The sequence below is a fragment of the Streptomyces sp. CNT372 genome, assembly GCF_000377145.1.
In genome coordinates this window covers 1-55,442 of record NZ_KB897794.1, presented here as the reverse complement: position 1 = coordinate 55,442, position 55,442 = coordinate 1, and the positions used below count along the sequence as shown (strand labels likewise).

42 protein-coding genes and 2 pseudogenes are annotated in these 55,442 nt (G+C 74.7%); 16 read left to right on the top strand and 28 right to left on the bottom strand.

Annotated elements, in window-relative coordinates:
• Positions 1-200: 200 nt before the first annotated feature.
• From C593_RS0127555 to C593_RS0127545, 3 genes are all read left to right on the top strand, one after another.
• A complete protein-coding gene (locus C593_RS0127555; RefSeq protein ID WP_026278130.1) occupies positions 201-1,190 on the top strand; it encodes a hypothetical protein in 990 nt (329 codons plus the stop codon).
• A gap of 197 nt (positions 1,191-1,387) precedes the next feature.
• Positions 1,388-3,328: an HSP90 family protein gene (locus tag C593_RS0127550; protein WP_018850556.1), complete on the top strand. Its 1,941-nt coding sequence runs from the start codon at positions 1,388-1,390 to the stop codon at positions 3,326-3,328.
• A gap of 18 nt (positions 3,329-3,346) precedes the next feature.
• The gene (locus C593_RS0127545) at positions 3,347-6,415 is read left to right on the top strand and encodes a hypothetical protein (protein ID WP_018850555.1); all 3,069 of its coding nucleotides are present in this window, start codon (positions 3,347-3,349) and stop codon (positions 6,413-6,415) included.
• A gap of 270 nt (positions 6,416-6,685) precedes the next feature.
• Here C593_RS0127545 and C593_RS0127540 read toward each other — a convergent pair whose 3' ends face one another.
• The 4 genes from C593_RS0127540 to C593_RS30670 form a co-directional block, all read right to left on the bottom strand.
• Positions 6,686-7,675 (bottom strand): SCO2278 family lipoprotein, encoded by a 990-nt coding sequence (locus C593_RS0127540; protein ID WP_037747377.1) that lies wholly within the window; start codon positions 7,673-7,675, stop codon positions 6,686-6,688.
• Positions 7,676-7,757: 82 nt separating this feature from the next.
• Positions 7,758-8,645 (bottom strand): heme ABC transporter ATP-binding protein, encoded by an 888-nt coding sequence (locus tag C593_RS0127535; RefSeq protein WP_018850553.1) that lies wholly within the window; start codon positions 8,643-8,645, stop codon positions 7,758-7,760.
• Positions 8,646-8,805: 160 nt separating this feature from the next.
• Complete coding sequence (locus C593_RS0127530) at positions 8,806-9,930, bottom strand: iron ABC transporter permease (RefSeq protein WP_037747383.1); 1,125 nt, start codon at positions 9,928-9,930, stop codon at positions 8,806-8,808.
• A 251-nt stretch (positions 9,931-10,181) separates the two neighbouring features.
• A complete protein-coding gene (locus C593_RS30670) occupies positions 10,182-11,213 on the bottom strand; it encodes an ABC transporter substrate-binding protein (RefSeq protein ID WP_051093825.1) in 1,032 nt (343 codons plus the stop codon).
• 203 nt (positions 11,214-11,416) lie between these two features.
• Between C593_RS30670 and C593_RS0127520 the strand changes: the two genes are divergently transcribed.
• From C593_RS0127520 to C593_RS0127510, 3 genes are all read left to right on the top strand, one after another.
• The gene (locus tag C593_RS0127520) at positions 11,417-12,916 is read left to right on the top strand and encodes an HtaA domain-containing protein (RefSeq protein WP_018850550.1); all 1,500 of its coding nucleotides are present in this window, start codon (positions 11,417-11,419) and stop codon (positions 12,914-12,916) included.
• Positions 12,917-13,029: 113 nt separating this feature from the next.
• A complete protein-coding gene (locus C593_RS0127515) occupies positions 13,030-14,703 on the top strand; it encodes an HtaA domain-containing protein (protein WP_018850549.1) in 1,674 nt (557 codons plus the stop codon).
• Between the two features lie 175 nt (positions 14,704-14,878).
• The gene (locus tag C593_RS0127510) at positions 14,879-15,655 is read left to right on the top strand and encodes a PhzF family phenazine biosynthesis protein (RefSeq protein WP_018850548.1); all 777 of its coding nucleotides are present in this window, start codon (positions 14,879-14,881) and stop codon (positions 15,653-15,655) included.
• Positions 15,656-15,812: 157 nt separating this feature from the next.
• Here C593_RS0127510 and C593_RS0127505 read toward each other — a convergent pair whose 3' ends face one another.
• Together C593_RS0127505 and map are read right to left on the bottom strand one after the other, a co-directional pair.
• Positions 15,813-16,463: a biliverdin-producing heme oxygenase gene (locus C593_RS0127505; protein ID WP_018850547.1), complete on the bottom strand. Its 651-nt coding sequence runs from the start codon at positions 16,461-16,463 to the stop codon at positions 15,813-15,815.
• Between the two features lie 237 nt (positions 16,464-16,700).
• On the bottom strand, positions 16,701-17,558 hold the full coding sequence (gene map, locus C593_RS0127500; RefSeq protein WP_018850546.1) for a type I methionyl aminopeptidase: 858 nt from the start codon (positions 17,556-17,558) through the stop codon (positions 16,701-16,703).
• A gap of 57 nt (positions 17,559-17,615) precedes the next feature.
• Between map and C593_RS0127495 the strand changes: the two genes are divergently transcribed.
• Positions 17,616-17,858 carry a hypothetical protein gene (locus C593_RS0127495; RefSeq protein ID WP_018850545.1) on the top strand — a complete coding sequence of 81 codons (243 nt, stop codon included), beginning with the start codon at positions 17,616-17,618 and terminating at the stop codon, positions 17,856-17,858.
• A 220-nt stretch (positions 17,859-18,078) separates the two neighbouring features.
• Here C593_RS0127495 and C593_RS0127490 read toward each other — a convergent pair whose 3' ends face one another.
• A complete protein-coding gene (locus tag C593_RS0127490; protein ID WP_018850544.1) occupies positions 18,079-19,371 on the bottom strand; it encodes an MFS transporter in 1,293 nt (430 codons plus the stop codon).
• A gap of 168 nt (positions 19,372-19,539) precedes the next feature.
• The gene (locus C593_RS0127485; protein ID WP_018850543.1) at positions 19,540-20,148 is read right to left on the bottom strand and encodes a hypothetical protein; all 609 of its coding nucleotides are present in this window, start codon (positions 20,146-20,148) and stop codon (positions 19,540-19,542) included.
• Positions 20,149-20,244: 96 nt separating this feature from the next.
• Here C593_RS0127485 and npdG point away from each other — a divergent pair, with 96 nt between their 5' ends.
• On the top strand, positions 20,245-20,958 hold the full coding sequence (gene npdG, locus C593_RS0127480; RefSeq protein WP_018850542.1) for an NADPH-dependent F420 reductase: 714 nt from the start codon (positions 20,245-20,247) through the stop codon (positions 20,956-20,958).
• An 81-nt stretch (positions 20,959-21,039) separates the two neighbouring features.
• Positions 21,040-21,303, top strand: coding sequence for a hypothetical protein (locus C593_RS0127475; RefSeq protein ID WP_486591197.1), 264 nt, complete (start codon positions 21,040-21,042; stop codon positions 21,301-21,303).
• 101 nt (positions 21,304-21,404) lie between these two features.
• Here the strand turns inward: C593_RS0127475 and C593_RS0127470 are convergent, their stop codons facing one another.
• Together C593_RS0127470 and panB are read right to left on the bottom strand one after the other, a co-directional pair.
• Complete coding sequence (locus C593_RS0127470; RefSeq protein ID WP_018850540.1) at positions 21,405-22,211, bottom strand: site-2 protease family protein; 807 nt, start codon at positions 22,209-22,211, stop codon at positions 21,405-21,407.
• 178 nt (positions 22,212-22,389) lie between these two features.
• Positions 22,390-23,295, bottom strand: coding sequence for a 3-methyl-2-oxobutanoate hydroxymethyltransferase (panB, locus tag C593_RS0127465; protein ID WP_018850539.1), 906 nt, complete (start codon positions 23,293-23,295; stop codon positions 22,390-22,392).
• Positions 23,296-23,738: 443 nt separating this feature from the next.
• Here panB and C593_RS0127460 point away from each other — a divergent pair, with 443 nt between their 5' ends.
• Positions 23,739-24,764 carry an endonuclease/exonuclease/phosphatase family protein gene (locus C593_RS0127460; protein WP_018850538.1) on the top strand — a complete coding sequence of 342 codons (1,026 nt, stop codon included), beginning with the start codon at positions 23,739-23,741 and terminating at the stop codon, positions 24,762-24,764.
• 61 nt (positions 24,765-24,825) lie between these two features.
• Here the strand turns inward: C593_RS0127460 and C593_RS0127455 are convergent, their stop codons facing one another.
• A complete protein-coding gene (locus tag C593_RS0127455) occupies positions 24,826-26,586 on the bottom strand; it encodes an NAD+ synthase (RefSeq protein ID WP_018850537.1) in 1,761 nt (586 codons plus the stop codon).
• A 377-nt stretch (positions 26,587-26,963) separates the two neighbouring features.
• Positions 26,964-27,391, bottom strand: a pseudogene (locus C593_RS32125) (CBS domain-containing protein).
• 279 nt (positions 27,392-27,670) lie between these two features.
• On the opposite strand from C593_RS32125, the gene C593_RS0127450 reads away from it, so the two are divergent.
• Positions 27,671-28,333 carry a GOLPH3/VPS74 family protein gene (locus C593_RS0127450; protein ID WP_018850536.1) on the top strand — a complete coding sequence of 221 codons (663 nt, stop codon included), beginning with the start codon at positions 27,671-27,673 and terminating at the stop codon, positions 28,331-28,333.
• Positions 28,334-28,700: 367 nt separating this feature from the next.
• On the opposite strand, the gene C593_RS0127445 is transcribed toward C593_RS0127450, so the two are convergent.
• From C593_RS0127445 to C593_RS0127435, 3 genes are all read right to left on the bottom strand, one after another.
• Entirely contained in the window at positions 28,701-29,405 is a 705-nt protein-coding gene (locus tag C593_RS0127445) for a DUF305 domain-containing protein (protein WP_020610408.1), read from the bottom strand.
• A 16-nt stretch (positions 29,406-29,421) separates the two neighbouring features.
• A complete protein-coding gene (locus C593_RS0127440) occupies positions 29,422-30,069 on the bottom strand; it encodes a thioredoxin-like domain-containing protein (protein ID WP_018850534.1) in 648 nt (215 codons plus the stop codon).
• Positions 30,070-30,166: 97 nt separating this feature from the next.
• Positions 30,167-30,505: a hypothetical protein gene (locus C593_RS0127435; RefSeq protein WP_020610407.1), complete on the bottom strand. Its 339-nt coding sequence runs from the start codon at positions 30,503-30,505 to the stop codon at positions 30,167-30,169.
• Positions 30,506-30,911: 406 nt separating this feature from the next.
• Here C593_RS0127435 and C593_RS0127430 point away from each other — a divergent pair, with 406 nt between their 5' ends.
• Both C593_RS0127430 and C593_RS0127425 read left to right on the top strand, forming a co-directional pair.
• A complete protein-coding gene (locus C593_RS0127430) occupies positions 30,912-32,273 on the top strand; it encodes a glutamine synthetase family protein (protein ID WP_018850532.1) in 1,362 nt (453 codons plus the stop codon).
• A 387-nt stretch (positions 32,274-32,660) separates the two neighbouring features.
• A complete protein-coding gene (locus tag C593_RS0127425; protein WP_018850531.1) occupies positions 32,661-32,849 on the top strand; it encodes an antitoxin in 189 nt (62 codons plus the stop codon).
• Positions 32,850-33,000: 151 nt separating this feature from the next.
• Here C593_RS0127425 and C593_RS0127420 read toward each other — a convergent pair whose 3' ends face one another.
• From C593_RS0127420 to C593_RS30665, 4 genes are all read right to left on the bottom strand, one after another.
• Positions 33,001-33,621 (bottom strand): DUF7691 family protein, encoded by a 621-nt coding sequence (locus C593_RS0127420; protein WP_018850530.1) that lies wholly within the window; start codon positions 33,619-33,621, stop codon positions 33,001-33,003.
• A 162-nt stretch (positions 33,622-33,783) separates the two neighbouring features.
• Positions 33,784-34,587 carry a class I SAM-dependent methyltransferase gene (locus C593_RS0127415; protein WP_018850529.1) on the bottom strand — a complete coding sequence of 268 codons (804 nt, stop codon included), beginning with the start codon at positions 34,585-34,587 and terminating at the stop codon, positions 33,784-33,786.
• Positions 34,588-34,954: 367 nt separating this feature from the next.
• Positions 34,955-35,389, bottom strand: coding sequence for a VOC family protein (locus C593_RS0127410; RefSeq protein ID WP_018850528.1), 435 nt, complete (start codon positions 35,387-35,389; stop codon positions 34,955-34,957).
• A gap of 322 nt (positions 35,390-35,711) precedes the next feature.
• Entirely contained in the window at positions 35,712-37,826 is a 2,115-nt protein-coding gene (locus C593_RS30665) for a PIG-L family deacetylase (protein WP_018850527.1), read from the bottom strand.
• 582 nt (positions 37,827-38,408) lie between these two features.
• Between C593_RS30665 and C593_RS0127400 the strand changes: the two genes are divergently transcribed.
• Positions 38,409-41,483 carry a bifunctional [glutamine synthetase] adenylyltransferase/[glutamine synthetase]-adenylyl-L-tyrosine phosphorylase gene (locus C593_RS0127400; RefSeq protein WP_018850526.1) on the top strand — a complete coding sequence of 1,025 codons (3,075 nt, stop codon included), beginning with the start codon at positions 38,409-38,411 and terminating at the stop codon, positions 41,481-41,483.
• 104 nt (positions 41,484-41,587) lie between these two features.
• On the opposite strand, the gene C593_RS0127395 is transcribed toward C593_RS0127400, so the two are convergent.
• The 3 genes from C593_RS0127395 to C593_RS0127385 all read right to left on the bottom strand — a co-directional run bounded on the left by C593_RS0127395 (position 41,588) and on the right by C593_RS0127385 (position 44,559).
• On the bottom strand, positions 41,588-42,265 hold the full coding sequence (locus C593_RS0127395; RefSeq protein WP_018850525.1) for an NAD(P)-binding domain-containing protein: 678 nt from the start codon (positions 42,263-42,265) through the stop codon (positions 41,588-41,590).
• A gap of 210 nt (positions 42,266-42,475) precedes the next feature.
• A complete protein-coding gene (locus tag C593_RS30660) occupies positions 42,476-43,387 on the bottom strand; it encodes a phosphatase PAP2 family protein (protein ID WP_037747371.1) in 912 nt (303 codons plus the stop codon).
• 74 nt (positions 43,388-43,461) lie between these two features.
• Complete coding sequence (locus tag C593_RS0127385) at positions 43,462-44,559, bottom strand: LacI family DNA-binding transcriptional regulator (protein ID WP_018850523.1); 1,098 nt, start codon at positions 44,557-44,559, stop codon at positions 43,462-43,464.
• 142 nt (positions 44,560-44,701) lie between these two features.
• On the opposite strand from C593_RS0127385, the pseudogene C593_RS30655 reads away from it, so the two are divergent.
• A pseudogene (locus tag C593_RS30655) lies at positions 44,702-45,139 on the top strand (hypothetical protein); the annotation flags it as partial.
• Between the two features lie 86 nt (positions 45,140-45,225).
• On the opposite strand, the gene C593_RS0127375 reads toward C593_RS30655, so the two are convergent.
• The 5 genes from C593_RS0127375 to C593_RS0127355 form a co-directional block, all read right to left on the bottom strand.
• Positions 45,226-45,951 (bottom strand): TetR/AcrR family transcriptional regulator, encoded by a 726-nt coding sequence (locus C593_RS0127375; protein ID WP_026278127.1) that lies wholly within the window; start codon positions 45,949-45,951, stop codon positions 45,226-45,228.
• A gap of 165 nt (positions 45,952-46,116) precedes the next feature.
• Entirely contained in the window at positions 46,117-47,208 is a 1,092-nt protein-coding gene (locus C593_RS0127370; protein WP_018850520.1) for a PDR/VanB family oxidoreductase, read from the bottom strand.
• 1 nt (position 47,209) lies between these two features.
• Positions 47,210-48,094 carry a metal-dependent hydrolase gene (locus C593_RS0127365; protein ID WP_018850519.1) on the bottom strand — a complete coding sequence of 295 codons (885 nt, stop codon included), beginning with the start codon at positions 48,092-48,094 and terminating at the stop codon, positions 47,210-47,212.
• 122 nt (positions 48,095-48,216) lie between these two features.
• Positions 48,217-50,109, bottom strand: coding sequence for a hypothetical protein (locus tag C593_RS0127360; protein WP_018850518.1), 1,893 nt, complete (start codon positions 50,107-50,109; stop codon positions 48,217-48,219).
• A gap of 500 nt (positions 50,110-50,609) precedes the next feature.
• Positions 50,610-53,720: an alpha-N-acetylglucosaminidase gene (locus tag C593_RS0127355; RefSeq protein ID WP_018850517.1), complete on the bottom strand. Its 3,111-nt coding sequence runs from the start codon at positions 53,718-53,720 to the stop codon at positions 50,610-50,612.
• Between the two features lie 104 nt (positions 53,721-53,824).
• Here C593_RS0127355 and C593_RS0127350 point away from each other — a divergent pair, with 104 nt between their 5' ends.
• Entirely contained in the window at positions 53,825-54,349 is a 525-nt protein-coding gene (locus C593_RS0127350; RefSeq protein ID WP_026278126.1) for a hypothetical protein, read from the top strand.
• A gap of 159 nt (positions 54,350-54,508) precedes the next feature.
• Here the strand turns inward: C593_RS0127350 and C593_RS0127345 are convergent.
• On the bottom strand, positions 54,509-55,442 hold a 934-nt coding region (locus C593_RS0127345; RefSeq protein WP_018850515.1), incomplete at its 5' end, for a DUF1996 domain-containing protein.

Genomic DNA, 55,442 nt, shown 5'->3' with positions numbered 1-55,442 from the left:
CGCCCGCCCCGCGCCCCGCCACCCGCCACCGGCCGCCCGCCCCGCGCCCCGCCACCCGCCACCGGCCGCGCGCCGCGCGCCCCCGTCGGGGTGACCGCTCCCCGCTCGTGACGCACCGGTGAAAACTCTGTGGTCACCGTGTCGGTGGTGCCGCATATGCTGCACCCCGAAGATCGCGCGGGACCAGGGGAGGGGTCGGCATGTTCGGCAGGTTGTTCGGTGGTGGTGGGGAGAGACCTCCGGCGGATCCGCACGCCCTTCCCCCGTCCGAGCGGCGGCGCAGCGGTATGTACGTCCTGCGCGCGCTGGGCGACCGGCGGGTCCTCCCTGCCGTGGAGGCCGCCGAGTCCGGGAACTGGCCCGCCCTCAAGCAGGCCCTGGCCCCCTTCGACCTCGGCCGCGACCACCGGGTCCTCGGTGAACTGGTCTCCGTCGACGGCCTCCAGGACTGGATCGGCCGCCCCGTCGCGGAGGACAAGGAGCACCGGGCGACCGCGCTGCTGATATCCGGGGCCCGCCATATCGTCTGGGGCTGGGAGGCGCGCACCTCCGCCCGTGCCGTGGATGTCACGCGGGACCAGTGGCGGATCTTCCACGAGCGGCTGGAGCTCGCCGAGGAGCAGTTGCTGGAGGCCGCCGAGCTGGAGCCGGGGTGGATCACCCCGTGGCGCCAACTCCTCACCTCCGGAAGGGGGATATCGCGGGGCACCGCCGTCAACGAGGCTCGGTTCGAGGCCGCCCTGCGTCGCGACACCCTCTGCCCGGAGACCCATCTGGAGTGGCTGTCGCAGCTGCAGCCCCGCTGGGGCGGTGAGCCCGGCGAGGCCCTCGCGTTCGCCCGCAAGGCGCTCGCCCGCACCCCGCAGGGGCACCCCCTCGGCTCGGTGATCGCGATGGCGCACATCGAGGAGTGGGTCGAGTCCGACGACGCCGACTGCCTGGCGACCCCCGAGATCCGGGCCGAGCTGAGGAACGCGGCGGACCACAGCATCCTCCACCCGGCCTACCGACGGCGGCCGGGCTGGCAGCACGACTTCAACACTTTCGGCATGGCCCTGTGGCTGGCCGGTGAGCAGCACACGATCCAGCGCGTCTTCCGGACGCTGGACGGCGCGTACACCCGCTGGCCCTGGGTGTTCTTCGGCGACCCCGAGAAGGAGTTCGCCCGCGCCCACCGCCGCGCCGCCTGAGCACACCACCGCCGCACCCCGAGCCCTCCGCGCGCCCGACGACCGGGTCCGCCGCGCCCGCGAACCCGGGCTGCGCGCCCAAGAACCGGCCCGCAGCGCCCGAGAAACCCGGGCCGCGCCCCCCGGACCCGTCCGCGCCACACGCGTACGCCCGCGTCCACACCACCGCCCAGACCTCACCCACCCCGGACTGCCCGATGACTCTGCCCGACACCCCCGCGAACCCGGCCGACACCCCCGCGAACGCGGCCGGCGCCGACCGCACCTTCCAGGTGGATCTGCGCGGCCTCGTCGACCTCCTCTCCCACCACCTCTACTCCAGCCCCCGCGTCTACCTGCGCGAACTCCTGCAGAACGCGGTCGACGCGCTGACCGCCCGGTACGCCCCCGACCCCGCCCGGTACGCCCCCGACCCCGCCCGGCAGGCCCTCGACCCCGCCGGGCACACCGCGCCCGCCCCGGGACCGGAGGCCGCCGGCCCCGGCACCCCCGGCATCCGCGTGTACGCCGACGGCTCGACCGTCCGCGTCGAGGACGACGGCGTCGGTCTCACCGCCGACGACGTGCACACCTTCCTCGCCACCATCGGCCGCAGCAGCAAGCGCGCCGAGCGGATCGCCGAGCAACGCGGGGACTTCATCGGCCAGTTCGGCATCGGGCTGCTCTCCTGCTTCCTGGTCGCGGACGAGATCCACGTCCTCAGCCGCTCCGCCCGCACCCCCGACGCCCCCGCCGTCGAATGGCGCGGACGCGGCGACGGCAGCTACACCGTCCGCACCCTGCCCGCCTCCGCACGCCCCCGGCCCGGCACCACCGTCACCCTGACCCCGCGTGCCGACGCGACCGAGTGGACCTCCCCCGCCCGGGTGCACGGCCTGGCCCGCCACTTCGGCTCCCTGCTGCGCCACCCGGTGACCTTCGACGACGGCAGCCGCGGCCCGGCCGTCTCCGTCAACCCGGAACCCGCGCCCTGGGCCCGCGAGCACCCCACGCCCGGGGCCCGTTCCCGGGCGCTGGCCGCGTACGGCGAGGAGGTCTTCGGGTTCACACCGCTGGACACCATCGAGCTGGACCTGCCGGCCGTGGGCCTCAAGGGCATCGCCTGCGTGCTGCCCGAGGCGGTGCCGGCCGGGCGCCGCCACGGCCACCGGGTGCACGTCAAGGGCATGCTGTTGTCCGAGCAGGCCGAGGAGATCCTGCCCGAGTGGGCGTTCTTCGTCCGCTGTGTCGTCGACGCCGAGAGCCTGCGCCCGACGGCGTCCCGAGAGGCCCTGTACGAGGACGACACCCTCGCCGCCGTCCGGGACGCCCTCGCCGAACGGCTGCGGGACTGGATCGCCCGCGCCGCCGCCAGTGACCCCGAACTCCTCGGCCGCTTCCTCCAGGCCCACCACCTGGCCGTGAAGTCCCTCGCCGTGCACGACGACGAGATCCTGCGGATGCTGCTGCCCTGGCTGCCGTTCGAGACCACGGCCGGGCACACCACCCTCGACGAGTTCGCCCGCACCCACCGGACGGTGCTCGTCACATCGAGCATGGAGGAGTTCCGGCAGGTGGCGGCGATCGCCTCGGCCGCCGGGCTCGGCGTCGTCAACGGCGGGTACACCTACGACCGCCAACTGGTCCACCGGCTGCCCGAGATCAATCCCGCCGTCACCGTCGCCGACCTGGACCCGGCGACCCTCACCGCGCACCTGGACCCCGTCGACCGGGAGACCGAACTCGCCGCCGCGGCCTATCTCGCGATCGCCCGCGACGCCCTCGCCGTCTTCGACTGCGATGTCGCCCTGCGCACCTTCCAGCCCGCCTCGGCCCCCGCCCTCCTCGTGGACAGCCGCGAGGCGCGGCACGAGCGCACCCGCTCCCAGCTCGCGCGGGAGCAGGAGGGCGGTCTGTGGGGCGACATCCTCGGCGCGCTGCGCCAGGAGGCCCCCCGGGCGCAGCTGATCCTCAACCAGCTCAACCCGCTGGTCCGCACCGCGGTCGCCATCGACGAGCCCGAGCTCGCCCGCACCAGCGCCGAGGCCCTCTACGGGCAGGCCGCGCTGCTGTCCCGGCGTCCGCTGAGGCCCGCCGAGTCCAGCCTGATCAAGCGCTCCTTCCTCGACCTCCTCGCCCACGCCCTCCGCAAGGACTGACTTCCGCAAGGACTGACGATGCCGACCGCACCCCACCCCCAGAGCACGGACGAGCTGTACGCGGCGCTCCGGGAGAACGACGCGCGTCCCTACGGCCGCCCCCGCACCGTCACCGCCGAGGAACTGGTCGAGGCGGCGGAGCAGTTCGACGACCCGACCGCCCTCGTGCACGCCCTCCTCGAACTCCAGGAGGCGTATACCTACGGCTCCGAGCCCCGGAAGTCGCCCGTCGTCTTCGCCCGGCTGCTGAACCTCTTCGACGAGCAGCCCGACGTCTTCGACGAGCGCCTGCGCCACCTGCTCTTCTGGCGCTTCAAGTGGGTGGCCAACGCCCTGCGCGCCCTGCCCGAGGTGCCGCTCGCCAGCCTGCGCCAGTGGCAGAAGGAGATGCGCGAGCGGTACGAGAAGGCCGGTCTCGGCCTCCAGCCCTACTACGGGCAGGCGTACCAGCTGGCCGCCCATACGGGCGAGGACACCACCCGCGCCTACGAGCTGTGGGCGGGCCGCGCACGTACCCCGCTCAGCGACTGCGAGGCGTGCGAGATCTGCGAACGCGCCCTGTTCCACCTCGCGGCGGGCGACGACGGACGGGCGCTGACGGCCTGGGACCCCGTCCTGGCCGGGAAGGAGTCCTGCCAGGAGGAGCCGGCCCGTTCGGTCTCGTACGCGCTGCTGCCCCTGCTGCGCACCGGGCACGCCGACCGGGCCCGGGAGCTGCACCTGGCCGGGTACCGGGCCTGCCGCCGCAACCCCTCGATGGCCGGGGAGGTCGGCCGGCACCTGGAGTTCTGCGCGCTGACCGGCAACGAGGCGCGCGGCCTGGAACTGCTCGCCGAGAACCGGAACCTCTTCGACGAGGTGGACTCGCCGCGGGACCTGCTCGACTTCCTCACCGGTGTGCAGGTCCTCCTCCAGCGGGTCGAGACCCTCGGCCACGGCGAACTGCCCGCCGCCGGCTGGGCGGGCCGCGGCTGGACGGTGGCCGGGCTGCGCGCCGAGACGGCCGGGCGCGCCGACGACCTCGCCGCCCGCTTCGACGCGCGCAACGGCACCACCGCTCACACCGACCGCCGCCGGGTCCGTCTCGACCGGGCCCCGCTGGTGGACGCCCTGGAGCTGTCCCTGCGCACCCGGGCCCTGGACGAGGTGGCCCCGGCCGACGCGCCCGCGCCCGTCGCCGCTGCCACCGCCCGGACGGCCGACCCCGTCCCCGAGTCGCTGCCCGAACTGATCCGGCGCGCACGGGAGCTGGACGAGCAGGGGCATCCGGACGCGCGTGCCTGCTGGGCCCGGCTGCGTGCCCTCGTCGCCGCTCCCGGGTACACCCACCCCGAGGACCCGGAGGTCGGCCCCTACGTCCGGCTCTGCGCGGACCTGCTGGACGACGAGGCCGGCCGGGCGGGCGAACGGGACGAGTACGTCACCGCCCTCGCCCTCTACGAGGAGGCCGCGGGCCTGTACGAGGACGCGGGGGAGCCCGGCGACGCGGCGGTCGCCCGCGCCTGCGCCCTGCTCGCCGCCGCCGAACTCCCGCCGGGGGAGCGGCACGCCGCGGAGGCGGACCGCGGCGCGGAGACGGACGGCAGCGAGGAGGGCGGCAGCGAGGAGGGCGGCGGCGCGGAGGCGGACGGCAGCGGGGAGGGCGGCGGTGAGGAAGGCGGACCGGCGGAGGCCGAGGCGCGGGCGGCCGCGCTGAGTGCCGCCCACGCCGGGATGGCCGCGCTGCACGAAGAGACCTCCTCACTCGCGCCGTACCAGGAGGCGCGTCTGCTGCGGGTGCGGGCGACCGCGCTCGGACTGCGCCTCCAGGTCACGGGGAGCGAGGACCACATCGCGCCGGCCTTTGCCGAGGCGGAGCGGCTGCACGAGTTCGCGGTCCGGCACGACCTTCCCGGGCAGATCGCCGGCGCCGTGCTGCTGCGCGCCGGCACCCACGCCCTCTCCGGGAACCTGCCCACCGCGGTCGCTGAACTCGACGCGCTCCGGGCCCGGTTGACGGAGCACGGGCCCGCCTGGCACCTGCCCCGCACCCTCGCCCTGCGCGGGCGGCTGCGGCGCGGGCTGCGGGAGCCGGAGGCCGCCTACACGGACCTGTCCGAGGCGCTGCGGCTGGCCGCCGACTGGCCGAAGGGGGTGATCGCCACGGCCCGTGTCCACGGGGACCTCGCCGACACCTGTCTGCACCTGGGCCGCCCCGACGAGGCACTGCGGCACCTGACCCGCTCCGCCGAACTGGAACTGCGCCACGGCAGCCGGATCGACGCGTTCTGCGCCTACGGCAACGCCGCGCAGCTCAGCCTCGACCTGGGCCGGGTCGAGGAGTGCATCGCGCTGCTCGACTCCCTGCTGGCCGAACCGGACATCGCGGACGGGAAGCTGGACGACCGGCTGACCGCCCAGCTCCGGCTGACCCGCGCCCGCGCGCTGCACGCGGGGGACGACCTCAAGGCCGCCACGGCGGAGTTCCTCGCGCTGGCGGCAGAGTCGGCCGGCTGGGACGACGATCCCGGCAGCCACGCCATGATCGCGGCGGAGACGGCCGTACTCCTCGGCGAGGCGGGGGAGTTCGACCGGGCCCGGGAGGCGGTGGACCGGGCGGTCGCCGCGCACGGCCGGGCCCCGCGCTTCGAGCAGCTCAGCAACGCCCTGCGGGAACTCGCCCGTCTCCAGGCCGAGCGGCAGGGACCCGAGGGGCTGGCTGGCGCGCGTACCCACCTCGCCACGGCGGGCCGGATCGCCGACGAGGCCCGGGCCGCGGGGTACGTGGCCCGCGGCCGGTCCCTGGACAGCGCCCTGGCGTACGAGCACGGCCGGGTCAACGCGTACGCCGGGGAGTACGAGGAGGCGCTGACCGCGCTGGACCGGGCGCTCGGCCTCCTCGGCGAGCCGGGTGCGGACGCGGAGGTGGCCGGGGAGTGGGCCGAGTGCGTCCGCCTCGCGGGCGCCGTGGAGGGCATCTACCTGGAGCGCCCCGCCCCGGCCCTGAGCCGCCTCGACACGGCGGTCTCCCGCCTGACGGCCCTGGGCCACACCGAGGAGAGCGTGGCGCTGGCGTCCCTCGCGGGGCGCCTGCGCGACGAGGACTGACGGGTGGTGACGGCCCGGGCCCGGGGGCGGACACCCTGGGCCCGGGCCTTCACCGTGTGGCGGGGCAGTGTCTGCCGGGCCGCCGCGTGCCGGAGACTCACGTGTCCGGAGCCCATGTGGCCCGGCGCTATGGGCCGGCGGCCCATGTGGTGCGGGCCTGTGTGGGTTGTGGGCCCATGTGCTGCGAGTCCATGTGGCGCGGGCCCATGTGGTGCACGCACACGTGGTGCACGCACACGTGGTGCAAGCACACGAGGGCCCGCACCCCCGTCAGGACCCCTTCGCCGACGTCAGACCCGTGAGGCGGCTCAGTATGTCCGGCTGCTCGCCGCCCCCGTCGACCGGTACCGAGACGAGCTGGCTGGACACCCGCTCCTTGGTGATCGTGGTCTTCACCTCGCCGCTCAGCAGCGCCCGCACATCCGGAATGACCTTGATCTCCACACCGTCGGCGGCCGTCTGCCGTTCGAAGTTCTTCACGGTGAAGAAGACCATCGCCCCGCCGTCCTGGGTGGCGAGCCCGAGCGGCGCGAACGCCCCCGAGTCCAGGGGCTGGTCGAGATACTGCGTCGAGAGGCCCGGCCGGGAGGCGTTCTTCGCCCGGGTGGCGCGCCAGCCACTGGTGTGCGGCCCGGCCGCGAACCGCTCCGGCTCGCCGTCCTGGAGGTAGGCGGCGTAGTCGCGGCTCAGGTCGCGGGGCGCCGTCGCCAGCGCGGAGCTGTCCGGCGCGACCGGTTCCGCGTATCCGTCCGCGTCCAGCCTGACGGCCGGGATGTCCTTCGGCGGGACGATGGCCAGATACGCGGCCTTCCAGGTGTCGTCGACGCCCGCGCGCACGAACACCACCAGCCAGCGGTTGTCCAGGCGGCTGTCGCCGTCGCGGTCCCGGTTGGAGTCGGTGTCGGCGACGAACCAGCGCGGCCAGCCCGCCTTCTTCGGGATCAGGAACTTCGCGTCGGTCAGCTCCAGCGGCGAGTGGCGCGGGTTGCCGTCCGGGAAGTTGACCTGGCGGGCCCTGAGCCCGGCCTGGTTGATCGCACCGAGAGCGCCGGTGACGTGCCGGGCGTCCAGCGCCGGGTCGTACGCCTTGTCCGCCGCGTTGTACGCGGCGGTGAAACCGGCGAGCGCCTCGGCGGCCTCCTGCTCCGTGGCGGAGGGCACGACCTCCCGCTCCCCGTGGATCGTCACACAGCCGCTCGCCACCAGGGACAGCACCGCTGCCGCCGCGAGACCCGTCGCCGCCCGGCCCATCCTTCTCATCGGTCGCCTTCTGCTCCTCGCACCCCACTGACCGTCCGAACCCTACCGGGGCCCGGAACGCCCCGTGTGCCGGGAGCGGTTGTCACACTGGCCCGGGCGCGCCCGCCCCCGGCGCCCCCTGCGCCCCCGGCGGGTCGGGGCAGTGGCGCAGCGGCAGGACCAGCGGCACCCCGGTGACCGGGTGCGGCAGCACCTCGACGGGCTGCCGGTAGACCCGGCCGAGGAGCTCGCCGCGGAGCACCTCGGCGGGCGGGCCGTCCGCCACCACCGCGCCGTCCTGGAGGACGGCGACCCGGTCCGCGCAGGCGGCCGCGAGCGACAGGTCGTGCAGGACGACGACCACCGCGTCCCCGGCCGCCGCCCGGTCCCGGCAGATGCGCAGCACCAGTTCCTGGTGGCGCAGGTCGAGCGCGGCCGTCGGCTCGTCCAGCAGGAGGAGCGGAACGCGCTGGGCGAGGACGCGGGCGAGGGCGACCCGGGCCCGTTCGCCGCCGGACAGTTCGGAGAACGACCGGTCGGCGAACTCCTCGACCTCGGTCGCGGCCATCGCCTCGGCCACGGCCGCCTCGTCCTCGTCCTCCAGCGGCGTCCCGGACCACGGCGCCCGGCCCATCCGCACCACGTCCACGACGGTGAACGGGAAGGAGAGGGCCGCCGCCTGGGGGAGCACGCCCCGCCGCAGGGCGAGGTCCCCGGCGGACCACTCCCGGGCCTCGCGGCCCGCGATCCGCACCTCACCGCCGGGGCGGCCGCCGTCACCCGCGAGCACCGACAACAGGGTCGACTTGCCCGCGCCGTTGGGACCCACCAGGGCCAGTACCTCACCGGTGCGCACCCGCAGCCCGGCGCCGCGCAGCACGGGCCGGCCGCCGAGCAGCAGTGTCACGTCCCGGGCCTCGGCCACGACCTCGCCGCGGGGCACGGGAGCGGGCAGCTCGCGCCGCCGGCGGGGGAGCAGGGACATCACCATGGGGGCATCGCCTCGGGGTTCGGGCACACGGGAGTGCGGGCGGTGAGGGCAGCGCGGGTGCGGCGGGTGCGAGTGAGAGTGCGGGCGCAGGGGCAGATCCGGCTGCGAGTACGGGTGCAGGGGCGGCGGGCGCGGGGGCAGGACCGGCTGCGGGGCCGCGTCATGCCCAACCGCCCTGCCGACGGCGGGTCCTGCGCAGCAGCCAGAAGAAGAACGGGCTGCCGAACAGCGCGGTCAGCACGCCGAGCGGCAGTTCCGCCGGGGCCGCCACGGTGCGCGCCGCGAGGTCGCCGGCCGCGAGGACCAAGGCGCCGCCGAGCGCGCTGCCGGGGACGAGGAACCGGTGGCCCGGCCCGTTCGCCATCCGCAGCAGATGCGGGACGAGCAGGCCCACGAAGCTGATGACGCCCGCCACCGCGACAGCCGCCGCGGTGAGCAGCGCCACCACCAGGATGAGCACCAGGCGCAGCCGCTCCACGTCGACGCCCAGGTGACGGGCGGGGCGTTCACCGAGGGCGAGGAGGTCCAGCTTGCGCGCGTGGAAGGGAGCGACGAGCAGTCCGAGGAGGGCGAACGGCAGGACGGCGAGCACCTTGGGCCAGGTGGCCTGGGAGAGGGACCCGAGCTGCCAGAAGGTGATCTCGGTGATCTGGGCGTTGTCCGCGAAGAAGATGAACAGGCCGATCATCGCGCCCGCGAAGGCGTTGACGGCGATACCCGTGAGGATCAGGGTGACCACCTCGGTCCGGCCGCCCGAGCGGGACAGCGCGTACACGAGGAGGACGGTCACCAGACCGGAGACGAACGCGCAGGCGGTGACGGTCCAGTTGCCGAGGAAGGCCGGCCCGAGGGCGATGGCCCCGACCGCGCCGACGGCCGCGCCGGAGGAGATCCCGATGACGCCGGGCTCGGCGAGCGGGTTGCCGAACACGCCCTGCATCAGGGCGCCCGCGCAGCCGAGGGACGCGCCGACGAGCAGCGCCAGGACGACGCGGGGGAAGCGCACGTTCCACAGCACGCTCTCCCCGACGCGGTCCAGCGGCTGCCCGCCGAGGCCGGTCCGGTGGCCGATGGACGCGAGGATGTCCCCGAGCGGAATCCGGTACGCCCCGATCCCGGCGGACGCCAGAGCGACCACGACGAGCGCGGCCACCAGCCCGACCGTCAGTGCCCAGGCGCCGCCGCGCCCTGCGCGCGCGGGCCCGCCCGCCTTCCGCTCGCGTGCACCGCGCGCGTCCCCCTCCGGAAGCGCCCCGGTCGCCGGCGCGTCGCCTTTCCGGGCCAGCGGCCCGCCGCCTTCTGCGGTCGGCGGGCCCGCGTCCCCCTCCCGGGCCAGCGGCGCGCCGCCTTCGGCGGTCGGCGCCCCGCCGGTGGCGGGTGCGTCCGCCTTCCGCGGTGCCACGTCGGAGCGCCCGTCGCCGGGCGCGTGTGCGGCCCGCGCCGAGACGTCCCCGCCTCCGGCGGGCGTGCCCGCGCGGGCGGCCCCGCCGCCTTCGGCGGACCCGGCCGCCCCGGCCGGGCGCTGGGGTGTCGTCGTCACGAGGCCGCACCCTCGTCCGCGTAGAGCTGGTCGACGATCGAGGCGAGGACCTGGTCCGTGCGGGGGCCGTAGTTGAGGAGGACGCCGTCCTCGACGGAGACCACGCGGCGGTCCATGCCGGCCGGGGTCTGGGCGACACCCGGGATCTTGACCAGTCCGTCGACGCCGTCCACGGACTGGAGGCCCTTGGCCATGACCAGGATCGCGTCGGGCGCCGCCTTCGCCAGGGCCTCGCTGGTGAGGGGCGTGAAGTCCTTGTCCAGCCCGGACTCCTTGCCCGCGTCCACCGCCCCGGCCGCCTCCAGCAGGGAGACCGCGCCGGACTGCGCGCCGCCGATCAGATAGACCGCCGCCGAGCCCCGGACGTACAGGAAGGCGACGCGCGGCTTTCCGCCCTCGCGGGCGGGGATCTTCTTCTGGACGGCCGCGATCCGCGCCTCCGTACGCTTCTTCAGCTCCGCCCCCTGCGCCTCGACTCCGAGGATTTCGGCGACCCGCTCGATCCGCCTGCCGACGTCCGGGAGGCCCTTCGCCGGTTCGACCACGACGAGGGGGATGCCCGCGTCCCGGATCTGGTCGATGGCCTCGGCCGGGCCGGTGCTGGTCTCGGCGAGGACGACGGACGGCCGCAGGGACAGCACACTCTCCGCGGAGACATCGTGTGCCCGGGTCACCACCGGCAGTTTCCCGGCCTGTTCGAAGGTGGCCGTGATGTCCCGTGCCACCACCCGGTCGCCCAGACCGAGGGTGAAGACGATCTCGTTGAGGGAGCCGGTGAGCGGGACCACCCGGTCGGCGTTCCGGATCGTCACCCGTCGCCCGTCCGCGGAGTCGACGGTGACCGGCATCGCGGGCTGCGGGTTGCCGGCCAGCGGCTCGACCCGGTCGGCCGCCGCCTTCGCCGGCTGCTGCTGCTTCCCGCGCGGCGCGTCCGCTGCGTCCTGGCCCGCGCAGCCGGTGGCGGCGAGGGCGAGGGCAAGCACGGATATCAGTGCACCTGCCAGGCGTGGAGTGCGCACGTGGGGCACCGTCCTGTCTGTCCGTCATCCATATCGTCGTCGCCCCTGTGCCGGTACCACACGATTCGCACCGGTGATGTGTGTGGCTCGTGCGAGGTTCCCGTGAAGGAAGGGTTCCGGCAGGGCTGGAGGTAGCTTAGGTTAGCCTTACCTCACATGCCAGGTCCGGGCTGGTTCGGCCTGTGCCTTCTTGTCTCGTGCGGAGTGACCTCATGCTTCCCTTCAGACCGGCCCACGCCTTCGCGGTGGCGCTCCTCGCGGCGCTGCTCGGCGCCCTGCTCCCCGCGACCGCGGCCCACGCCGAGAACCGGACGGTGCAGGGCGGCAGACTCGACTGGGGCATCAAGGCGTCGTTCCAGAGCTACGTCACCGGGCCCATCGCCAACGGCAACTGGCGTCTCACCCAAGGCGCCGCGACCGTGGGCGGCAGCCAGTTCCGCTTCCACTCGGCGAACGGCTCCTACGACCCGGCGACCGGGGCCTTCCGCTCCGCATTCGCCGGCGGGGTCCACTTCCTCGGCCACAGGAAGCCCGACGGGGGCCATGAACTCGACCTGCGCATCAGCAACCCCACCGTCCGGATCTCCGGCGGCCGGGGCACGGTCCATGTCGACATGGTCAGCAAGGCGCGCGGCAGCGGGAAGTCGACGACCTACCATCAGGTCGCCTTCGCCGCCCTCAACCTCTCCGGCATCGACATGCGCGGCGGCGGCAGCCCCGTGGCGCTGGCCGGTGTCCCCGCCACCCTTACCGCGCAGGGCGCGACCGCCTTCGCCGGGTACTACACCGCCGGCACCCCGCTCGACCCGGTCAGCCTCTCCGTCGACGTCGCCGCCCCCGCGAAGAAGCAGCCCGCGAAGCCGTCCCCCTCCGCCGACGCCGGCAAGAACGACGACAAGGAGGGCGACACGAACGACGCCGAGGAGGGCAAGGGCGACGAGGCCCGGGGCGCGTTCCATGACGCGGCCGTCGACTGGGGCGTCCGCCGCACCTTCCGCGAGTACGTCACCGGCTCCATTGCCCAGGGCGAGTGGGCCCTCGCCGACGGGGCCCGGGACGGCGGCGCGCTGTTCCGCTTCACCGGCGGCAGGGGCTCCTACGACGCGAAGAATCAGACCCTGGACGCCGACTTCCGGGGCAGCGTCCGCTTCACCGGCAAGGACCTCGATCTGACCCTCGCCAAGGTCTCCGTCCGCGTCGAAAAGGGCGAGGGCACCCTCGTCGCCGACGTCACCAGCGCCGGGAAGAGCGAGAAGGCCGTGCCCCTCGTCACCTTCGAGGCGAAGCACTTCGCGCCGAAGGACGGCCTCGCACGGCTCACCGAGGCGCCCGCCACCCTCACCGAGGGCGGGTCCAGGGCCTTCGGCTCGATCTACCAGGCCGGCACCGAGATGGACCCGGTCTCCCTCGCCGTCGCCGTCGACGGGAAGGCGCAGCTCCCGGCCCTGCCCGACCTCGGCAGCGAGCCCACCGCACCGGCCTCCGCCGCCCCCGCGGACGCGAAGGCCTCCCCGAACCACACCGAGCAGGCGGACGACACCGCGAAGACCGCCTCGTCGTCCTCCACCGGTACGTACGCGGCGATCGCCGCCGCCCTGCTCGCCGTCGCGGCCGCCGCGGTCTACGTCGCCCTCCGGCGGCGCGGGGGGCCCGACGCAGGATCTCCGTCCAAGCCCGGAACCCCCGGCCCGTCCGCCGGCGACGAGCAGTGATCCCCGGCCCGTTCGCCGGCGGCGAGCACTGATCGCCGGTCCGTCCGCCGGCGGCGAGCACCGAAGCCACCCCCACTCCACCCCCGTTGAACCCATCAAGGAGACCCCCGACCATGGCAGCAGTTCGCCGCCCCCTCGCCCTCGGCGCAGTCATAGCGACCGCCGTCGCCCTCGGCGCCACCGGATTCGCCCTGCCCGCGCTCGCCGCCGGCCCCGAGGACGCTCCGGCCCCCGCGCCGAAACTGGAACTCGTGGACGGCACCCTGGAGTGGGGCCTCAAGGAGTCCTTCCGCAAGTACGTCGCCGGCCCGATCGCCAAGGGCAGCATCACCGTCTCCGACGGCGCCACCCAGGCCGACGGCAACGGCGTCTTCACCTTCACCGACGGCAACGGCACCTACGACACGGGCACCCACGCCTCGGCGACCGCCTTCAAGGGCCAGGTCCGCTTCCAGGGCCACGGCGGCATCCTGGACGTGCGGATCGGTGACATCAAGGTCGGCACCGGCCGCACCGCCGGCACCATCACCGCCGACTACACCAGCAAGAAGATGAACGGCACGGTGGTCACCAAGGACGACGCGGTCATCGCCGACCTGGACCTCACCGGCGTCCGCCCGGGCCGGGGCGAGGGCGGCGCGATGGTCTTCAAGGACATCCCGGCCAAGCTCACCGCCGACGGCTCCGAGGCGTTCGCCGGGTTCTACCCGGCCGGCGCCGAGCTCGATGCGGCCACCCTCTCGGTGAAGCAGGCGCCGCCGAAGCCCGACCCCTCGCCGTCCACCAGCCCCTCCACGGACCCGAAGCCGACGCCGTCCACGGACCCCGAGCCGTCGCCCTCTCAGCCGTCCACCGACCCGTCGACGGACCCGAAGCCGACCCCGTCCACCGACCCGTCCACCGATCCGTCGGACGACCCCGCCCCCGAGGAGGGTCCGGTCGTCGACGGCAACCTCGACTGGGGCGTGAAGGAGTCCTTCCGCAGCTATGTCGCCGGCCCGATCGCCAAGGGCAAGGTCGAACTCGGCGCCGGCGCCGTCAAGAACGGCGAGATCTACCGCTTCACCAAGGCCGGGGGCTCCTTCGACAAGGACGACCAGACCCTCGGCGCCGGCTTCGACGGCTCGGTCCGCTTCCTCGGCCACCCGGAGGCCGGCGGCGACTACACCCTCGACCTCAAGCTGAGCGACCTCAGGACCGAGGTGAAGAACGGCAAGGGCACCCTGCTCGCCGACGTCTCCACCAAGGACCAGAAGACCCACAAGGTCTCCGTCTTCGACGACCTGCCCCTCGCCGCCCTCGACCTGCCGAAGGGCGACATCGCCGCCAAGGACGGCGTCGTCACCCTGAGCGGCGTCCCGGCCGAGCTGACCGCGGACGGCGCCAAGGCCTTCGGCGGCTTCTACCAGGCCGGCGCCGAGCTGGACCCGGTCTCCCTCGCCGTCTCCCTCGACAAGGGCGCCGAACTCCCGGGCGGCACCGGCGGATCCACCGGTGGCAGCACCGGCGGTTCCACGGGCGGCTCGGCCGGCGGCAGCACCGGCGGCTCCGGCAGCACCGGCGGCACCGCGGGCGGCGGCACCGTCGGCGGCGGCACGGCCGGCGGCGGCACGGCCGGCGGCGGTTCGGCCGGCGGCTCGGGCGCCCTCGCCTCCACCGGCTCCGACGTCCCGACCGGCGCGCTGCTCGGCGCGGCCGCCGTGGTCGCGGCGGCGGGCGCGGGTGTCGTCGTCGCCGTCCGCCGGCGCCAGAACGGCGAGGACGGCCAGGACGCCGCCACCGCCTGATCCCCGGACCGGCCGGGGGCTTCCGTCCCCGGCCGGGCTGCGTCGGACACGGCCTTGACCCCCGACGCGCCGCGGCCGGGGCTTCCGTCGCCCTGTCCCGGCCGCGCGCCGGCCGCCGCCCCCGGCTTCCCGCAGGGGGCGGCGGCCGTGCGGGGGGAGGTGCTTCAATGCCGGGGTGAAGGAACTCGACGTGCTCCGCGTGTTCTGCGCCGGCGACGGCCGGTTCGGCAACGCCCTCGGTGTGGTGCGCGATCCGCGCAGCTGCCCGGACCGGGCGTCACGGCAGGCCCTGGCCGCCGAACTCGGCTACAGCGAGACGGTGTTCGTCGACGACCCGGAGCGCGGTGTCGTCGACCTCTACACCCCCGGCACCCGGCTCACCTTCGCCGGCCACCCCCTCGTCGGCACCGCGTGGCTGCTGGACCTGGAGTCCGTGCACCCGCCGGTGGGCGAGGTATGGGCGCGCCACGACGGGGAGTTCACCTGGATCACCGCCCGCGCCGACTGGGTCACTCCGCGGGTGCTGACGCGGTACGCGTCCCCCGCGGAGGTCGACGCCCTGCCCGCGCCCCCGCCCGGGGAGGGCTGGCTCTACGCGTGGGCCTGGGAGGACGAGGCGGCCGGCCGGGTCCGCGCCCGCGGCTTCCCCCGGCGCGGGGACGGCGTGGACGAGGACGAGGCGACGGGCGCCGCGGCGCTGCTGCTGACGGAGGCGCTGGGCCGGGCACTCAACATCACCCAGGGGCGCGGCTCCCAGATCCTCACCGCCCCGGGCCCCGACGGCATCGTGGAGATCGGCGGCCGGGTCCGTCTCGCGTCCCCCGCCGCCACCCGCCCGGCCCCGCCCGCCGCCGCCCCCGGCCTGCGTATCGCCCCCCTGACCCCGCGCACCTCGGGCCGCTCCCGCCTCCCGCACGCGGTGACCCTGCCGGACGCCACCCCGACGGGCTGACGCGCGGGTCGCGCCGGGCGCGCCGGACGCGCGTCGGACAACGAGTACGGCGCGGCCACCCCCTGGGGCGGCCGCGCCGAGGCGGTGTGGGCGCCGGTGCCTCCGTATCGGTGTTCGTATGTTTCTGCGGCGGTGGGCGCATGCCCGCGCGAGGGCGTCACGCGCTGAGCGGGAACTCCGTGCTCAGCTCGCGGAAGACGGCCCCGTTGCAGTCGAACGCCCGCTTGCACTCGTCGACGATCCGCTGCTTCTCCAGGTCGTCCGCCGGCACCGCGTCCAGCAGGGCGCGGTACTCGCGCTTGAAGGCCGCCGGGTTGCCGATCTCCTCGAAGACGTAGAAGCGGACGCCGTCGCCCTTGCGGGCGAAGCCCCAGGTCTTCTCCGCGCGGTCGCGGATGATCTGGCCGCCGGACAGGTCACCGAGGTAGCGGGTGTAGTGGTGCGCCACATAGCCGCCCGGCCAGGTGCGCGCGCACTCCGCCACCCTCGCCGCGTACGCCTCGGTGGCGGGCAGCGGGGCCAGACCCGCCGCCCAGTCGGGGCCGCGCAGATGCGCGAGGTCGCGCTCCAGCGCCGCCGTGCGCATCAGCTCCGGGCGGACGAACGGCCCGGCTACCGGGTCCTCGCGGAGCGCCTCGGCCGCGTCCTCCAGCGCGCGGTACACGAACCAGAGCTGCTCGGTGTAGCGGGTGTACGCCTCCACGCCCAGTTTGCCGCCGAGGAGGTGCCCCATGAAGGGCGAGGTCTCCGCCTCGGTGTGCTGCTCGTGCGAGGCGACACGGATCTGCGTGGAGAAGGGCGTGTCCAAGGCGGACCTCCGGGACCGGAAGGGAAGGGAACCAGCTACGATCCTCGTACTTAGGCTTACCTAAGTCAACTGGTTTCCGACAGGCTGTCGGTAAGTATCTTCCCCGACCAGCGCCCGGAAACGCCACCGCCGGAACGCCGCCGGCCGGAAACGCGTCCGGCCCGGGACGGCGCCGCGCGGGCGGGCCGTCCCGGGCCGGAGCCGGGCGGAGAAGGGGGAGGGGAGGAGGGCAGCGCGTCAGGGCAGGGTCAGGATCTCCGCGCCCGTGTCCGTCACCACGAGCGTGTGCTCGAACTGCGCCGTCCGCTTGCGGTCCTTGGTGACCACGGTCCAGCCGTCCTCCCACATGTCGTACTCGTGCGTCCCCAGGGTGAGCATCGGCTCGATGGTGAACGTCATGCCCGGCTGGATCACCGTCGTCGCGTGGGCGGCGTCGTAGTGCGGGATGATCAGACCGGAGTGGAACGAGGAGTTGATCCCGTGGCCGGTGAAGTCGCGGACCACGCCGTAGCCGAAACGCTTCGCGTACGACTCGATCACCCGGCCGATCACATTGACCTGGCGGCCCGGCTTGACCGCCTTGATCGCGCGGTTCAGCGACTCCCGGGTGCGTTCCACCAGCAGCCGGGACTCCTCGTCCACGTCACCGCAGAGGTAGGTCGCGTTGTTGTCGCCGTGCACACCGCCGATGAACGCCGTGACGTCGAGGTTCACGATGTCGCCGTCCCGCAGGACCGTGGAGTCCGGGATGCCGTGGCAGATCACCTCGTTGACCGAGGCGCACAGCGACTTGGGGAAGCCCCGGTAGCCGAGGGTCGACGGGTAGGCGCCGTGGTCGCACAGGAACTCGTGCGCGACCCGGTCCAGTTCGTCCGTGGTCACACCGGGCGCGATGTGCTTGGCGGCCGCCTCCATCGCCTGCGCGGCGAGGCGCCCGGCGACGCGCATCCGCTCGACGGTCTCGGCGTCCTGCACCTCCGGCCCGGTGTAGGGCGTCGGCGCGGGCTTCCCGACGTACTCGGGGCGCCGGATGGACGCGGGGACGGAGCGGGTGGGGGAGAGCGTCCCCGGTACGAGCAGCGACTGGCCAGACATGCGAGCGAGTCTAACCAGCCGGGGCGGGGCAGCATGGATCAGAGGAAGGAGCTCACCATGGCCCTGTTCAAGAAGCGCACGGTCGGCAAGCCGGGCGAGTGGTACTACTGCCTGGAGCACAAGAAGGTCGAGGAGGGGCCGGAGTGCCCCGCGAAGGACCGCTTCGGACCGTACGCCTCACGGCAGGAGGCCCAGCACGCGATGGACACCGCGCGCGAACGCAACCTGGAGTGGGAGAACGACCCCCGCTGGCACGACGCTCCCCGGCCGGGGGAGGGCCCCCGGTCCGGCGGGGAGTGACCGGGGGAGTGACCGGCAGGGCGGCGCGCCGGTCCGGGGAGCGAGTCCCGGGCCGGCGCGCCGCCCGCGTGCTGCGGGCTCGCGCCCCGGTTCCGCCCGTGGGTTCCGCGCTCGCTCCCCGGCCGCGCTCGCGCGCCCGGTTCCGCCCGTGGGCTCCGGCTCCGCCCGTGGGCTCCGGGCCCGCCCGCGGGTTCCGGGCCCGCGCGGTCAGGCGTCGCGGTCAGGCGTCCGCCGCCTCGCCTTCCGCCGCCTCCTTCTGGGCGCGCCGCCGGACCGCGTCCTCGTCCGTGGTCGCGTCGTAGGTCACCAGCTTCGGCAGCGCCGCCGTCAGCAGGCCGACGGCCGCCACGCACGCCAGGCCGCCGCTCCAGATCGCGGTCCGGGTGCCCGTCCAGCCCGCCGTCGCACCCGCGCGGACCTGCCCGAGCTGCGGGCCCACGCTGTACGACAGCACCTCGATGCCCGCCAGCCGGCCGCGCAGCTCCTCGGGGATCGTCTGGTTCCAGATGGTCGAGCGGCCCAGCCCGCTGAGCATGTCGCCCGCCCCGGCGAAGGCCAGACAGAGCAGCACCAGCCAGACGTTGGAGAACCAGCCCGCGGCGAGGATCGCCAGGCCCCAGCCCGTCGCCCCGAAGACCACCAGCAGCCCGTGCCGGCGGACCCGCGAGGTCCAGCCGCTGGTCAGGCTGAGCACCACCGATCCGACCGACCCCGCCGCGTACATCAGGCCGAGCGACCACTCGGCGTCCAGATCGTCCGCGAGGAAGGGGAAGATCGTGTTCGGGAAGGCGAAGAACATCGCGGCCAGGTCGATCGCGTAGGTGCCCAGCAGCACCGGACGGCTCCACGCGTACCGGGCGCCCTCCGCGATACCGCGCAGTGAGGGCTTCTCCGCGTCGTGCGCGGGCGGCGCGGGGGCGAGGCCCAGGCAGAGCACCACGGACGCGGCGAAGCCCACGACGGTCACCGCGTAGGCCGTGGCGTGGCCCGCGTAGGCGACCACCACACCCGCGAGGGCGGGGCCGGCGATGGCGCCGAGCTGCCAGCGCAGGGCGTTCAGCGCGGCCGCCGCCGTGAGCTGGTCGTGCGGGACGATCCGGGCCAGCAGGGAGTCCAGCGCGGGACGCTGGAGACCGGCCAGCGCGGAGACGCCCGCCGCGACGACGTACAGGGGCCACAGCAGCGGCTCCGGGAGCATCGCGTTGACCAGCAGGATCACCGCGAGGACACCGAGACCGGCCTCGGTGCCGAGGATCAGCCGCTTGCGGTCCACCGCGTCGGCGAGCGCCCCGCCGTACAGGCCGAACACGACCAGCGGCACCAGTTCCACCGCGCCCATGGCACCGACCGCGAGCGGCGAGCCGGTGAGCTCCTTGATCTGGAGCGGCAGGGCGATGAGCGCCATGAAGCTGCCGAAGTAGGTGACCAGCCCCTGTACCCACAGGAGGCGGAAGTCGCGCGACGAGCGCCAGGGGGAGAGGTCGGGCAGGACCGCGGTGAGCTTGGATGTCACAACGGGTCATGTTCGGACGGTGGAGACCCGGGCGGCAAGCCGTTTTCGTCCGAGCGGGATGCGGCTCCCGGCGCGGGCCCCGGGGCGGGTTCGGCGGACGGCCGGTCGGCGAGCACGTGGAGCGCCGGCCGGCGCGGACCGCGGGGCCCGGGCTACCAGGGGTCCGGGCTACCAGGGGTCCGGTGGCGGGGCGGTGAGCTGGTCCGCCAGACGGGAGAGACGGTCGCGCAACCGCCGCCGCCCGCTCCCGCGCGGCACCGGGACGCCGTTCTCCCCGACGGCGGCGCTCACCAGATGCTGCACCACGTCGATGTCCACCTCGGCCCCCGGCCCCACCGTCAGCGCCTCGTGCGCCAGTCCGCGCACCTCCGGCTCGCCGCCCTCCAGCGCCAGGACCGTCGCCCCCGCCCGGCGGGCGTCGTGCACCCGCTCCAGCAGAGCCTCCCCGGGCAGCCCCGGCGCCACCACCAGCAGGGTCTCCCCCCGGCGGGCCGTCTCCAGCCGGCCCAGCCCCACCGCCAGATGGGCCGGGTCGCCGGGGCTCACCCGGTGCCGGACCAGGACCGGCTCCAGCTCCGGACGCCCCGACCAGGCCGCCTCGTCCACCAGGTGTGCCGCCATGTGCCACGGCTCGTACGCCTCGGTCCCCACCAGCAGCAGCCCGCCCCGGCGGCGCCCGGCCGAGGCCCGCAGCGCCCGCGCGAAGTGCCGGGCGGCCCACGGCCACTCCGTCCCGGCGAGCACCTCGCGCAGCAGCGCGACCCGTACGGCGTCCATGCCTCCGTATCCTCCGGCCCGCCGGGAGCGCCGGGGCCGGAACCGGGGGCGGGCTCACCCGTTCGTGTGCGGACGGCCACGGATAGGCTCGGGCCCATGACTTCCGACAACACTGCGGGCGCCCCCGCGAAGGCCCCGGCCAAGGACCCCTGGGACCTCCCCGACGTATCCGGACTCGTCGTCGGCGTCCTCGGCGGGACGGGCGACCAGGGCCGGGGGCTGGCCTACCGGCTGGCCCGCGCCGGCCAGAAGGTGATCATCGGTTCACGGGCCGCCGAGCGGGCCGGGTCCGCCGCCGCCGAGCTGGGTCTCGGCATCGAGGGCGCCGACAACGCGGAGTGCGCGCGGCGCAGCGACGTCGTGATCGTCGCGGTGCCGTGGGACGGCCATGCCAAGACCCTGGAGAGCCTTCGCGAGGAACTGGCCGGCAAGATCGTCGTCGACTGCGTCAACCCGCTCGGCTTCGACAAGAAGGGCGCCTACGCGCTCAAGCCGGAGGAGGGCAGCGCCGCCGAGCAGGCCGCCGCCCTGCTGCCGGACTCGCGGGTGACCGCCGCCTTCCACCACCTCTCCGCGGTGCTGCTCCAGGACGCCTCGATCGAGGAGATCGACACCGATGTGATGGTGCTCGGCGAGTCCCGCGCCGACACCGATGTGGTGCAGGCGCTCACCGCCCGCATCCCGGGCATGCGCGGGGTGTTCGCCGGGCGGCTGCGCAACGCGCACCAGGTGGAGTCCCTCGTCGCCAACCTGATCTCCGTGAACCGCCGCTACAAGGCACACGCGGGCCTGCGCGTCACCGACGTGTAGACCGCGCCCGGCCCGGGCGCGGTCGGTGCCCGGCCCGTCCGTGGCCCGCTGCGGCGGGCCACGGACGGGTGCGCGCCGGGCATGGGGGACACTGGACGGGACGTATCCCCGCGTACCCCTCGGGGAACCCCGACCGCAGGACCCGGACAGGAGCCGTACCCCATGCCCCGCCTCGCTCTCTACGCCCTCGTCGTCTGCGTGCTCGCGGTCGTCGCCGCCGTGGTGTCCTTCGCACAGGGCATGTGGCTCGGCATCGTGTGGGTGCTGCTCGCCGGGGTCTCCTCGAACATGGCCTGGTACTACGTGCGCCGGGCCCGGGCCGAGCGCGAGGCCGCCTCCGCCTGACCCGGGCGGCCCCGGCGCCGACCGCGGTCCGCCGGCCGACGGCAGGCCCGCTCACGGGCCCACCGGCTGGTCCTGCCCCGGCTCAGTCCACGGGCGGTGGCTCAGTCCACCGGCACGGCGCAGAAGCCGGACTGCCCCTCCCAGAACTGGAACAGCTCCCGGCCGCAGTAGACCGCCTCCCGGGGCACGCCCAGCCCGTCCATCAGCGCGTACACCGCGTCGAAGAAGACCGCGTTCACCCCCGGTATCCACAGCAGGGCGAAGACCGCCAGCAGGCCGAACGGGGCGAAGGGCTCCACCTGGCGGCGCAGCCGGTGCGGCAGCCAGGGTTCGAGCACGCCGTAACCGTCCAGGCCCGGGACGGGCAGGAAGTTCAGGATCGCGGCCGTGACCTGGAGCAGTGCCAGGAACGCCAGGGCGAGGACGAAGGGCAGCGGCACCCCGTCCAGAGCGCCGAGCCAGAACGGCGCGGTGCACACGACGGCGAACAGCACATTGGTCAGCGGCCCCGCGGCCGAGATCAGGCTGTGTCTCCAGCGCCCCCTGATCCGGTGCCGCTCGATGAAGACCGCGCCGCCGGGCAGACCCAGCCCGCCCATGATCACGAACAGCACCGGCAGCACGATGCTCAGCAGGGCGTGGGTGTACTTCAGCGGGTTCAGCGTCAGATAGCCCTTGGCGCCGATCGACAGGTCCCCGCTGTGCAGGGCGGTGCGGGCGTGCGCGTACTCGTGGAGGCAGAGGGAGACGATCCACGCCGAGAGCACGAAGAGGAACACGGCCACGCCGGGCTGCGCCGCGAAGCCCGTCCACACGGCCCAGCCGGAGACGGCCATGACGGCGAGGATGCCCAGGAAGACAGGGCTGATCCGTCGGTCGCTGTGGCGCCTGGCGGTGGCGGTGGACATGGACGCGGCTCCCGTGCTCGGCCGCCACGGCGGCGGCCGTGACGGAGTGTGACAACGGGACAACGTCCACGGGGTCGCGCCGGTTCCTGGAGACCGGGACGGGTTTCGCGGGCGCCCGGGAACGGCGACAGCCCGCCGACGGGGGAAGATCGGCGGGCTGTCGTGGTGCCGGAGATGGTCAGTGGAAGGCGTGCTCCTCGGCGGGGAAGGCCCCGCCCGCGACGTCCTGGGCGAAGGCCCTCGCCGCGTCGCCGAGGGTCTGCCGCAGGTTCGCGTACTGCTTGGTGAAGCGCGGGACCTTGCCGCCGGTCAGACCGGCCATGTCCGTCCACACCAGGACCTGGGCGTCCGTGCCGTCGCCCGCACCGATGCCCACGGTCGGGATGTGCAGGGAGCGGGTCACCTCGGCGGCCAGCTCGGCCGGCACCAGCTCCAGCACCACGGCGAACGCGCCCGCGTCCTGCGCGGCCTTGGCGTCCCGCAGCAGCCGGTGCGCCGCCTCGTCGCCGCGGCCCTGCACCCGGTAGCCCATGGTGTTCACGGACTGCGGGGTCAGACCCAGGTGGGAGACGACGGGGATGCCGGACTCGACGATCAGCTCGGTCTGCGCGAGCGAGCGCTCGCCGCCCTCCAGCTTCACGGCCCCGACCCCGGCCTCCTTGACCAGCCGGGTCGCGTTGCGAAGGGCCTGGACCGGGCCCTCCTGGTACGAGCCGAACGGCAGGTCGCCGATGACGAGGGCGCGCTTGGTGCCGCGTACCACCGCGGCGGAGAGCAGGGTCATCTCGTCCATGGTGACGGGCACGGTGGTCTCGTAGCCGAGGTGGCAGTTGCCCATGGAGTCGCCGACCAGGATGACCGGGATGCCGGCCTCGTCGAAGACGGACGCGGTCATCGCGTCGTAGGCGGTGAGCATGGGCCACTTCTCACCGCGCTCCTTGGCGGCGGTGATGTCGTGGACGGTGATGCGGCGGGTCTGAGCGCCCCCGTACAGCGCCTTGCTGTCGGTCTTCCCGGCGGCCGGGCCGCCCGTGCTGCCGGCGGAGGGCCCCGCGGGCTGGTTCTGCGCAGCCTGAAGCGTCATGGCTGATCGGCTCCCTGTTCGTCATCTCGAGGCGCCCTGACGGCGTCCCCGGATCCCCTCCATGGTGGCACTTCGTGCCGCCCGCGCGGAAGGGGGCCGCCGCCGAGGGGTCCCCCGGGCCCGCCACGCCGAATGTGCGCGTTCTGTCACAGCGTCCCGACCAGGGCGGACGCCAGGAACCCGGGAGGAGGGGCGCTCGTCCTGGAACGTGTGACGCCGTCCCCTCGGGGCCGGGCGGACGCGATCATCGCCTAGGGTCTCTCCCGGGGCGGGCCCGGCGGGATTCCCGGGACGGACCGGGGGGCGCGCAGGGGCTCCCGACGTCCGCACGGCGCTCCCGGTCCGGCCCCGCGGGGTCGTCCGACGGACCCGTGGGCGGCGGCGCTGCGGGACGCCCCACGGCGGACCCGGTGGTGTGGCAGCACAGCAGTGAGGACAGCTCTATGGCGCAGGCGTACACGGCGGAGACGGACAGCGACACGACGGGCACCCGGCCATCGGGACCCCGCCTGCGGGTCCTGCTCGACCGGTGGCGCGGCGACCGGGGCATCTGGCGGCGCGGGGCGCTGCTCGCGGCCCTCGCCGTGGTGGTGGCGCTCACCATGATCCTGCACGCCCAGATTCCCAACCGGATCGGCAACCTCGGCAGTCTCACGGAGACCTTCCTCCCGTGGCTCGGCCTGTTCGTGCCGGTGATCCTGGTGGGCGCGCTGGTGCGCCGCTCGGCGACGGCGCTGGTGGCCCTGCTGCTGCCGGTGGTCGTCTGGCTGAACCTCTTCGGCGGCCTGCTGACGAGCAAGTCCTCGGCCTCCGACGGCGAGCTGATGGTCGTCTCCCACAACGTGAACGCCGAGAACCCGGACCCGGCCGGCACCGCCCGCGAGATGGTCGATTCGGGCGCCCAGGTCCTCGCCCTCCAGGAGCTGCCCGCCGGCAAGGTGGCCGCCTACGAGCGGGCCCTGGCCGAGGAGTTCCCGTACCACGTGGTCAAGGGCACGGTCGGGCTGTGGAGCACGTACCCGCTCACCGGGGTGTCCGCCGTCGACATCCGCCTCGGCTGGGACCGCGCCCTGCGCGCCACGGTCGCGGTGCCGGACAAGCCCGTCGAGGTGTACGTGGCCCATCTGCCCTCGGTGCGGGTGAAGATGAACGCGGGCTTCACCGCCGGGCAGCGGGACGCCAGCGCGGACGCCCTCGGCGAGGCCATCGCCCGCGCCCGCCACGAGCGGGTGGTCCTCCTCGGCGACCTCAACGGCACCATGAACGACCGCGCGCTGAACGCGGTCACCTCCCAGCTCCGCTCCACCCAGGGCGCGGCGGGCGACGGGATGGGCTTCAGCTGGCCGGCCTCGTTCCCGCTGGCCCGGATCGACCAGATCATGGTGCGGGGTGTGGAGCCGCTCGCGTCCTGGACCCTGCCGCGCACCGACAGCGACCATCTCCCGGTGGCGGCCCGCGTCACCCTCTGAGCCCGGTCGGCTCAGAGGGTGACGCGAGGCGAGTCCGGCGGCGAGCCGGCCGGGACCGGTGTCAGCCGCCGGTCGTCTCCCGCCAGCGGTTCGTGATGGGCAGGCGCCGGTCCTTGCCGAAGCCCTTGGCGGAGATCTTGGTACCCGGCGGGTACTGGCGCCGCTTGTACTCGGCGGTGTCGACCATCCGCAGGGTCTTCGCCACCAGCTCCTCGTCGAACCCGGCCGCCACGATGGCGTCCTTGCCCTGGTCCCGGTCCACGTACAGCTCCAGGATCCGGTCCAGGACGTCGTAGTCGGGCAGCGAGTCGGTGTCCACCTGGCCGGGGCGCAGCTCGGCGCTCGGCGGCTTGGTGATGGACGCCTCCGGGATCGGCGGGGTCTGGCCGCGCTCCCCGGCGGCCCGGTTGCGCCACTTCGCGAGCCGGAACACGGTCGTCTTGTAGACGTCCTTGATCGGCCCGTACGCGCCGACCGAGTCGCCGTACAGGGTCGAGTAACCCACCGCCAGCTCGGACTTGTTGCCCGGCGCGAGGACGATGTGCCCCTCCTGGTTGGAGAGGGCCATCAGCATCGTGCCGCGCAGCCGCGACTGGAGGTTCTCCTCGGCGAGACCGGTCAGACCGAGGGACGTCATGTACGCGTCGAACATCGGCTCGATGGGCACGGTGCGGAAGTTCAGCCCGGTGCGGCGGGCCAGCTCGGCCGCGTCGCCCTTGGAGTGGTCCGAGCTGTACTTGGACGGCATCGAGACGCCGTACACGTTCTGCGCGCCCAGGGCGTCGCAGGCGATGGCCGCGACCAGGGCCGAGTCGATACCCCCGGAGAGGCCGATGATCACCGAGCGGAAACCGTTCTTCGCGGCATAGGCGCGCAGCCCGACGACCAGGGCGGTGTAGATCTCCTCGTCGTCGTCCAGGCGCTCCGCGTACCCGCCGGTCAGCTCCGGCTCGTAGGCGGGCAGCGGCTCCTCGGAGAGGACCACCCGGTCGATGCGCAGCCCGTCGTCCACGGTGCCCGTGACGGGCAGGGCCGCGGCGGCGGGCAGGTCCAGGTCGATCAGGACGCTGCCCTCGGAGAACTGCGGGGCCCGCGCGATCACGTTGCCGTCGGCGCCCACCACGATCGAGTCGCCGTCGAAGACCAGCTCGTCCTGTCCCCCGATCATCGCCAGGTACGCGGTGGTGCAGCCCGCCTCCTGGGCGCGCTTGCGCACCAGCTCCAGCCGGGTGTCGTCCTTCTCCCGCTCGTACGGGGAGGCGTTGACGGACACCAGCAGGCCCGCGCCCGCGCTGCGGGCCGCCGGGACCCGGCCGCCGTCCTGCCAGAGGTCCTCGCAGATCGCGAGGGCGACGTCCACACCGTGCACGCGGATCACCGGCAGGGTGTCGCCGGGCACGAAGTAGCGGAACTCGTCGAAGACGCCGTAGTTCGGCAGGTGGTGCTTGGCGAAGGTGAGCGCGACGGCGCCGCGGTGCAGCACGGCCGCCGCGTTGCGCGGGGCGCCGGCCGGCTGGCCGTACTTGGGCTGCGCGGTCTCGGCGCGGTCCAGATAGCCGACGATCACGGGCAGTTCGCCGAAGCCCTCCGCCGCGAGCCGTGCGGCCAGCTCCTTGAGCGTGGCGCGGGAGGCGTCGACGAAGGAGGACCGCAGGGCGAGGTCCTCGACGGGGTAGCCGGTCAGCACCATCTCGGGGAACGCTACGAGGTGCGCTCCCTGCTCGGCGGCGTGCCGGGTCCAGTGCACGACCGCCTCGGCGTTGCCGGCGAGATCGCCGACGGTCGAGTCGATCTGGTTCAGGGCGAGGCGTAGTTGAGGCACGGGAATCAGTGTAATCGTCTTTCTGACGCGATGTCCCGGGGTGGGGGCGGGGGGCGGGCGTGACCTTCGTCGCGGGGCCTGGCCGGGAGGAGCCTGCCCCGGCGGGGCCGGGGCCGCCCCGGCAGGGCCGGGCGCGGCCCGGGTCCCGCCGGGGTTTCCGTGGGGCGGACGGGGGCGCCGGCGCGTGGCGCGGTTCCGGTGCGCCCGTGGGGCTCCGGGACCCGGTCGTGGGGCGCGGTCCCGCCGTCCCGCGCGCGGGGGTGCTCCACCCCGTGCCGGCCACTCCTGGTCGCCCCGCCGTCCCGCGCGCGCAGGCGGCTCGCTCGGCGACGTCGCCGCCCGGGCCCCTGCGCTCCCGCCGTCCCGCGCGGGGTGGCTCAGCGCGGGCCGGAGGCCGCGTAGACCTGCTCGGCCAGGCCGCGATCTGCGGTTCGCTCAGATGCCGGGCGAGGTCCGCCTCGCTGATCATGCCGACCAGGCGCTTGTCCTCGACGACCGGGAGCCGGCGGATCTGGTGGCCCTGCATCTCCCGCAGTACCTCGTCCACGTCCGCGCCCGCGTCGATCCAGCGCGGCGTCCCCTGCGCCATGTCACCCGCCGTCACCTTCGACGGGTCGTGCCCCACGGCCACACAGCCCACGACGATGTCGCGGTCGGTGAGGATGCCGCACAGGCGCTCGTCGGCGTCGGCGATCGGCAGGGCGCCCACGTTCAGCTCGCGCATCAGCTGCGCCGCGCGGTCGAGGGTCTCGTGTGCGGGGATCCACTGCGCCCCGGGGTGCATGATGTCCTTCGCCGTGGTCATCGGCTCCGCCTCCTGCGTGCTGCGTCGGATCGTTCCCCGAGCCCCTGCCATTCTCGATGGGCCGTCCGGGGTACGCGACCCCTGGACCCGGCGGGAACCGGCGGGCCCCGGACCCGACGGGACCCGACCGGACCGCTGGACCCGACGGGCCCCCGGCCGGACCCTCGGACGGCGCGGAACCCGGCCGCCCCGCCGCGCGTCCTTACGGGTGCGCGCCCCGGAACGCCCCTGCGCGGTCCGGCGCACCCGACCACCGCTGTGCGACGAGGGGAGCCGTCCGTGCCCGTGAGCCTGGGTGAAGAGATCATGCTGCTGTCCCTGGACGACGAGTCGGGCGCCGCCAAGGAGCTGTCCTCGGCCTCCTGGGCCGTCGCGGGCGGCATCGTCCTCGACCTGGCCCTCGCCGGCCGGGTGAGTGTCACCGGCAAGCGCGTCGCCGTGACCGACCGGACCCCGGTCGGCGACGCGCTGCTCGACGGACGGCTGACCGCCCTCGCCGACTGGTGCGACAAGCGCCGCGCCCCCAAGGTCGCGAGCTGGCTGACGAAGGACCAGGCCAGGGCCCCGCGTGCCGCGATCGAGAGCATGGTCGGGCGCGGGCTCGTCACCGAGCAGCGGCGCAACGCCCTCGGCATATTCATCATCCGCCGCTACCCGGAGGCGGACGGCACGGTGGAACGCGAGCTGCGCGCCCGTCTGAAGGACACGGTCCTGGCCGGGGCGCGGCCGGACGACCGCACGGCGGGGCTGGTCGCCCTCCTGCAGGGCGCCAAGCTGCACCGGATCGCGTTCCCCCGGGTGCCGCGCAAGGAGGTCGAGCCGCGGATGAAGGAGATCGCGGACGGGCAGTGGGCGGGACGCGAGGTCCGTGAGGCGATCCGGGAGATGCAGGCGGCGATGCTGGCCGTGACGGCGGCGACGGTGGCGGTCGCCGCCGGCTGAGGCCCGGCGCCGGCGCCGGGGCCGGCGCCGCGCACCCGCCCCGCGCCCGGCCCGACACCGGACGCGCACCCCGTCCCGGGCCCGGGACAGGGTGCGCACCCCGTCGCGCGCCTCGGGCGCCGGACGCCGGACGCCGAGGGGCCGGCCACCCCCGCGAGGGTGACCGGCCCGTCCGGCCTTCGGCCGCGACCGCGATCGGGGTCCGACCGGCCTTCGTGTCCGGGCCCTTCGTGTCCGGGCCCTTCGTGTCCGGCCGGCCTTCGTGTCCGGGCCCTTCGCGTCCGGGCCCTTCGTGTCCGGCCGGCCTTCGTGTCCGGGACCTTCGATTCCGTCCGGCCGGCCGGACACGCCGTGGCCGGGTCCCGGCTCAGAGCTCCGGCCGCGCGCCCCGCTTCTTCAGCAGGCCCACCATCAGCTCGACCTCCGATTCCTGCCCCTGCACCATCGTGCCGGCCAGATTCCGCTCGGCGCCGACCTCGCAGCGCTCCACGCAGCCCTCGGCCATCGCGATGCCGCCGTTGTGGTGGGCGATCATCAGCCGGAGGTAGAGGACCTCCGCCTCCTTGCCGCTCAGCCGGCCGAGCTCCTTCAGTTCCGCCTTGGTGGCCATACCCGGCATCAGCCGCCCCTCGTCGTCCGGGGAGCCGTGGCCGTTCGCACCCCCGTGGCCGCCGTGTCCGGAGCCCTCGCCGCCGCCGTCACCGCCCCGGCCCGCGTCCGGTCCGTGCATCCACGCCATCGGCTCGGTGCCCGCCTCGACCTTCGGCAGGCCCCACAGGTCCAGCCAGCCCAGCATCATCCCGCGCTGGTTGGCCTGGGTGTTGGCGATGTCGTACGCGAGCCGCCGGATCTCCTCGTTCTCCGTCCGGTCCCGGACGATGAACGACATCTCCACGGCCTGCTGGTGATGGACCGACATGTCCCGGGCGAACCCGGCGTCCGCCGAGTCCGGGGCCGGCGTGCCCGCCCCGGACCTGCCGCCGCCGTCGCCCGCCGTGGCCACCGTGGCGGCCCCGGCGAACAGCAGCGCCAGCACCACCGCCGTGATCGCGGCCCAGTGCGTGCGCGTCATCCCGTTCACGTCCGGATCACTTCCCGTCCAGGCCGCCCGTGCAGGCCGCGCCCGGCTCCGGGGTCTGCGGGCCCTGCACGTACTTGGTGAAGAACTGGTTGACCCGCGGGTCGTCGGCCGAGTCGACCGTCACCTGCTTGCCCCAGGCGCTGAGCATGATCGCGCCCTTCTGGTCCTTGTACGGGCTCATCAGCGAGTACGGGGTCTCCTTGACCTTCTCGCCGAGCTTCTTCACATCCGCCTCGGGGGCCTTGTCGGTGTAGGTGACCCACACGGCGCCGTGCTCCAGGGAGTGGACCGCGTTCACCTCGGGGATCTCCTCGGTGTAGACGTCACCGTCGCAGTTCATCCACACCGGGTTGTGGTCGCCGCCCACCGGGGGCTTCATCTCGTACGTGACGGGCGTGTCCACGTGCTTGTTGGTGAGCTTCTTGGCGTCCCAGCTCTGCTCCTGCCCGATGGGCGCCTTGGCGGCGGCCTCCGCCGCGGCCTTCTCGTCGGACTCCTTCTTGAGCACATAGCCGCCGAAGCCGACCAGCCCGGCGACCACGACGGCGCTGACGCCGATGGTGATGACGCGGTTGCGGCGCTCACGCGCCTGCTCGGTGCGGCGCATCTGCTCTATTCGGGCCCGGCGCTCGTTGGTGGTGTTGCGGGAAGCCATGGAGGTCGTCCTTCGTAAGACGGGGGTCTGTGGGGGTGGTGCGCGCGGCGCGCGGGTGCGCGGCGCGCCTCGTGCCGTGGTGCGGCGTGCGGGCCTCTCAGGCCCGCAGCACCTGAAGGACGTGCAGATCCGGGGCGCGGGGGAGTGCCCCGGAACGTCGCGGCCCGCCGGGGGCGGCGGGCGGGACGGTGTACGGGGGCTCGGAGGCCGCCTGGAGCGGGGCGTCGAGCGGGGGCGCGCTCAGCACCGCCGGGTTCAGCACGGGCATCAGCCCGCAGTCGCCGCGGTCGTACGGGCAGGTGAACGCCGGCCCCCGGTCCGCGCCGTGCCCGTCGACGGCGGTCACCCCGTGGCGCTGCTGCTCCTGCGCGCCGTGGTGGGAGACCGGCCCGGACGGGCCGAGGCAGAGGAACAGCGCGCCGAGGAGCGTCACCACCGCGCTCAGTAGAGCCGTGGGACGCGCGACGCGCGAGACGCGGTGACCCCGCGAACCCCTCCTCATGGGCCGAGATCGTAGTCGGGGAGCGGCACGCGGGGACCACATGGTGACCGATCCGGCGGCGGGGCCACGGGACGAAACGGTCCGGGTACGGGCGAAAGGGTGTCCGGGCACCCCGGAGCGGGGGTGCCCGGCCGTCACCGCCGTGCCGATCCGCGACCGGACGGTGCCGGACCCACCGCGACGGTGCCGACGGAGGCGGGAGTTGCCGCTCCTGGCCGTACGGGTGGGCCCTGACCCACAATGGTCACAGCCGCGGTGCGCAACGCGCCGGAAACCGAGGGATGGCATGCTCGGGGCGGCAGCACGCGGCGCGACCGGCAACGATGGGTGGAATTCTCGAATGGACAAGCAGCAGGAGTTCGTGCTCCGCACGCTCGAAGAGCGCGACATCCGCTTCGTGCGCCTGTGGTTCACCGATGTGCTCGGCTTCCTGAAGTCCGTCGCCGTCGCCCCCGCCGAGCTTGAGCAGGCGTTCGACGAGGGCATCGGCTTCGACGGCTCCGCCATCGAGGGCTTCGCGCGCGTCTACGAGTCGGACATGATCGCCAAGCCGGATCCGGCGACCTTCCAGATCCTGCCCTGGCGCGCCGAGGCCCCCGGCACCGCGCGCATGTTCTGCGACATCCTGATGCCCGACGGCTCCCCCTCCTTCGCCGACCCCCGGTACGTGCTGAAGCGGGCCCTGAACAAGACCTCCGACCTGGGCTTCACCTTCTACACCCACCCGGAGATCGAGTTCTTCCTGCTCAAGGACAAGCCCGTCGACGGCAGCCGCCCGACACCGGCCGACAACTCCGGCTACTTCGACCACACCCCGCAGAACGTGGGCATGGACTTCCGCCGCCAGGCCATCACGATGCTGGAGTCCATGGGCATCTCGGTCGAGTTCAGCCACCACGAGGGCGCCCCCGGCCAGCAGGAGATCGACCTCCGCTACGCCGACGCGCTCTCCACGGCGGACAACATCATGACCTTCCGCCTGGTCATGAAGCAGGTCGCGCTGGAGCAGGGCGTCCAGGCCACGTTCATGCCGAAACCGTTCTCGGACCACCCCGGCTCGGGCATGCACACCCACCTCTCCCTCTTCGAGGGCGACCGCAACGCGTTCTACGAGTCCGGCTCGGAGTACCAGCTCTCCAAGGTCGGCCGCTCCTTCATCGCGGGCCTGCTGCGCCACGCGGCGGAGATCTCCGCGGTCACCAACCAGTGGGTCAACTCCTACAAGCGCATCTGGGGCGGCTCCACCCGCAGCGCCGGCGCGGGCGGGGAGGCCCCCTCGTACATCTGCTGGGGCCACAACAACCGCTCCGCCCTCATCCGGGTCCCGATGTACAAGCCGGGCAAGACGGGCTCCGCCCGCATCGAGGTCCGCTCCCTCGACTCCGGCTGCAACCCCTACCTCTCCTACGCGGTCCTCCTCGCCGCCGGCCTCAAGGGCGTCGAAGAGGGCTACGAACTCCCCGCCGGCGCCGACGACGACGTCTGGGCCCTCTCCGACGCGGAACGCCGCGCCATGGGCATCACCCCGCTCCCGCAGAACCTGGGCGAGGCGATCGACCTGATGGAACGCAGCGAACTGGTGGCGGAGACGCTGGGGGAGCACGTCTTCGACTTCTTCCTCCGCAACAAGAAGCAGGAGTGGGAGGAGTACCGCAGCGAGGTCACGGCCTTCGAGCTGCGCAAGTCCCTGCCGGTGCTGTAGGCGCGTCCCGTCCGGACGCAACCGGCGTGCCCCTTCTCGGCGTTCATGTAGGCGAGAGTGCGCGCCCGGTCGGGCGCCGGGGGCAGCCCCCGCCGGGGGCCGCCGGCGGGGTACGGGGGAGAGGGGTCGGGATGCGGCGGCGCAGGGAGCGCAGGTGCAAGTGGTGCGGGCGGGAGCTGGCGCCCGGAGGGTGGTGGCGGGCGCGGCGGTACTGTCGGCGGCGGCATCAGGTGTACAACTGGTTCACGTCGGTGTTCGAGACGGTGTTCGATTGCCTGCCGAGCTGAAACCGCAGGTCAGTGCCGGATCGCTGGTCTGGAGATGCGGTCCTCCCGCGCCCGGCCGACCCTGGAGGGACGGCGATTCCTGCGTCGAGGAGGAGACCACATGTCCATGATGGACAAGATCAAGAACAAGCTCAAAGGTCATGAGGACCAGACCGGCAAGGGCATCGACAAGGCCGGCGACACGGTCGACGACAGGACCCAGGGCAAGTACAAGGACCAGGTCGACACGGCACAGGACAAGATGAAGGACCAGTTCGGCGGCCGGCGCGAGGAGCCGCCGCAGCAGTGACCGAGCGGTGACGGTGTGCGGCAGGCGGACGGGACCCATGAAGCGCCCGGCCGCCCCCGGCCCCGGTGCCCGGCGATGCCGGGACCGGGGCCGGTGCGCGCGACGAGCGCGCCGGGTCCGCCGGGGCATCGGCCAAGAACCCGCCCGGGCGTCAGGTGAAGAAGAAGTAGATCGTGTCCTCGGTCCGGCCGCGCGCCTTCGCGTGCGCCCACTCCTCCGCCTCGAAGCGCATCAGCTTCGCGAAGTGCTGCGCCGTGTGCTGGAACTCCGGCGCCAGCCGGTGCAGCACCGCCTCGTACGCGTCCGCCAGCGGGCCCGCCAGAGCGGTGGCGAGGGTGCCGATGGACGGAAAGGCGTCCCCCGGGTGCGGGAGCCGGATCGGCGGGCCGGCGAAGAGGAAGTCTCCCGGCCGCAGCGGGGGCGGGACACCGCAGCCGGCCAGCTCCGCGTCCATCGCGTAGAACCACGACGGACGGCGCCAGGCCCCGAGGTCGACCGGGTCCGAGAAGTGGCGGGACACCAACGCGTCGAAGGCGTAGGTGTATTCGGCGCCCATCTCCGAACCGGGCGTGCCGTCGAGCAGTTCCTCCAGGGCCTGTTCGACGGTGAGCCGCAGGCGGACGCCCTCATGGGCGTGGCGCGCGTCCCGCTCCCGGCAGTGCTGGCGGATGCTCTCCAGCACCCGTTCCTGGTCGTCGGTCCGCTCGACGGAGGTGAGCAGCCGGATCACCTGCCGCATGTCGCCGGTGCTCATCCGCAGGCAGTAGCTCACGAGCCTTCCTTCCCCCCGCGCGGTCGCGCGTCCGTGCGTTCGTGCGTCGTCCTCGGTCCCACCCATGATCCCTGACGGGGGCGGTGCCGTCGCCCGGTCCGTTGGTCCGTTGTCCCTCACTACGGCCGGTGGGGCGTGGTTGCTCAGCCGGGCGACGGTGGATCAGCCGGCCGGCCGGCGGAAGAGGGCGGCCCAGAGGAACGGTTCGCCGAAGTGCGGGGAGTCGGCCGGCTCGTCGCGCATCCGGCGCAGTTCGACCTCGTCGAGCAGGGGGAGGGTGCCGGAGCCGGAGAAGATTCCGCGCAACTCCTCGGCCCCGTAGGCGAGTCCGCCGCCCAGCCCGCCGTCCCGGTAGAACGCGGTGTCCGGCAGTTCGGACCCCATCGCGCCCGAGGCGAAGCAGGTGAGGGAGAACAGGCCGCCGGGCGCGAGCAGGCGGTCGGGCAGGGCAAGATGACTGATGCGGCGGTGCGGCGGCAGATGGTGGAAGCAGCCCGAGTCGTGGATCAGGTCGTACGGGCCGTCCAGCTGTGTGGTGAACGCGTCGCCCTGGATGAACCGGACATCGACACCCGCGTCCCGCGCACGTTCCCGCCCCCAGGCGACGGCGGTCGGCGAGAGGTCCACGGCGTCCACGGCGAACCCGGCGGCGGCGAGGTGCACCGCGTTCCGGCCGGGACCGCAGCCCAGGTCGAGGACCCGCCCGCCGGACGGGACCAGCCCCCGTTCGAGGGCCGAGACCAGGCTCTCGTCGGGCTTGGGGACGAAGAACGGCACCGGCCGGTCCCGGTCCGCGTAAAAGCCGTCCCACCAGTCGGTGCCGCGCTCGCCCCAGCGGTCGGCGGCGGGGGCGAACAGGTCGTCCAGCAGGGTGAGTACGTCCTCGACGGTACGGATGCCGCGGTGCCCAGTCCGGTCCGCGCCGGTGCCCGTCGTGAGGTCCCTCGTGGTGTCGGTGCCATGCATGCGAGTCCCCTGTTCCGCGCGTTGCCGTAGGGCCCAACGGTACGCGGTTCAGGGGTGTTTGCCCAGGTCAGGCGGGGTTCGGGGCGGGCTTCGACGGGCTGCTGGGGGCCTGGCGGAGGCGGGTGGGCCCCCGGGTCCGGCGGGCGGGGCGGGGCCCGGGGAACGGCCCTGAAGGCCCGCCCCGGGGTCGTTCCGCGGCGACCCGGGGCGGGTTTCCGGGCGTTCTTCAACGGGGCTCCCCGGCAACCCCGTCCGAGGTCGCCGCCCGGGAGGAAGCGGCCGTAGGGGGAGCCTCCGCCCTCACTCCGGTGTGCGGGTCGAGCCCGCCCGTCGCAGGGGCCCCGACGGCCCTGGGCCGGCCCCGGCGTCAGCGCTCCGAGAGGGGTGACGGCGCTTCCTGGACGCACCAGGTGTTGCCGTCCGGGTCCTTGAAGAACATGAACGCGTTCCACTCCTGGCCGCTCGGGCCGTCCTCCCAGCCCGTCTCGCCGACGTGCTGGACCGGCGTGACGGGCACGCCCCGGGCGGACAGCTCCTCGTGGGCCCGGGCGATGTCGGTCACGCAGAGCTGGAGGGAGTGCAGGGAGCCGGGGGCCATCGCCGGCTGCTGCGGGTGCTTCGGCATGCCGGACATCAGGGCGACGGAACAGCGCGAGCCCGGCGGGGTGAGCTGGATGATGCGCATGCCCGGGGCGACCTCCTGGTCGAGGTCGACACGGAAGCCGACGGCGTCCGCGTAAAAGGTCTTGGCGCGGTCGATGTCGGTCACCGGGATCGTGGCGACTTCGAGGGTCATGTCCATGGCGTCAGGGTCCTCTCGGAGGGAGCGGGTGCGGGAGCGGGCGGGGCGGTCTGCGTCGGGACGCGCCGGCGCGGGTCGCGGACACGAAGGAGACCTGCCTTCCGGGCGTCGTGCACGGGGCCGCCGCCCGTGCGTTCTCCAAGGGGGACCGTACGAGCCCCCGGAACTCATCGCACCCGGGGCCGCCCGCCCCGAACTGGGTCGGTCCCGCCACCCCGCCGGACCCCCGGACCGGACCGGGTGCCGTCACCCCGCTGGACCGCCCCGGACCGGACGGGTGCCGTCACCCCGCCGGGACCGCCCGCACCGGACCGGATACCCGTCAGCCCGCCGGGACCGCCCGCCAGCCGCCCCCCGCGCCCGGCGCGGTCCAGTACAGCCGCCCGTCCAGGCCGATCGCCCCCGCCCCGGCCTCCGTCCCCGAGGGTGCGCCCGCGAAGAGGGGGGCGTCCGGGCCGGTCTGCCAGCGTGGGGAGCCCGCCGCGCGGCCCGCCGTGCCCGGGCCGGGGGCGTACGTACCGGGGGTGCCGGTGCCGGAGCGGACCGTGAGCCAGGTCCCGGCCGGGCCGGAGGCGCTCACCGGGCCGAAGCCCGAGACACCGCCGAGGTCGGTGACGGCCGGCGCCGTGACCGTGCCGTCCGCGAAGTGCGCCGAGCGCACCGCGCCCGAGGACGGCTTCCGGAACAGCAGCCGCACCCCGTCCCCGTTGCCGTCCGGGGCCGCGCTCAGCGCCAGGGTCGTCGGGGGCAGGCCGGTCGCCGTCGGGCCGGACAGCGGCGCGCCCGCGCGCGGCTGCGCCCACGCGACCACGCTCAGCGGCGTACCCGCGAACACGTACTGGCGGCCCTGCGCGTCCGTGGCCACCGCCGGGTCCCCGTGCAGATCGCGCCCGCCCCGCCCGCGCCACCGCGCCCAGCTGCCGTCGGCGTGCTGCGCGGTGGAGCTGAGGCTGTAGCGGCCGTTGCGCACGTACACCGTGATCCGGCCCGCCGGGTCGACGGCCGCCGCCGGGGCACTGATGTCGGACAGGGCGTGCGCGTCGCCGTGCTCCGGGGTGCCGAGGGAGGTCCACGGGCCGAACGTGCCGTCCGCCGTGCGCTGCACCGCCGTGACGACCTCGCGCCGGTAGTCCGCCGGGCCGCCGTCGAGGACGGTACGGGTGCCGAAGACCGCGATCCGCCCGTCCGGCAGGCGCAGCGAGCTCACCCCGCTGTCCAGGCCCCGGCCGGGCAGCAGCCGGGGGCCGGTCCAGTCGCCGCCGGCCGGGCGGTGCCAGACGGCGAGCCGGGTGTCCAGCACCGAGAACGCCCACAGGCCCCCGTCCCGGCCGGGCTGCGTCCAGGAGACCGACTCGCCCCGGGAGTAGCGGATCGACTGCGTCCAGCCGTGGCCGCCGGGGCGGGAGGCCACCTTGCGGTCGCCGCAGCCGGCGGGTGCGCCGCAGTAGTTCTCCGTGTCCATCCAGGCGTAGGTGTGCATGGTGCGCAGCTTGGCCGCCGCGGTCTCCGGGTCGAGGGTGCGGGGGAGGCCACCGTTGAGATAGCCGAGGTAGTTCTGCACCCCGAACGCGGGCCGGTCCCGGACAGCCGCGTACTGGGCGAGGGCCGCCTGCGCGAACCGGGCGCCGTACATGTGGTCCTGGTGGTCGGTGGCCCGGCCGGTCTTCAGCGAGCGGCCGGGGGTCGGGTCCTGCATCCGGACGTGGGTGGGCCGGAACCGCTCCAGCAGGCCGGCGACCGTGTCGACGACGTCCTGCTTGGAGTACGCGAAGCCGTGCCGGACGGGGGAGCCGGAGGCGAGCTGGGAGGGGAGTTCGGTGATCCGGCCGTCCCACAGGCCGTGCAGGCTGACCGGCCGGTCGCCGGAGACCGAGCCGGCCTCGCGCAGCTGCACCCACACCAGGGAGATCTCGGGCCGGGCGGCGAGCACGTCCAGCTCGGCGGTGGCGCCGCCCGCGGTGGGTATCTCGGTGCGGCGCCAGGGGCTGGTCCGGTCGCCGGTCGCCATCTCGGCGTAGGCGGCGCGTATGCCGTTCTGCCGGGCCTCCGCGTAGTGCGCCTTGTCGGCGGCGGGAACGGCGTCGGGGGCGAACGGGCCGGTGCGGGCCGCGTTCACGCCGTCCGACTCACCGGCCGTGAGGTACACCGAGGTCAGCCGGGTACGGGCCTCGACGGACTGGCGGGTGTCGGGGTTCATGAAGAACAGGTCGTCGTCCGGGTGAGCCACGATCTGCACGACGGAGGCGGGGACGTGCGCGGCGGGCACGGGCCGGGCCTTCGGGGCCGCCTGCGTCGCGCCCTCGCGGGCGTCGCCGGAGGACGCGCCGGGTGCGGCGAGAAACCACCCGGCCACCGCGACCGGGACGATCAGCAGAGCCGCCGTCGGGCCTCGACGGGACAGCAGGGCAGGACGGCGGCGGGACCCGGACGAGCGCATGGCGGTGGTGGTGCTTTCGGTGTTCAGGTGGCAAGACGCGGGCGGGCCCGGCCGCGTGGACTGCGAACGGGATTCCGCGGTCCGACCGGCGGACATCGGCGTGATCGACGCTGATCGGCCGGGAAGACGGAAATACCGAGGATGCGGTTCAGTGGGGCGTCCATGCCAGGAACATGGCGAATCTCACGCGGCGCCGGGACCTCACGCGGGGCGGGGCCCGGCCCCCGCGTGAGGTCCCGCCCGTCCCGGGGCGCGGGCGCCCGTCCCGGGGCGCGGGCCCCCGGGCGGGCCCGCGCCCAGCAGCGGGGCCGCACGGCGGGCCCGGGCCCGGTTCGCGCTGCGGGGGTGGCTGGGGCGCGGCGGGTGGGAGCCCGTGCCGGGCCCTCGGCGGGATCGTGCCGTTCCGGGGGGCGCGGACCGGGACCTCGTGCCGCCCGTCCGGGGCGGCGACGCCGCCACTCCCGTCGTCCCGGCGGGTCGTTGCCGGGAGCCGAGGGCTAGGCTCGAACTGGCGGCATGATCGGCGGGGTCGGGCGGGCCCGCTAGGTCGTGGGTGGGTCAACGTGAGATCGGGAGAGCGGGATGACGGCGGTTCCGGGGCGCAGAAGCAGCACCTTCACGCGACTTCTGCGGCACGGATTCACCGACCCGTCCGCCGCCGAGCGGCTCCTCGATCTGCCCGCCGTGTCCGCCGTCCGCGGCGACCCCGTCCTTCTCGACGCCCTCGGCGGCACCGCCGACCCCGATCTCGCGCTGCGGTCCCTGGTCCGGATCGCCGAGGCCCACGAGGAGGAGGACGAGCGGCGCCGGTTCCTGGACACCCTCGTGGCCGCCAAGCCCCTGCGCGACCGGCTTCTCGGGGTGCTCGGCGCGTCCGAGGCGCTCGGGGACCATCTGGTGCGGCACCCGCGCGACTGGCAGGCGCTCTTCACCTACGAGTCGGCCGACCTGCACCCCGGCGTCGCCGAGTTCGAGCGCGGCCTCGCCGACGCCGACGACCCCGTGTCCCTGCGGGTCGCCTACCGGCGCTGCCTGCTCGCCATCGCCGCCCGGGACGTGTGCGGCACCACCGACGTCGCGGAGACCGCCGCCGAGCTGGCCGACCTCGCCACCGCGACCCTGCGCGCCGCGCTCGCCATCGCCCGCACCGCCGCGCCCGAGGACGCCGCCGCCTGCCGGCTGGCCGTCATCGCGATGGGCAAGTGCGGCGGCCACGAGCTGAACTACGTCTCCGACGTGGACGTGATCTTCGTCGCCGAGCCGGCCAACGGCACCCACGGCGGCGGCCCGCGCAACGGCACCCACGGCGGATCCGCGACCGGCACCCGGGGCCCCCACGCCACCGACGGCGTCCCCGACGAGGCCAAGGCCCTCCAGGCAGCCACCCGGCTCGCCTCCCACCTGATGCGGATCTGTTCCGAGACCACCGTCGAGGGCACCATCTGGCCGGTCGACGCCAACCTCCGCCCCGAGGGCCGCAACGGCCCCCTCGTGCGCACCCTCTCCAGCCACCTCGCCTACTACCAGCGCTGGGCCAAGACCTGGGAGTTCCAGGCCCTGCTGAAGGCGCGGCCGGTCGCCGGGGACCCGGCGCTCGGCGAGGAGTACATCGACGCCCTCGCGCCCCTGGTCTGGCAGGCCGCCGAGCGGGAGAACTTCGTCCCCGACGTGCAGAGCATGCGCCGCCGCGTCGTCGACAACATCCCCGCCGCCGAGATAGACCGCGAGCTCAAGCTCGGCCCGGGCGGGCTGCGGGACGTCGAGTTCGCCGTCCAGCTCCTCCAGCTGGTGCACGGCCGCAGCGACGCGACCCTGCACAGCGGCAAGACCCTGGACGCCCTCCAGGCACTGGCCGCCGGCGGCTACGTCGGCCGCGTGGACGCCGCCCAGCTCGACGACGCCTACCGCTTCCTGCGCGCCATGGAGCACCGCATCCAGCTCCACCGGCTGCGCCGCACCCACCTCGTGCCCGAGGACGAGGCCGATCTGCGCCGCCTCGGCCGCTCACTGGGCCTGCGCACCGACCCCGTCGCCGAGCTGAACCGCGAGTGGCGCCGGCACGCCTCCGTGGTCCGCCGGCTGCACGAGAAGCTGTTCTACCGGCCGCTGCTGGACGCCGTCGCCCAGCTCGCCCCCGGCGAGACCCGGCTCAGCGCCAAGGCCGCCGGCCAGCGCCTGGAGGCCCTCGGCTACGCGGACCCGGCCGCCGCCCTGCGGCACCTTGAGGCACTGTCCTCCGGCGTCAGCCGCAAGGCCGCCATCCAGCGCACCCTGCTGCCGGTGCTGCTGGGCTGGTTCGCGGACTCCGCCGACCCGGACGCGGGCCTCCTCGGCTTCCGCAAGGTCTCCGACGCCCTCGGCCAGACCCCCTGGTACCTGCGGCTGCTGCGGGACGAGGGTGCCGCCGCCGAGAACCTGGCCCGGGTCCTGTCCGCCGGCCGGCTCGCCCCCGACCTGCTGCTGCGCGCCCCCGAGGCGGTCGCCATCCTCGGCGACCCGGAGGGCCTGAAGCCGCGCGGCCGGGAGCACCTGGAGCAGGAGGTGCTGGCCGCGGTGAAGCGGGCCGGTACCCCCGAGGCCGCGGTAGCGGCCGCGCGCGGGGTCCGCCGGCGGGAGCTGTTCCGTACCGCCGCCGGCGATCTGATCGGCTCCTACGGCACCGAGGACAGCCCCGCCGAGGCCGATCCGGGGGCCCTGGTGGACCGGGTCGGCACCGCCGTCACCGATCTGACGGCGGCCACCCTCGCGGGCGCCCTGCGGGCCGCCGTCGCGAACGGCTGGGGCGACACCCTGCCGACCCGGTTCGCGGTCATCGGCATGGGCCGCTTCGGCGGCGGGGAGCTGGCCTACGGCTCCGACGCGGACGTCCTCTTCGTGCACGAGCCGCGCGAGGGCGTGGACGAGCAGGAGGCGGCCCGCGCGGCGAACACCGTCGTCGCCGAGATGCGGCGGCTGCTCCAGCTCCCCACCGCCGACCCGCCGCTGCTCATCGACGCCGACCTGCGCCCCGAGGGCAAGAGCGGCCCGCTGGTGCGCACCCTCGCCTCCTACGCGGCCTACTACCGCCGCTGGTCGCTCGTCTGGGAGAGCCAGGCGCTGCTGCGGGCCCGGCACATGGCGGGCGACGCCGACCTCGGGGCCCGCTTCATCGACCTCGTCGACCCACTGCGCTACCCGGCGGAGGGCCTGGGCGAGGACGCGGTACGCGAGATCCGGCGGCTGAAGGCCCGCATGGAGTCCGAGCGCCTGCCGCGCGGTGCCGACCCGACGCTGCACACCAAGCTGGGGCGCGGCGGGCTCAGCGACGTCGAGTGGACGGTACAGCTCATCCAGATGCGGCACGGCTGGGCCGAGCCCGGTCTGCGCACCACCCGCACCCGGGAGGCCCTGGCCGCCGCGCAGGCCGCCGGGCTGATCGCCACCGAGGACGCGGCCGTCCTCGACGAGGCGTGGGTGCTGGCCGCCCGGGTGCGGAACGCGGTGATGCTGGTGCGCGGCCGGGCGGGGGACACCTTCCCCTCGGACGGCCGGGAGCGTGGTGCCGTGGGCCGCTACCTGGGCTACGGCACCGGCCGGGTCGGGGACATGCTCGACGACTACCGACGGGTCACCCGCCGGGCCCGCGCCGTGGTCGAGGAGCTGTTCTACGGCGGGTGAGACCCCGGCGGCGACGACGCCGGGGAGGCGCCCCCTCCCATGTGCCCCGCGGGCCTCCTGCCCGGTGCCCCGCGGTCGCCCCTCCCCGGCACCCCGCGGGCGCCTTACCGGCCGCGGGCCGGCGGGACCACGCGGATGCCGAAGCCGTAGTCGCCCAGCGCCTCGGCCACACCCATGAAGAGCAGGCTGAAGTGCTCCTGCCCGCGCGCGGTGCCGATGCCGCCCAGGTCGAGCAGGGAGTCGTCCCGCCAGCCGAGGTCGTGCAGCAGCCCGCGGACCGTCTCCTTGGCGCCGGTGTCCTCGCCGGAGAGGAAGAGGGTGCCCGGACCCTCCAGCGAGTCCGGCGCCACCATCAGGTTCCGGTCCACGGTGCAGAGGGTCTTGACCACCCGGGCCCGGGGGAAGGTCCGCTGGATCTCCTCGCCCAGGCTCTCCCCGGGGTGGGAGAGCGAGAAGTCCTCCGTGAAGCCGACGGCGACGTCCAGCAGCACCCGGTCCGCCAGGGCCGCCTCCCCGATCGCGGAGAGCAGTCGCACCGAGACCGTGCCGGGGGTCGCGTTGACCACGACGTCCGCACCGGTCACGGCCGCCGCCGAGTCCACCAGGGCCACCCCCTCGCCCGCCTCCCGGGCGGCAAGGGCGCGGAGGTCCGGGTCGTCGGGCCGCCGGGAGCCGAGGAGGACCCGGTGGCCCGCCTCCGCCCAGGCGCGTGCGAGGGTGCGTCCGACCGTCCCCGTGCCGAGGATGCCGAGGGTCCTGACCGTCTGCGATGTCGTCGTCATGCCCGTGACGCTACGGACGCCCACCGGCCCGCCGCCTCGGGCGCGGGACGCAATCCGGCTGCACCGCAGGCCCTACGTCCCCGGCCGGGCGACCCGCACCCGTGACCCGGAAAGCAGGGCCCGGACACCAGGACCCGGAAAGCAGGGCCCCCACACCAGGACCCAGGCATCAGGGCCCTGACATCAGGACCAGACATCCGGACGCGGGACTCAGGACCGGAAGCGCGCCAGCCTCGCGGCGAGGGCGCCGCCCGGGCGCTGCGCCGACGCGTCGACCAGGCGCGGCAGCCGGTGGGGGAGGGCCCGGTACCAGGCCCAGGAGACCGCGAAGCCGAAGGCCAGGCAGATCATGCCGCCGACCGCGTCCAGCCAGAAGTGGTTCGCCGTCGCCACGATGACGACCAGGGTGAGCGTCGGGTACAGCACGCCGAGGACCCGCACCCACGGCACCGTCGCCAGCGCGCAGATGACGATGCCGGACCAGAGCGACCAGCCGATGTGCATGGAGGGCATCGCCGCGTACTGGTTCGACATGTTCTTGAGGTTGCCGGAGGCCATCGAGCCCCAGGTCTCGTGGACGAGGACGGTGTCGATGAAGTTCTGCCCGTTCATCAGCCGAGGGGGCGCGAGCGGATACAGGTAGTAACCGACCAGGGCCACACCGGTGGTGGCGAACAGCACCAGCCGTGTCGCGGCGTAACGGCCCGGGTGCCATCGGTACAGCCACACCAGCACACCGATGGTGACCACGAAGTGGAGGGTGGCGTAGTAGTAGTTCATCGACACGATCAGCCATGTCACCGAGTTCACGGCGTGGTTGACCGACTGCTCGACCGCTATGCCGAGGGTCTGCTCCGCCCGCCAGATCCAGTCCGCGTTCCGCAGGGCCTCGGCCTTCTGCTCGGGGACCGCGTTGCGGATGAGGGAGTACGTCCAGTAACTCACCGCGATGAGCAGGATCTCGAACCAGATCCGCGGACGGCGGGGTGCGCGGGGGCCGCGGGAGCGGGGGGAGCGGGGGGCGCCCGTGTCCGGGGCAGCGCTCGCGGCGGCCTCGTCGTCCACGATGGGTGACGGGGTCGCTGTTCGGCTGTCCAGAGTCTTCACAGTCGCTTCACCCATGGGACGAGAGTTTGCCAGAAACACGGCCCACCCTGATCATCCCTCGGTCGGGTCCCGGCCGCACCCGCTCCACCTTAGGGACGAGGTACGTCCCGGGGGTGCGGCAGGGCGGCCGTCCGGGGCGCGGAGGCGGTTGAACCGCGGACGACCAGCTCCGGCATGAAGACGAACTCGCCGTGCACCGGGGCGCGGCGCCCGTCGCTGCCGACGCCCGCCGAGTGCACGTCCCCGATCTCCTCCAGCAGGGCGCGGACGGCCGCCTGCCCCATGGCCGGTACCGGCTTGCGCACGGTCGTGAGGGGAGGGTCGGTGAACGCGATCAGCGGGGAGTCGTCGAAGCCCACGACGGAGACGTCCCCCGGCACGTCCAGACCGCGCTGTCGCGCCGCCCGGATCGCGCCCAGCGCCATCATGTCGCTCGCGCAGACAACGGCCGTGCAGCCCCGGTCCATCAGCGCCGAGGCCGCCGCCTGCCCGCCCTCCAGGGTGTAGAGGGAGTGCTGCACGAGCTCGTCCTCGACGGTGTCCGCCGGGCTGCCGAGCTGGTCCCGCACCGCCCGGGCGAACCCCTCGATCTTGCGCTGTACGGGGACGAAACGGCGCGGCCCGACGGCCAGGCCGATCCGGCTGTGGCCGAGGGAGACCAGGTGGGTCACCGCGAGCTGCATCGCCCCCCGGTCGTCCGGGGAGATGAACGGCGCGCGCACATGCGGCGAGAAGCCGTCCACCAGGACGAACGGGACGCCCTGGGCGCGGAGCCGCTCGTAGCGGTCGGTGTCCGCGTTGGTGTCGGCGTGCAGGCCGGAGGCGAAGATGATGCCCGAAACGCCCCGCTCCACCAGCATTTCGGTGAGTTCGTCCTCGGTGGAGCCGCCCGGGGTCTGGGTGGCAAGTACCGGTGTGTAGCCCTGCCGGGTCAGCGCCTGCCCGATCACCTGGGCGAGCGCGGGGAAGATCGGGTTCTCCAGCTCGGGGGTGATCAGGCCGACCAGCCCCGCGCTGCGGCGGCGCAGCCGCACGGGCCGTTCGTAGCCGAGGACGTCGAGGGCGGCGAGGACGGACTGGCGGGTGGTCGCGGCGACTCCGGGCTTCCCGTTGAGAACCCGGCTCACCGTCGCTTCGCTGACCCCCGCCTGGGCGGCTATGTCGGCCAGGCGTGCGGGTGCGGTCACGGATTGGACTGTACCGGTCGCGCCCGCGTCTGCACACACCGCCACCGCACCGCCACCGGCCGCCGCCCGGGGGTGCCCGGGGCGGCGGCCGGCCGAACCGCGCAAGGTCCGAAACACGTGTCACGGGCGAGTGGTTCGCCGGAGCTGCACCCGGCGGATCGACCTGCCCGCCGAGGGCGGCAAGGGCCGCGTCCAGGGCTCGCTCACCGTCACCGTGCACCGCACCGAGGCCCTGGCGGACCGGGAGATGAAGGACACCGTCCAGGAGAGCTTCCGCTGCCCCGTCCAGCAACTCGGCGGCGAGCAGCGGCTGGACGGCCTGATGTCCATGCACCTCGACCCGAAGGACGTCAAGAACGCCGACGCCACCCTCTTCGAGTCCGGCACCTGCACCGGCCCCGGCTCGGGCGGCCCGCAGCCCTACGTGTGGACCAAGTCCCGGATCGGCAGTGTCACCACGGCCGTCTCCGTCAAGGGCGCCAAGCGCCGTACCGTCTCCGACCTGATCCGGCTCGCCCCGCGGGAGCGGGCACGACGGTGCCCGGTGCCGTCCCGCCGCCCGGCCGGCGCCGGATGCTGACCTGGCTCGGCGCGGGGGCGGCGGCAGGTTCCGCTACCTGGGGACGGACGCGCGCAAGGTCTGAACCGAGGGGCCGGGGGTGCTGCTCAGGAACCGGCGCGCTGAGCCGGGACCTTGATGACCTCGGGCGCGAGCCGGGCCAGCCGCACCACCAGGTCCCCGAACGGGCCGTCGGCCGGCTCGTCGGCGAGTATGCCGACCAGGACGGCCGCCATCTCCTCGTCGTACGCGGCGCTCACCGCCGCCAGCGCCGCGAAGTCGTGCACCAGCTGCAACTCCAGCTCGGCGCGCGGCACCGCGCGCCCGTCCAGCCAGATCAGCGCCGTGGACTCGGCGAGCGACACCCAGGAGCGGACCACCAGCGCGAGCCGGGGGGAGGGCTCGGCGACCCGCAGATGGGACAGGATCTGCTCGTACGCGGCCTGCCGTACGTCGTCGATCATCGCGGTCGTGGTGGAGGAGCCGACCGCCGGGCCGCCGCGCATCAACGCCGAGAAACCCGGGCCGTGTTCGTCGACGAAGTCGAAGAACCGGCCCATCACGCGCAGCAGCCGCGCCCCGAGCGGACCCTCGTGCGGCTCCTCGAACCGGGCGGCCAGCTCCTCGGCCGCCCGGCGCAGCGCCGCCTCGTACAGGCTCTGCTTGCCCGGGAAGTAGTGGTAGACGAGCGGCCGGGAGATCCCGGCGGCGGCCGCGACCTCGTCGATCGAGACCTCGTCGGGGGAGCGGTGGCTGAACAGCTCCAGCGCCACACCGATGAGCTGCTGCCGGCGTTCCTCGACGCCCATCCTCCTGCGCACCCCGGTCGTCATACGAACACCCTACCGACTGACCGGAACGCGCCCCTCCCCGGAGCGCGCCGGCCGGCACCCGGGCCGTCCCCGCTTTCGGCCCGGGCGGCACCCGTTCCGTCCCCGCTTTCGGCCCTGGCGGCACCCGGGCCGTCCCCGCCTTCGGCCCGGGCGGCCCCGACTTGGCTACAGATCCAGGACCAGCCGCCTCCCGTGGCAGCGGGAGACGCAGAGCAGCATCGCGTCCTTGCGCTCCTCCTCGCCGAGGAGTTCGTCGCGGTGGTCGACCTCACCGTCCAGGACCCGTTGGCGGCAGGTGCCGCAGAAGCCCTGCTCGCAGGAGTAGAGGACGTCCGGCAGCCGCTCGCGCACCGCGGCGAGCACCGACTGCCCGGCGGCCACCGGCACCACCGCCCGGGTGCGCCGGAGTTCGACCTCGAACGCCGTTCCCGGGTCCGCGGCGGCGGCCGAGGCCCCGGCGGCGAACCGTTCCAGCCGCAGGGTGCAGCCGGCCGGGAGCAGGTCCCCAGCTGCCGCCATCAGCGGCGCGGGGCCGCAGGTGTGGACGGCGGTGCCGGGGGCGGCACCGGCCAGGAACGCGGCCAGGTCCGGGAGACCGTCCTCGTCCTCGGGCACCACGAGCAGCCGGCCGCCGGCGCCCGCCGTCCCGGGTGACCCTGCCAGTTCCGTGAGTTCGTCCAGGAACGGCATCGAGGCGCGGGAACGCCCGCAGTACAGCAGCCGCCAGGGCAGGCCGGACGCGGCGACCGCCCGCACCATCGGCAGGACGGGGGTGATGCCGATGCCGCCCGCGACGAAGAGGTACGCGGGCGCGGGCGCAAGCGGGAAGCGGTTGCGCGGGCCCCGGATCTCCAGTTCCGTGCCCTCGGTGAGCTGTTCGTGCACCTCCCGGGAGCCGCCGCGCCCGTCCTCGGCCCGCCGGACCGCGACCGTGTACACGTCCGGCTCGGCCGGGTCGCCGCACAGCGAGTAGGGCCGGACCAGGCCCGAGGGGAGCACCAGGTCGATGTGCGCCCCGGGCTCCCACGCGGGCAGCCCGGGGGCCTCCAGACGGAGCCGGACGACCCCCTCGGCGGGCTCGGTGCGCGCCGTGACGACCGCACGGCGTACGGCCGTACGCGGGCGGCCCCGGCCGGAGACGGGCGTCGCCAGCGCGGGCATCGGCCACAGCGGGGACCGCCGGATACGGTGGCGGGCGGCCCGCCGGGCGAGCAGGACCGCCCCGGCGACCAGGACGGCGGTGCGCGGCCGGGGCATCTCAGCGGCCTCCGCGCGCGCCGGGCGAGGTGGCCAGATAGGCCACCGCCTGTGCCGTGCTGCACTCCTGGGAGGGGTGGTAGGCGCGGCTCAGGTAGCGCGGGATGGACCGGATCATGTCCTCGGTGCGCGGCAGGACCCCGTGGCGCCCCGCCCGGTGGAACCGGCCGAAGCTCGCCCGGCCGTCGAGCAGGGTCGGGTCGTTCTCCATGAAGAAGCGCGCGCCCCGCTGCCACAGGAACACCAGGGTGGAGAAGGCGACGGCCCACGTGCGGACACGCCGGCGGTAGCCGCCGTCCACGTGCATGAAGAGGTCGAAGGCGACCGAGCGGTGCTCGACCTCCTCTGCGCCGTGCCAGCGCAGCAGGTCCAGCATCACCGGGTCCGCGCCGCGCCGGTCCAGTTCCTTGGCGTTGAGCACCCAGTCGCCGAGGAAGGCGGTGTAGTGCTCGATCGCCGAGATCAGCGCGACCCGCTCCATCAGCCACCAGCGGCTCGCCCGGCCCGGCGGCAGGGTCCGGTCGCCGAGCAGCTTCTCGAACATCCAGTCCACCTGGGCGGTGTACGGCGTGGGGTCCAGGCCGAGCCGGCGCAGATGCGGCAGTACGTCGTCGTGCGCCTGGGAGTGCGTCGCCTCCTGGCCGATGAACCCGATGACGTCCTGGCGCAGCCGCTCGTCGCGGATGTACGGCAGCACCTGCCGGTAGACGTGCACGAACCAGCGCTCGCCCGCGGGCAGCAGCAGATGCAGGACGTTGACGGTGTGCGTGGCGAACGGCTCGCCCGGTATCCAGTGCAGGGGCGTGTCCGCCCAGTCGAAGGAGACCTTGCGCGCCGTGAGCGTGGTCCGCTCCGAAGCAACCGGCCGGGGCCGCGTGTTGGACATGGTGTCAATGTACTGAGGAGTACGCCGGGGTGACAGGGGTCTGCGCGGACTTCCTGCCGGGCGGGGCGGTCACCGGGGCGGGCGTGCGTCCGGGGCGCGTGGGCCCTGCCGTGCGTGCCGGGTCAGCGCAGGGCGCCCTCCCACGTCCCGTCGGCCAACTCCCCGTCCAGCCCGGCCCGGGCGCCCTCCCGCGCCCGCACGGCGAGCGTGGGCCCCTCGCCCTCGCCCGTCACCCCGCCGGACAGTCGCAGCGAACGGTACGGGCCCCCGCCCGCGGCCAGGGCGTACCACTGGCCCGCCCGCGACTGCCACAGCACCCCCGCCAGCACCCGCGGCCGGCGCACCCCGCACGCCGGGGAACCCTCCGCGCGGGCCACCACCGTGGCCGGGGCGGACGACCGGGCGGCCGGCGGCAGGAACTGCGCCATGACCCGGTTGCCCGGCCCGCGCCAGGTCTCGCCCCGGGTGCACAGCCACACGGCCGTCCCGTTCGCCTCGGGCAGCCGCTGGCGCGCGTACGCCCAGCCGTTGACCTCCCGCACCCCGTGCGAGCGCAGCGCGGTCAGCGAGCACGCGGCCCGGGCCCAGACGGCGCGGGCGGCCGTCCCGTCCGCGTCCCGTGCCGCGCCGGGCGGGCCGAAGGTCAGCCGCGCCGGGGCGAGTTCGCCGAGGTCGGTGAGGAGCCGGGTGCCGCCCTCCGCGTCCTCGACGCGCAGGGTCTCCCACGCCTCGCAGGAGTCCTCCCGGCCGACGGTGCGCAGCGGCTCCGTCACACCGGCGCCGTCCCGGCGGAGGGGGCGCGGCCGGGCGTCCGGGTCGAGCAGGTCCCGTACGGACACCTCCCGCACCCAGGGCGCGGTCAGATAGCGCACCGAGCCGCCGGTCCGGCCCGCCAGCAGGGCCGCCGCCGAGGCCGCGTCCGCGCCGTCCGTGCGGGCGAAGTCCAGGGCGGACGCGCCGCCGGGCCGCAGGGACTCCGCGTACCGCACGATCCGCAGCCCGTCGTGGAGCAGCACCACCCGCGCGCGGCCGACCTCCCCCGCGAACAGAAGCTGCGCCGGGCCGGCGGGCGGCCCGGAAGGGGTCCCGGGGGTGGCCGACACGGTGATCCCGCCGGACGGCTCCGCCCACATCGCCAGCGCCCGGCCCAGCAGCGCGGTGTCCTCGGTGAGCGTGCCGCGCACCGGCCACACCGAGAAGTCCCGCCGGGTGGACGCCTCCCAGACCGACCCGGAGACTCGTGTCAGCGACTGGGGGGTCAGCGCCCGCGCCGCGTCGTCCGGGCGGCCGTCGCCGCCGGTCCCGGTGCCGGGCAGGGCGAGCAGGGTCCCGCAGACGGCGAGCGCGGCGAGGGCCGCCGCGCCCGCCCGCAGCCGCCGTCCCCGGCGTGCCGCGTCGGGCGGGCGCACCTGGAGCGAGCAGGCGTCGAACCCGGAGGACAGGAACAACTCCCCGGGCAGCTCCCGCGCGGGCACCGCGTCCGCCTCCGCGACGGCGGCGGCCGGGTCGGCCACCCCGGCGGCCGCGAGCAGGTCCCGGACCCGGGCGTCGTCCAGCCTCTCCAGCCCGCGCAGCACACACACCGCGCGGCCCGGCCCGGAGAGCTCCGACAGGCGCTGGTCCAGGGCGAGTTCCCCGCCGCCACCGGGCCGTGGGAACACCCGCAGCCCCCAGACGCGCGGCAGCGGGGACGGCAGCAGCCGCCCGCGCAGCGCCCCGCGCACCACCCGCGCCCGGGCGAGCGCGTACGCCGCGTCCACGGCCCCGCCCTCCTCCTGCGGCCGCCGCGCCCGCGGCACCCGGACCACCGCCTCCCGCCCACGCGGCAGCGCCCGCCGCGCCACGGCATGCGCGGCGAGCACCCGCCGGCGCCGCCCGTACGCCGCGGGCAGCAGCAGATAGGCGAGCCGCACCAGCCGCGGGTACTCCCCGCACACCCCGCTCGCGCCCACGGCACCGATGCCCTCGACGACGGATGGGGAGACGGTCGGAGACTCGGCCGGCTGTCGCTGCATGCCCTCAGAACGAGCCACGGGCTTCCTGGTCACCACCGGGCCGCCGGGCCCGGCGCGGCGCGCGGGTCCGCCGCCGACCGTCCCGGCCCGGGGCTCCCCGGCCGTGCGCCGCGACGGGTCGGCGGCCCCGGCGGGGCCCGGCCGGGCTGCCCCGGTGCCGGGGGCCGCGCGGGGTTCGCCGCGTCGGGCAGGGGTGCAACCCGCCCGGCGGAGCGGTCTGTCGGGCCGGCTCCCCACGGGCACCGAGCGCGAGCCCGGCCCGCCGCCTGGGCCGGAGGGGCCGGGGCCCCGGGCTCGGGGCCGAGCTGCGGCCGGACACGGGCCCACTGGTCACCACCGGCCACCGGCCCGGCGTGGCGCGCGGGTCCGCCGCCGACCGTCCCGGCCCGGGGCTCCCCGGCCGTGCACTGCCATCGGCCGGCGGCCCCGGCCAGGCCCGGACGGGCCGCCCCCGGATCGGGGCCCCGGTGCGGCCGGACACGGCACCCGGGCCCGGGCGGCTACACCCCCGTCACCGACCACCCGCTGAAGCGCGCCGTCCCGCGCGCCCCTCCGCCGCCGTTGGCGGCCGACTGGAAGAAGCCCGCGTCCTGGGCCGGGGACGCGCCGGGGACGGTGGCCGTGGCCACGGTGCGCCACGCGGACCCCCCGTCGGTGGAGAACGCGCCCGTGAAGGTGCCGGAGGCGTCGCGGGTCAGGCGGAGGAGGACCGGGGCGCGGACGCCCGCGACCCGGCGCTGGGTGTCCAGGGAGCCGTCGCCGTTGGTGTCGTACGCCATCGCGACGCCCCGGCCCGGCGTCACCGAGAGGGTGACGAAACCGGTACCGCCGGGCGTGGACAGGTCGTCGCGGACGGTGATCCCCGCCCGCGCCCATGGGCCGGTGTCGTCCTGCGCGTCCACCCGCAGCAGTACGCTCCCGCCCGGGCGCAGCGCCCCCGGCCGGTACGCGGTGCCGAACTCCACCGTGCCGCGCCACAGGTCCGCCCCGCCGCCGGCGATCGCGAACCGGTCGCCGAGCTGCCCGAACACCGCCTCGTTGGAGGTGTACGTCCGCCAGACCGCCTCCAGCGGAGACGCCAGGTGCAGATCGCCCCGCCGGGTGACCGCCACCGGCTCCTCGCCCAGCGGGCCGTAGCGGGCCGTCAGCGCGTACGGCAGCGGCACCAGCGGCTCGGCCGGCTCCACCGCCGGGGCCGTCACCCGCCAGACCGCCTCCCGCGTGCCCCCCGCCGGGACCCCGTCCAGACGGGCCGGACCCGGCCGGTCGGTGTCCGGGCCGGTCAGCTCCAGCTCGATGGGGCCGGTGGCCCGCAGCCCGTTGAGGTTCCGGAAGGTGACCGTCACCCTGCCCGTTCCGCCCGGTGCGAGCCCCGGCGGGTCGGAGCGCAGGGAGACCGCGCCCTGGTACGGCGCGACGGCCAGCGCGTCCCGCACCCGCAGCGCCGTCCGGTACGCGTCCCCCGTCGCCCGCACCGGGTACGGGGTGCGCTCCCGCGTCCACGCCTCCTCCGCCGGGTACCAGTCGAAGGACTTCGGCGCCCGCCCCTCCGCCAGCGCGTCCCCGTACTCCGTGAGGAACGCCTCCCACTGCGGCACATGGACGTCCTCCATCAGCCCCTGCCAGTCGCGGTTCGCGTAGTTGCTCAGCGCGTTCGCCGCCGACCGGTCCGCCCAGGTGGTGACCAGCGCCCGTGCCGTGCGCTCCAGCTCCACCGCCTCAGCCGGCGAGGTGGCCAGCCGCTTGGCGTCCTCCAGCCACGGCCCGAGCAGGAACTGCCGGTGGCAGCCTGCCACCGTCCCGCTCAGCCGCATCAGCCGCAGCCACAGCGCCCCGATCGCCCGGAACGACTCCGCGTCCTTCTCCCGGTACGCGGCGCGCAGCGGCACCTGGAGGGTGCGCGAGCGGTTGGCGAGCGCCTGCCGTGCCACATCCGTGAGGTCGTGCCGGTACGCGTCCGAGTCCCGCAGCTCCGGCCGCACCCGCAGCAGCGCGTCCAGCGCCCGGTCGAACCCGGCCTGGTCGAAGGCCGTGCCGACCGCCGAACCCAGCGACGGCCGACGCGAGAACAGCGAATCGTGCGGCCGCCCGTCACTGCTGGTCAGCCGGTACGCGGTGGCCGCGAGCGCCGCGAACGCCTCGCGCGCCGCCGGGTCCTCGCCGCCGTAGCGCACCTGAGCGTACGAGGCGAACCACGCCTCCCGGTCGATCGTCTCCTCACGCCAGGCAAGTTCGCTGAAGAGCTCCAGCGCCGCCGGGTCCCGCTCCGCCGCCTCCGGCATGTACGCGGTGCCCACCAGGGCGCTGCCCGGCCGGTCCCGCCAGGCCGTGAACTTCGCCGTCCAGCGGTCGGTGTTGGCGCCGATCGTCGTCCGCCCGCCGAAGTTGGGGATCGTCCCGAACGCGTACGGCGCCCCGCGCCACTCGGTGTCCCGGTCGGTGACCGTGTCCAGGTCGGAGAGCCCGTCCACGATCAGCATCCGCGAGGTGTCCACCGATTCCAGCAGCGCCGGGCGCGGGTTGGACTGCCAGCCCAGGATGACCCAGGTCGCCCCCGGCCGGGCCTCCTGGAGGGACCGCTCCACCGCCCGTGCCGCGTCCGGCACGGGCACGTCCCCGGCGGTGCCGCCCTCGTGGAGGAGGTCCATCTTGAAGTACCCGACCTCCCCGAACAGCTCGCCCTGGTGCCGGTAGAAGGCCCGGCCGGCGTCCGCGAAGGCGCGGGTGCGCGGGTCCAGCCAGTCGGGACGGCGCAGCCCGTTCCAGGTGCCCTGCGGTACGACCCGGGCGTCGCTCCCCGGATTGCGGGCCGCGAAGCCTTCCGGCACCGTGCCGAACCAGCCCGGCAGCACCGGCCGCATGCCCAGCTCCCGCAGCCGGTCGCAGATCCGCCGCCCCAGCTCACCGCGCCGCTCCAGCAGCGCCGCCGACATGGGGCCGCCGTACTCGCTCATGTTCTGGAGCAGCCACCACGGCTGGTGGGACGGGGCGGGCAGCCAGGTGCGCGCCTCGGTGTCCGAGTAGCCGAAGTCCATGAGGAGGCGGTGGTAGACGGCCTCCTGCCCGGGTGTCACCAGGACCTCGTTGCAGCCGTGCAGCGCGAGCACGTCGATCAGCCGCTCCCAGCGCGCCCAGTCGGCGTAGGGGGCGGTGTAGCCGTCGTGGGTGTCGTTGTACGCGAACCGGTGCGGGACCGTCGCCCTGCGCTCCAGCGGGCCGGCCGGGGCCGCCAGGACGGCGGGCAGGTCGAGCTGGGAGCCGGACCACGAGATGTGCGTCCGGCAGACGTACTTGAGGTACCAGTGGACGCCGGTGAGCAGCACGGCCGCGTCCGTCCCCGCGACCCGGATCCGCCCGGCCGTGCCGGTGACCCGGAACCGCTCGGGGCCGGTCAGGGCGCGCAGCGCGAACTGGTGGGCGTGCCCCGGCAGCAGGCGTTCCAGTGCGGCCCGGGCGGGCGCGAGGGTGTCGGCGCGACCCCCGCCCGGCGGGGGCGGGGACGGTGCCGTGACGGCGGGGGAGGCGGCCGCCGCGCCGGGGGCGGCGAGTACCGCGCCGGCCCCGGCCAGCCCGGCGGCGCCCAGCAGCGTACGTCTCGTCAGCTCGGCCATATCCCGTTCCTCCGTGGTGCGGCGGGGACTTCTGGTGCGTGCGGGAGCGCACGTTACTCGCGGTTCACTCCCCGAACGGGGACCTCTGGGGGCACCATGGCCGCATGCGGACGACCACGAACACGAGTACGGCACGGGTGGCCCGGACAGGACTGGCGGTTGCGGCCCTGGTCCTCGCGGCTGCCTGCTCATCGGGTGAAAAGGACAACGGGCGTGTCGCGGACGCGCCCGAGGCGGCCACCGGGAGCCTGGAGGAGATAGCGGAGCGGGCCGACTGCGAGCCCAACATCCAGACGGACGCGGCCGAGCTGCGGCAGGCGAACTGCGCGACCGGGGACGGGCGCTACATCCTGACGACCTTCGCCACGGACCGCGGCCAGCGCGAGTGGATCAACGAGGCGAACGACTACGGCGGCGTGTACCTGGTCGGCCGGAAGTGGGTCGCGACCGGCGACGAGAAGGTGGTCGCCGCGTTGCGGGGGCGCCTGGGCGGCGAGGTCGAGAGGGGCACGGACCACGGCTCGCACGAGAGCGGCGGCCAGGACGAGGACCACCAAGACCACCGGGGCCACCAGGACGGCGAGAAGCACGAGGAGCACGGCGAGGGGCACGAGGGGCACGGCGGCTGACCCCCGCCCCGCGCACGGTCCCGGGCCGGCCTGCCCGGGACCGTGCGCGGCACCCGTCCGTGTTCCGTCCGTCCGCACGCACACCGGGGCCGGGACCGGCTGGAGGAGTCCAGTCGGTCCCGGCCCCGGCGCGTCCCGCGGGTTACCGGTGGTGGGGTGTCACCGGCACCTGCGGTTGCCGTTGATGCAGTTGACCATCTTGTTCATGAGCCTCTCGTCGAAGACGTTGATGAAGTCGCCGTGGTCGGTGACGGGCTTGTGGAGTTGTTCGGGGAAGGAGTCGACGGCGAAGACGACGGGGTTGTCGCCGTCGAGGACGGGCGGGGGCACGTCGTAGACGATGCGCTGGACGAGTTGGGGGATGGCGCGGAAGCCGCTGGGGCACCGGCCGTTGGCGTCGGCGAAGGCGACGTGGGTGCGGTGGTTGGCGCTGTCGGTGTTCTGGCCGTCCCAGCAGCTCTGGAACGTGAAGGTGCGGACGACCTGGCTGCCTTCGGGGCAGATGGGGTACTTGTCCTTGAGTTGTCGGTCCTCGAAGCCGGTGCAGCTCCAGGAGGCGTTGGCGTTGGCGTTGCCGTTGACGAAGGCTTTGGCGTCGCCGGTGATGATGCGCAGGAAGCGGGGCATGGCGGTGACTTTGCTGCGCGGGTTGCCGACGAAGTTGAGGGTGACCTGGGTGGGGGTCTGGATTTCGCCGACGTTCTGGTCGTTGCCGCCGCCGTCGGCCTGGGCGTCGTTCTCCTGCTGTCCGTTCTGGAGGCGCAGGACGGGCCAGTAGTAGGTGGAGCGGTCGCCCTGGTTGCGGCAGGTGGTGGCGCCGTTGGCGAGGTCGTCGTCGCTGGCGAAGGCGTCGTTGGCCTGGTTGCCGATGTAGTCGTGCATGTGGTGGGCGCCGTTGGCGACGCCGGGGGCGACGATGACGTTGTCGGGGTTGAAGAGGCCGCCTGCGTTGACGCCGCAGTCGGTGGTGAAGGTGCCGCGGGAGGCGCCGCGCTTCTGGCGGGGCTGGGAGACGTTGGGCTGGACGTCCTGGATGTTCACGAAGTCGCCCGCGACGGGGCCGTTGCCGGCCTGCCCGCCGAACCCGCCACCG

Excerpts from the sequence above, each read along its gene's own strand:
- C593_RS0127520 (WP_018850550.1), top strand. The coding sequence starts at position 11,417 with ATGCTTCCCTTCAGACCGGCCCACGCCTTCGCGGTGGCGCTCCTCGCG.
- C593_RS0127555 (WP_026278130.1), top strand. The coding sequence starts at position 201 with ATGTTCGGCAGGTTGTTCGGTGGTGGTGGGGAGAGACCTCCGGCGGAT.
- C593_RS0127485 (WP_018850543.1), bottom strand. The coding sequence starts at position 20,148 with ATGGACGCCGTACGGGTCGCGCTGCTGCGCGAGGTGCTCGCCGGGACG.
- C593_RS0127470 (WP_018850540.1), bottom strand. The coding sequence starts at position 22,211 with ATGTCCACCGCCACCGCCAGGCGCCACAGCGACCGACGGATCAGCCCT.
- C593_RS0127430 (WP_018850532.1), top strand. The coding sequence starts at position 30,912 with ATGGACAAGCAGCAGGAGTTCGTGCTCCGCACGCTCGAAGAGCGCGAC.
- C593_RS0127400 (WP_018850526.1), top strand. The coding sequence starts at position 38,409 with ATGACGGCGGTTCCGGGGCGCAGAAGCAGCACCTTCACGCGACTTCTG.
- C593_RS0127355 (WP_018850517.1), bottom strand. The coding sequence starts at position 53,720 with ATGGCCGAGCTGACGAGACGTACGCTGCTGGGCGCCGCCGGGCTGGCC.
- C593_RS0127445 (WP_020610408.1), bottom strand. The coding sequence starts at position 29,405 with ATGACGCGCACGCACTGGGCCGCGATCACGGCGGTGGTGCTGGCGCTG.
- C593_RS0127375 (WP_026278127.1), bottom strand. The coding sequence starts at position 45,951 with ATGACGACCGGGGTGCGCAGGAGGATGGGCGTCGAGGAACGCCGGCAG.
- C593_RS0127425 (WP_018850531.1), top strand. The coding sequence starts at position 32,661 with ATGTCCATGATGGACAAGATCAAGAACAAGCTCAAAGGTCATGAGGAC.
- C593_RS0127415 (WP_018850529.1), bottom strand. The coding sequence starts at position 34,587 with ATGCATGGCACCGACACCACGAGGGACCTCACGACGGGCACCGGCGCG.
- C593_RS0127535 (WP_018850553.1), bottom strand. The coding sequence starts at position 8,645 with ATGGTGATGTCCCTGCTCCCCCGCCGGCGGCGCGAGCTGCCCGCTCCC.
- C593_RS0127370 (WP_018850520.1), bottom strand. The coding sequence starts at position 47,208 with ATGCCCCGGCCGCGCACCGCCGTCCTGGTCGCCGGGGCGGTCCTGCTC.
- C593_RS30660 (WP_037747371.1), bottom strand. The coding sequence starts at position 43,387 with ATGGGTGAAGCGACTGTGAAGACTCTGGACAGCCGAACAGCGACCCCG.
- npdG (WP_018850542.1), top strand. The coding sequence starts at position 20,245 with ATGACTTCCGACAACACTGCGGGCGCCCCCGCGAAGGCCCCGGCCAAG.
- C593_RS30665 (WP_018850527.1), bottom strand. The coding sequence starts at position 37,826 with ATGCGCTCGTCCGGGTCCCGCCGCCGTCCTGCCCTGCTGTCCCGTCGA.
- C593_RS0127495 (WP_018850545.1), top strand. The coding sequence starts at position 17,616 with ATGGCCCTGTTCAAGAAGCGCACGGTCGGCAAGCCGGGCGAGTGGTAC.
- C593_RS0127545 (WP_018850555.1), top strand. The coding sequence starts at position 3,347 with ATGCCGACCGCACCCCACCCCCAGAGCACGGACGAGCTGTACGCGGCG.
- C593_RS0127410 (WP_018850528.1), bottom strand. The coding sequence starts at position 35,389 with ATGGACATGACCCTCGAAGTCGCCACGATCCCGGTGACCGACATCGAC.
- C593_RS0127540 (WP_037747377.1), bottom strand. The coding sequence starts at position 7,675 with ATGAGAAGGATGGGCCGGGCGGCGACGGGTCTCGCGGCGGCAGCGGTG.
- C593_RS0127395 (WP_018850525.1), bottom strand. The coding sequence starts at position 42,265 with ATGACGACGACATCGCAGACGGTCAGGACCCTCGGCATCCTCGGCACG.
- C593_RS0127360 (WP_018850518.1), bottom strand. The coding sequence starts at position 50,109 with ATGCAGCGACAGCCGGCCGAGTCTCCGACCGTCTCCCCATCCGTCGTC.
- C593_RS0127440 (WP_018850534.1), bottom strand. The coding sequence starts at position 30,069 with ATGGCTTCCCGCAACACCACCAACGAGCGCCGGGCCCGAATAGAGCAG.
- C593_RS0127460 (WP_018850538.1), top strand. The coding sequence starts at position 23,739 with ATGGCGCAGGCGTACACGGCGGAGACGGACAGCGACACGACGGGCACC.
- C593_RS0127550 (WP_018850556.1), top strand. The coding sequence starts at position 1,388 with ATGACTCTGCCCGACACCCCCGCGAACCCGGCCGACACCCCCGCGAAC.
- C593_RS0127515 (WP_018850549.1), top strand. The coding sequence starts at position 13,030 with ATGGCAGCAGTTCGCCGCCCCCTCGCCCTCGGCGCAGTCATAGCGACC.
- map (WP_018850546.1), bottom strand. The coding sequence starts at position 17,558 with ATGTCTGGCCAGTCGCTGCTCGTACCGGGGACGCTCTCCCCCACCCGC.
- C593_RS0127365 (WP_018850519.1), bottom strand. The coding sequence starts at position 48,094 with ATGTCCAACACGCGGCCCCGGCCGGTTGCTTCGGAGCGGACCACGCTC.
- panB (WP_018850539.1), bottom strand. The coding sequence starts at position 23,295 with ATGACGCTTCAGGCTGCGCAGAACCAGCCCGCGGGGCCCTCCGCCGGC.
- C593_RS0127475 (WP_486591197.1), top strand. The coding sequence starts at position 21,040 with ATGGGGGACACTGGACGGGACGTATCCCCGCGTACCCCTCGGGGAACC.
- C593_RS0127350 (WP_026278126.1), top strand. The coding sequence starts at position 53,825 with ATGCGGACGACCACGAACACGAGTACGGCACGGGTGGCCCGGACAGGA.